The organism is Tropicimonas sp. TH_r6 (genome assembly GCF_033101155.1).
Lineage (GTDB): Bacteria > Pseudomonadota > Alphaproteobacteria > Rhodobacterales > Rhodobacteraceae > Tropicimonas.
In genome coordinates this window covers 1-41,714 of the sequence record NZ_JAWMPX010000037.1, presented here as the reverse complement: position 1 = coordinate 41,714, position 41,714 = coordinate 1, and the positions used below count along the sequence as shown (strand labels likewise).

32 protein-coding genes are annotated in these 41,714 nt (G+C 61.6%); 11 read left to right on the top strand and 21 right to left on the bottom strand.

Annotation, left to right across the window (positions count from 1 at the left end):
- Positions 1 to 121: 121 nt before the first annotated feature.
- The 3 genes from R3X27_RS22980 to R3X27_RS22970 all read left to right on the top strand — a co-directional run bounded on the left by R3X27_RS22980 (position 122) and on the right by R3X27_RS22970 (position 4,811).
- Entirely contained in the window at positions 122 to 2,557 is a 2,436-nt protein-coding gene (locus R3X27_RS22980) for a tetratricopeptide repeat protein (RefSeq protein WP_317711248.1), read from the top strand.
- Positions 2,558 to 2,782: 225 nt separating this feature from the next.
- Entirely contained in the window at positions 2,783 to 3,385 is a 603-nt protein-coding gene (locus R3X27_RS22975; RefSeq protein WP_317711247.1) for a polysaccharide biosynthesis/export family protein, read from the top strand.
- A gap of 40 nt (positions 3,386 to 3,425) precedes the next feature.
- Positions 3,426 to 4,811, top strand: a complete 1,386-nt coding sequence (locus R3X27_RS22970) for a hypothetical protein (protein WP_317711246.1) — start codon at positions 3,426 to 3,428, stop codon at positions 4,809 to 4,811.
- A gap of 27 nt (positions 4,812 to 4,838) precedes the next feature.
- On the opposite strand, the gene R3X27_RS22965 is transcribed toward R3X27_RS22970, so the two are convergent.
- Positions 4,839 to 5,522 carry a rhomboid family intramembrane serine protease gene (locus R3X27_RS22965; RefSeq protein WP_317711245.1) on the bottom strand — a complete coding sequence of 228 codons (684 nt, stop codon included), beginning with the start codon at positions 5,520 to 5,522 and terminating at the stop codon, positions 4,839 to 4,841.
- A gap of 501 nt (positions 5,523 to 6,023) precedes the next feature.
- Here R3X27_RS22965 and R3X27_RS22960 point away from each other — a divergent pair.
- Positions 6,024 to 8,180, top strand: a complete 2,157-nt coding sequence (locus R3X27_RS22960) for a right-handed parallel beta-helix repeat-containing protein (protein WP_317711244.1) — start codon at positions 6,024 to 6,026, stop codon at positions 8,178 to 8,180.
- A 153-nt stretch (positions 8,181 to 8,333) separates the two neighbouring features.
- On the opposite strand, the gene R3X27_RS22955 is transcribed toward R3X27_RS22960, so the two are convergent.
- The 6 genes from R3X27_RS22955 to R3X27_RS22930 form a co-directional block, all read right to left on the bottom strand.
- Positions 8,334 to 9,638, bottom strand: coding sequence for an HlyD family type I secretion periplasmic adaptor subunit (locus R3X27_RS22955; RefSeq protein ID WP_317711243.1), 1,305 nt, complete (start codon positions 9,636 to 9,638; stop codon positions 8,334 to 8,336).
- On the bottom strand, positions 9,635 to 11,371 hold the full coding sequence (locus tag R3X27_RS22950) for a type I secretion system permease/ATPase (protein ID WP_317711242.1): 1,737 nt from the start codon (positions 11,369 to 11,371) through the stop codon (positions 9,635 to 9,637). The genes R3X27_RS22955 and R3X27_RS22950 overlap by 4 nt, the downstream gene beginning before the upstream one ends.
- Before the next feature lie 178 nt (positions 11,372 to 11,549).
- Positions 11,550 to 12,500, bottom strand: a complete 951-nt coding sequence (locus R3X27_RS22945; RefSeq protein ID WP_317711241.1) for a glycosyltransferase family 2 protein — start codon at positions 12,498 to 12,500, stop codon at positions 11,550 to 11,552.
- 15 nt (positions 12,501 to 12,515) lie between these two features.
- Complete coding sequence (locus R3X27_RS22940) at positions 12,516 to 12,653, bottom strand: hypothetical protein (RefSeq protein ID WP_317711240.1); 138 nt, start codon at positions 12,651 to 12,653, stop codon at positions 12,516 to 12,518.
- A 141-nt stretch (positions 12,654 to 12,794) separates the two neighbouring features.
- Positions 12,795 to 14,291: a tetratricopeptide repeat protein gene (locus R3X27_RS22935; protein ID WP_317711239.1), complete on the bottom strand. Its 1,497-nt coding sequence runs from the start codon at positions 14,289 to 14,291 to the stop codon at positions 12,795 to 12,797.
- 105 nt (positions 14,292 to 14,396) lie between these two features.
- The gene (locus tag R3X27_RS22930) at positions 14,397 to 15,434 is read right to left on the bottom strand and encodes a VPLPA-CTERM sorting domain-containing protein (protein WP_317711238.1); all 1,038 of its coding nucleotides are present in this window, start codon (positions 15,432 to 15,434) and stop codon (positions 14,397 to 14,399) included.
- A gap of 415 nt (positions 15,435 to 15,849) precedes the next feature.
- Between R3X27_RS22930 and R3X27_RS22925 the strand changes: the two genes are divergently transcribed.
- Positions 15,850 to 17,421, top strand: coding sequence for a hypothetical protein (locus R3X27_RS22925; protein WP_317711237.1), 1,572 nt, complete (start codon positions 15,850 to 15,852; stop codon positions 17,419 to 17,421).
- A gap of 94 nt (positions 17,422 to 17,515) precedes the next feature.
- On the opposite strand, the gene R3X27_RS22920 is transcribed toward R3X27_RS22925, so the two are convergent.
- On the bottom strand, positions 17,516 to 18,055 hold the full coding sequence (locus R3X27_RS22920; protein WP_317711236.1) for a VPLPA-CTERM sorting domain-containing protein: 540 nt from the start codon (positions 18,053 to 18,055) through the stop codon (positions 17,516 to 17,518).
- 385 nt (positions 18,056 to 18,440) lie between these two features.
- The gene (locus R3X27_RS22915) at positions 18,441 to 19,472 is read right to left on the bottom strand and encodes a replication initiator protein A (RefSeq protein WP_317711235.1); all 1,032 of its coding nucleotides are present in this window, start codon (positions 19,470 to 19,472) and stop codon (positions 18,441 to 18,443) included.
- 484 nt (positions 19,473 to 19,956) lie between these two features.
- Here R3X27_RS22915 and R3X27_RS22910 point away from each other — a divergent pair, with 484 nt between their 5' ends.
- From R3X27_RS22910 to R3X27_RS22900, 3 genes are all read left to right on the top strand, one after another.
- Positions 19,957 to 21,378, top strand: coding sequence for an AAA family ATPase (locus R3X27_RS22910; protein WP_317711234.1), 1,422 nt, complete (start codon positions 19,957 to 19,959; stop codon positions 21,376 to 21,378).
- A 94-nt stretch (positions 21,379 to 21,472) separates the two neighbouring features.
- Positions 21,473 to 22,513: a ParB/RepB/Spo0J family partition protein gene (locus tag R3X27_RS22905; protein WP_317711233.1), complete on the top strand. Its 1,041-nt coding sequence runs from the start codon at positions 21,473 to 21,475 to the stop codon at positions 22,511 to 22,513.
- A 333-nt stretch (positions 22,514 to 22,846) separates the two neighbouring features.
- The gene (locus R3X27_RS22900; protein WP_317711232.1) at positions 22,847 to 24,103 is read left to right on the top strand and encodes a glycosyltransferase family 4 protein; all 1,257 of its coding nucleotides are present in this window, start codon (positions 22,847 to 22,849) and stop codon (positions 24,101 to 24,103) included.
- Between the two features lie 40 nt (positions 24,104 to 24,143).
- Here the strand turns inward: R3X27_RS22900 and R3X27_RS22895 are convergent, their stop codons facing one another.
- From R3X27_RS22895 to R3X27_RS22870, 6 genes are all read right to left on the bottom strand, one after another.
- Positions 24,144 to 25,055, bottom strand: coding sequence for a sialate O-acetylesterase (locus tag R3X27_RS22895; protein ID WP_317711231.1), 912 nt, complete (start codon positions 25,053 to 25,055; stop codon positions 24,144 to 24,146).
- Positions 25,056 to 25,064: 9 nt separating this feature from the next.
- Positions 25,065 to 26,675, bottom strand: a complete 1,611-nt coding sequence (gene xrtD, locus R3X27_RS22890) for a VPLPA-CTERM-specific exosortase XrtD (RefSeq protein WP_317711230.1) — start codon at positions 26,673 to 26,675, stop codon at positions 25,065 to 25,067.
- Positions 26,676 to 26,994: 319 nt separating this feature from the next.
- Positions 26,995 to 27,708, bottom strand: a complete 714-nt coding sequence (locus R3X27_RS22885; RefSeq protein ID WP_317711229.1) for an SGNH/GDSL hydrolase family protein — start codon at positions 27,706 to 27,708, stop codon at positions 26,995 to 26,997.
- 8 nt (positions 27,709 to 27,716) lie between these two features.
- Entirely contained in the window at positions 27,717 to 28,205 is a 489-nt protein-coding gene (locus tag R3X27_RS22880; RefSeq protein ID WP_317711228.1) for an acyltransferase, read from the bottom strand.
- A gap of 141 nt (positions 28,206 to 28,346) precedes the next feature.
- A complete protein-coding gene (locus R3X27_RS22875; RefSeq protein WP_317711227.1) occupies positions 28,347 to 29,249 on the bottom strand; it encodes a glycosyltransferase family 2 protein in 903 nt (300 codons plus the stop codon).
- Positions 29,246 to 30,628, bottom strand: coding sequence for an O-antigen ligase family protein (locus tag R3X27_RS22870; RefSeq protein ID WP_317711226.1), 1,383 nt, complete (start codon positions 30,626 to 30,628; stop codon positions 29,246 to 29,248). The genes R3X27_RS22875 and R3X27_RS22870 overlap by 4 nt, the downstream gene beginning before the upstream one ends.
- A gap of 259 nt (positions 30,629 to 30,887) precedes the next feature.
- On the opposite strand from R3X27_RS22870, the gene R3X27_RS22865 reads away from it, so the two are divergent.
- A complete protein-coding gene (locus R3X27_RS22865) occupies positions 30,888 to 31,991 on the top strand; it encodes an acyltransferase (RefSeq protein ID WP_317711225.1) in 1,104 nt (367 codons plus the stop codon).
- Positions 31,992 to 32,075: 84 nt separating this feature from the next.
- Here the strand turns inward: R3X27_RS22865 and R3X27_RS22860 are convergent, their stop codons facing one another.
- The 3 genes from R3X27_RS22860 to R3X27_RS22850 all read right to left on the bottom strand — a co-directional run bounded on the left by R3X27_RS22860 (position 32,076) and on the right by R3X27_RS22850 (position 35,288).
- The gene (locus tag R3X27_RS22860; RefSeq protein ID WP_317711224.1) at positions 32,076 to 32,666 is read right to left on the bottom strand and encodes an acyltransferase; all 591 of its coding nucleotides are present in this window, start codon (positions 32,664 to 32,666) and stop codon (positions 32,076 to 32,078) included.
- 67 nt (positions 32,667 to 32,733) lie between these two features.
- Positions 32,734 to 33,651: a glycosyltransferase family 2 protein gene (locus tag R3X27_RS22855; RefSeq protein ID WP_317711223.1), complete on the bottom strand. Its 918-nt coding sequence runs from the start codon at positions 33,649 to 33,651 to the stop codon at positions 32,734 to 32,736.
- A 131-nt stretch (positions 33,652 to 33,782) separates the two neighbouring features.
- Positions 33,783 to 35,288 (bottom strand): oligosaccharide flippase family protein, encoded by a 1,506-nt coding sequence (locus tag R3X27_RS22850; RefSeq protein ID WP_317711222.1) that lies wholly within the window; start codon positions 35,286 to 35,288, stop codon positions 33,783 to 33,785.
- 300 nt (positions 35,289 to 35,588) lie between these two features.
- Here R3X27_RS22850 and R3X27_RS22845 point away from each other — a divergent pair, with 300 nt between their 5' ends.
- Both R3X27_RS22845 and R3X27_RS22840 read left to right on the top strand, forming a co-directional pair.
- Positions 35,589 to 36,674 carry a glycosyltransferase gene (locus R3X27_RS22845; protein WP_317711221.1) on the top strand — a complete coding sequence of 362 codons (1,086 nt, stop codon included), beginning with the start codon at positions 35,589 to 35,591 and terminating at the stop codon, positions 36,672 to 36,674.
- 468 nt (positions 36,675 to 37,142) lie between these two features.
- The gene (locus R3X27_RS22840) at positions 37,143 to 37,793 is read left to right on the top strand and encodes a VPLPA-CTERM sorting domain-containing protein (RefSeq protein ID WP_317711220.1); all 651 of its coding nucleotides are present in this window, start codon (positions 37,143 to 37,145) and stop codon (positions 37,791 to 37,793) included.
- Between the two features lie 79 nt (positions 37,794 to 37,872).
- Here R3X27_RS22840 and R3X27_RS22835 read toward each other — a convergent pair whose 3' ends face one another.
- Genes R3X27_RS22835 through R3X27_RS22825 form a run of 3 tightly spaced genes read right to left on the bottom strand, consistent with a single transcriptional unit; the run spans position 37,873 to position 41,241 of the window.
- Positions 37,873 to 38,808: a CpsD/CapB family tyrosine-protein kinase gene (locus R3X27_RS22835; protein WP_317711219.1), complete on the bottom strand. Its 936-nt coding sequence runs from the start codon at positions 38,806 to 38,808 to the stop codon at positions 37,873 to 37,875.
- A gap of 16 nt (positions 38,809 to 38,824) precedes the next feature.
- Entirely contained in the window at positions 38,825 to 40,429 is a 1,605-nt protein-coding gene (locus R3X27_RS22830) for a lipopolysaccharide biosynthesis protein (protein WP_317711218.1), read from the bottom strand.
- 11 nt (positions 40,430 to 40,440) lie between these two features.
- A complete protein-coding gene (locus R3X27_RS22825; RefSeq protein ID WP_317711249.1) occupies positions 40,441 to 41,241 on the bottom strand; it encodes an ExeA family protein in 801 nt (266 codons plus the stop codon).
- Positions 41,242 to 41,714: the final 473 nt, after the last annotated feature.

Below are 41,714 nucleotides of genomic sequence, written 5' to 3'. Positions count from 1 at the left end.
TGGGCACCGAAAGACGTTTCAGGCCTTGATTCGGGAATTGTTTGAAGAGACACCAAACGCGGGGGCGCAGATGCGCTGCCCGCTTTGATCAATTGTTGTTACCAGCCCGAGGACAAAAGTCATGCTGCGGTTTCGTGGAACCATCCTTGCCCTTGTCGCAATCCTGGCATTGGCCGCCTGCGAGAGTTCCGAAGAACGGGCAGAACGGCATTATCAGCAGGCGCTGGCGTCTCTCGAGGCAGGCGAGGTCGAACTGGCCCTCGTGGATCTTCGCCGGGTCTTCGACTATAACGGATTTCACCACGATGCCCGGGCGCTCTACGCGCAGACCGTCCGTGAGCAGGGGAATTTCCAGGAAGCCTATGGTCAGTATCTGCGCCTTGTGGAGCAGTATCCCGATGATTTCGAAGGCCGCGTGGCTCTCGCCGAAATGGCCTTCTCGACCGGCAATTGGGAGGAACTGGAACGACATGGCGGCAAGGCGGCGGAGCTGAATGCCAAGGCCCCCGAGGTCGCCCCGCTGGTTGTGGCCATTGATTTCCGCGAAGCCGCCCTGGCAAACGATGCCGAGGCCATGACCGCCGCCGCGGACAAGGCACGTGTCGTTCTGGCCAGAGACGACTCCAATGACATCGCCCGGCGTGTTCTGATCTCCTACCTTCTGGAAGCCGCAGATCCATCCGAGGCGCTGGCGGAGATCGACCGGGCATTGGAAGCCACGCCGGATGATTTCGATCTGAATATCGCCCGGCTCAACCTGCTGGGCCAGATGCAGGATGAAGCCGGGACAGATGCGCAGCTCAAGCGCATGTTCGCACTCTTCCCGGAAAACGAGATGGTGCAGCAATCCCTGCTGCGATGGTATCTCGCGCGAGGCAATACGGAGGAAGCGGAAGCTTTCCTGCGTGAACTGGCGGCGCTGAACCCGGAGAACCCGGCGGGCTTCCTGTCCGTGGTGAAATACATTCAGCAAGTGCGCGGGGGAGAGGCCGCACAGGCAGAGCTCGAGACATTGATCGCAGAGACTCCCGAAGGCGCGGCACAGGAAATCTACCGCGCGTCGCTGGCCGCGTTGATTTTTGACGGGGGAGACCAGGAAGCTGGCATGGCTCGGATACGTGAGATTATCAGCGGCGCCGAACCCGGGGCACAGACCAATGACATCAAAATGATGTATGTCAGGATGCTGGAACATGTCGGGGACGCTCCCGCGGCCCGCGAACTGGTCGACGAGATCTTGACCGCGGATTCTGCACATGTGGAATCGCTGAAGCGCAAGGCGGCCTGGGCCATCGACGGCGACCGGGCAGGGGATGCCATCTCGGATCTGCGCCGGGCCCTTGATCAGGCCCCGCGAGATGCCGAGATCCTGACCCTGATGGCGCACGCCCATGAACGCGAGGGCAGCCTGGAGCTTGCAGGCGAACGCCTGTCGCTCGCGGTGGAAGCCTCGGGGCAGGCGGTGCCGGAATCCCTGCGCTACGCGCGGTTCCTGCTGGCACAGGGCAGTCCCGAGCCAGCCCGGCAGGTGCTTGATGATGCCCTGCGCAAGGCTCCCGTGAATCTCGATATCATCGGGCTTCTGGCCGAAATCGCCGTGGCGGAAGAGGATTGGGCCAAGGCCGATGAGCTGAGTGCGCGACTGGCCAGCAGCCGCGAGCCGGCCGCCCAGGAAATCCTCAAGACCCTGACATCGGTGCGGCTTCTGGCCGAGGGCCAGGTGGAGCAGGTGCTCGCCCAGCTGGAAGAGCAGATCGCGGATGCGGGCGGAATGACCGAGGCGCGCCGCGCCACGGCGACGCTGGTGCTTCTGAAAGCGCGGGAAGGCGATATCGATGGCGCCCGGCTCGATCTGGCCGTGGCCCGTTCCGAGGATCCCGACGACCTGTCCCTGCGCCAACTCGAGGTGCTCCTGGACCTGGGCTCCGGCGAGACCGAGGCAGCCGAGGAGAAGCTGCGCGGCATCGTGGCGGATAGCCCTGGCGCGCGGCAACCGGTGGAACAGCTCTTCGGCCTGCTGACACAGCAAGGGCGCACGGAAGAGGCCGAAGCGCTGATCGCCGAGGAGCTGGCGCGCAGCCCGGACTCTTCTTATCTGCGGTTGATGCAGGGGACTATCCTCAGCGACAGGGGCGATATCCCCGGGGCCATTGCGCTGTTCGATGAGCTTTATGCCGAGAACAGCTCGAACGTGATCGTGGCGAACAACCTGGCCACCCTGCTTGCCGACGATCCGGCCGAGCTGGAACGCGCGACCACCATCGCCCGGCGCCTGCGCGGGCGCGACATCCCGGCTTTCCAGGACACCTATGGCTGGATCGCGTTCCTGCGCGGCAATGTCGAGGACGCGATAGCCAACCTTGAACCTGCCGCTGCCGGCCTGACCGAGGATGCGCTGGTGCAGTATCATCTTGGCCGCGCTTATGAGGCCGCAGAACGGATGGAAGAGGCCCGCGCCCAGTATGCCCGCGCGCTGGAGCTGTCCGAAGGGACCGAAATTGCCGACCTTGCCCAGTTCGCGGATGCGCAGAAGCGGCTGATGGCACTGGATCAGTAGCGGCGCGACGGAACTTTCATGTGGCTGGCAGCGATGATGACGCGAGTCCTCTCCTTGCGGGGGCGCCACATACCGGCCACCACAGAGTTTGTGCAACAGAATTGCCTGGAGTGAGACGGCAAGGCGTTGAAACCGTTTTGCCCTGCCCGTTTTGGTATAAGTTGGCGGACAAAAGCGCCTGATGCCCGATGCGCATCAGGGATTTGGAAAACCGAGGGTGGCAGAATGATCTCAAGATTCCTCATTGCGCTGTTTGCGCTGGTCGTCTCTCTGGGAAGCGTACAGGCCCAGGGAAATTACCTCATCAAGTCCGGCGATACGCTCTCGATCGAGATTCTCGAAGACACGTCGTTGAACCGGCAGGTGCTCGTGCTGCCCGATGGCCGGGTCAGTTTCCCGATGGCTGGCCCGTTGACAGTCGGCGGGCGAACGACCGAACAGGTCGAGCGCGCGATCAGCAGCCGGATTGCCAATAATTTCTCTGTCGCTCCTACGGTTTACGTTTCCGTTGCCGGCATCTCTCAATCGCAATCTGAGCCGGCAAGCCCTGCCATCATCAAGATCTATCTCGTCGGCGAGGTGAACGCGCCAGGCGCGAAAGAGCTCGCCCCGGGCACGACGCTGCTGCAGGCCCTGTCCGAAAGCGGTGGTTTCACCAAATACGCGGCGACCAAACGTGTTCAGTTGCGCCGGACCATGTCCGATGGACGGCAACGGCTCATCAAGATCAACTACAAGGCCATTTCGCAAGGGGCGGTCATGTCGAACGATCCGTCGCTTCGCGATGGCGACGTGATCCTGGTACCGGAACGCCGCCTGTTCGAATGATTGACATGTGCCGATTGCCCTTTCGGACGAGGACCCTCTGATGGCAGCCTTTTCCAAACGCGCAGGCCTGATCTCGGTCTCCTGTCTGGCCGCGGTTGCCGCGACGGCGCAATCCGTCGCGCAACAGGACACTGGCTCGGAACTCTATCTCGATCTCAGCACGGGCCTGTCCATCACGGATAATTACGAAAGCCTGGAGGACCCGCAGGGCGACACCTCGCTCTGGTTCACCGACCTCACGTTCGGATACTCGAGTGAAACCAAGTCCGAATCCCTCTCGCTGGAGTTTGGCGGCCGGCTGGAATTTGGCGACTATGCCGAGGATCCGGACAATAATGGCGGCTGGATCGATCCGTTTGCGAGTGCTTCCTACAGCCGGGAATCCAGCACGTCCCTGTTCCGGGGCGCCGTGAGCTATCGCGAAAGGGACAATGGAATCGATGTCACCGAAGGCTTCGATTCCAGCACGGACCTGATCGTGGACCAGGGCACGCGCTCCGATGCAAGGGTCCAGGCCGAGCTTCAGACCGGCATCGGCACGCCCGTTCGAACCTCTTCGATCCTCTCCTATCATCAGCGACGTTTCTTCGACACATCCGATCCGGACCTGAGCGACCGTGACACCTTCAGTTTCGATGGTGAGATCGGCCTGGCCATCACCCGGAGCGCGGAACTGCTCCTCGTCGGAAAATACGACAATCGCGATGACCTCGACGATATCAACGATGACGAAGAGCATACCGTCCTCGGGATCGGGATCGGCGCCGATATCTATCCGGACATGACATTCCGGGGCGTGCTCCAATACGAGCGCGACAAGCTGACCGAAACGGTGGATGGCCAGCGCGAGACCACGACAGAACACAGCCCGACACTGGACCTGTCCGTCCTCAAGGACCTCCCCAACGGCGCGCTTCGCTTCTCGTTCGGCGGCGAGCTCGACAGCAATGGCGTCCGGACCACCGCCGAAGTCGGTCGGAGCATGGAAACGACCTATGGTGATCTCGATTTCTCATTGGGTGTCACCCGTGTGGAAGAGGGCGATATCTATCCCGTCGGGACCGTTGACTGGACGCGGGAGTACAAGACCCGTCAACTCGGGTTGAACTACAGTTCCGGCGTGGCGACCGACGACGATGGCGACCAGGTGCTGAACAACCGCCTCACATTCGAATTCTTCCAGGACCTGACAGAGATCGATGCGCTGCAATTGGAGATGAACGTTTCTGCCTCGGAGAACATCGATGGCAACGATGGTGACTACCGACAGGCGGGCCTGAGCGTCAGTTACTCGCGCGACCTCAACCGCAACTGGAGTTTCGTGACCGGGTACAGCCATTCCTTTGCCGAGGACGATGACGAGGAGGTCACGACGGTCAACGAGGTCTTTGCGCGCCTGGACCGGCGGTTCTCGCTGCGCCCGTAGGCGGCCTCGAGTCCAGGTATTCGCTGTTCACTCCGGCCGTCCCTCGAAGAAAATCCCCAACGCCCAGCCCGCAACAAACCCTCCCAGGTGCGTTTCCCAGGCAAGCTGGCCGGAAAAGGCCCAATACATGAGTACATTGAGGCCCAAAAGCACGGCAAGGATGCGCCATGTCCTTTGAAACGACTGCGTTGGTGTGGGTTGCGCCAGCCAGATCCAGGCCACCAGCGTCCCGGCCAGCCCAAAAAGGGCGCCGGACGAGCCCACCATCGGCTGACCGGATGTGACAAGTGCGCCGTAGGTGGCCGCCCCCGCAATCATCGTGGTGAAATAGATCACGAGGAAACGTCTGATCCCGACGCGGCTGGTCACGGCGGTGCCCAGTGACCACAGCGTGATCATGTTGAAGCACATGTGCAGCAAGCCACCATGAATGAAGCCGTAGGTGAGAAACATCAGCCACGGCTGCAACGGATAGTTTGGGTGTCCGTGCTGTAACAGCACCGGCCAGAAGGCCCCGTTGCCGTAGGCCCAGATCCGTAGGCCCGGGAGACCGATCACGTCGAGCTTCGACAGCTGGAACGCACCCTCGATCAGGACGCAGACAATCAGGATCGTCCATAGAACGGCGGTTTCTCCGGAGGACAACCGGGTCTGTGGAGTGGTTGCTTGTTTCATGCGCAAATCGATGACGGGAGGCTGACGATAGTGCAAGTGCTTTGCTTTCCCGCCCGTCGCGCAGATTTCGCCGTTGGTGCGACCAGATGCTGAAAAATAGGGGCTGTCTCAGGGTTCCAAATCAACCCGGCCTTCTTCTCTCGACATACCTGTCACAGCTGCCAAGCGGAAACATGCCTTCCTGCAGGCGGAGAACTTGCAAGATAGCGCCTACAATGTGACACGATTTCGAACTTCGATTGCCCCAATCTGGCCCTTTTGACATCTTACGGCTTCTGTTTGGGGGGGGCGAATATCGTCAAGTAGTCGAAAAGGCAGTCTGATACAGACCGACAATCCTAAAAATCAACGGTATCGAAACGGATTTTGCCCATAGTGGCGACCGGCTCGGAGAGGATTTTCTGCGTCCGATGGGACGCCGGGTCCACGCACGAGAGCATGGGAAGTTCGTTGCGTGTGTATGCGTGTGTCTGGGAACCGTTCAATTTTCCCGCTTCATCCACTCGGAAACCACTCATCTCAACCGAGGTCCACTGAATGACCGACTTCTACGTATCCAACGAAGCAGAGCTCCAGAACGCTCTCTCATCCGCACAAGGCGGAGACACGATAGTCCTGGCCGACGGAGACTACGGCTCGATCGACTTGTCGCTGAACTATGATGCCGAGGTCACAATCCGCAGTGAGAATACGCTCGGTGCGAATTTCGACGAAGTGAACATGGCGGAATCCTCGAACCTGACGTTCGAAGGGATCTCGGTGGGCACTTTCGCGGCCTACTCCAGCGAAAACATCGAACTCAGCAGTTCCGATGTCAACGGCCTCCTCTATCTCAAGAATGTCAATGGCGCCACGATAACGGGCAACGACATCGACGGCGACTTGCATGCTATGTTGTTGAACAACGTGCAGAACTTCACCGTCTCAAACAACAAGATCCACACCGCCCAGGAAGACCTGATGCGGGTGACGGGAGACAGTTATAATGGTGTGATCGAGGAGAATTACTTCTTCGACACGCATCCCGAGGATTACCGCAGCGAGGGTGGAGAATATAACCACTCGGACTTCATCCAGATGTTCTCTGTTGACGGTGATACGCCGCATGACATCGTCATCAGCCGCAACGTGATGTACGACGATCCCACGACCGGCGCCTCCACCGTGACGCCGCAGGGTATCTTCCTCTCGGACCCAGGGAGCGATGGCTACAAGAACATCCTGATTGAGCAGAATCTGATTTCGGTCCGGTCGGTCAACTCGATCTACATCAATGGCGGGCAGGAAAATGTCGTCGTCCAGGACAATACCCTGATGGCGAGTGAAGGCGGCGGCGCGATCGTTCGCCTTGCCGACAAGTCGGGACTGGACAACTCCGGCACCACGGTCACCGGCAACGTCATGAAAATTCTCTACGACCAAACCGAATCTTCCACGATTGGATCGAACTACATCTACGGCCGTGACGTCGACATGAGCGAATTGTTCCAGGGGGACGGGAGTTCATGGGAAAGCTACCTCGCGGTCGAGGGCTCGGCCCTCGATCTCTCGGGTATGGGCGCGACCGAGTTCCTCGCTGATCTGGTCGCCGGCAAATTCGGGGGATTTGGAAACACGCCCGAAGCTGTCGGGACCGAAAACGCCGATACAATCACCGGAACGGCTATAGACGACGAGATCAACGGAGAGGGTGGAAACGATCTTCTGACAGGATATGCCGGGGAAGACACACTCTATGGCGGCGACGGGAATGACAGGCTGCGCGGTGGCTTTGACGGTGACCTGCTGGACGGTGGCGATGGCATTGACCGGGCCCTCTACAATCAGGCGACGACCGGCCTTATTGTCGATCTGGCAGATGCTTCGTTGAACACCGGCGAAGCTGCAGGCGACATCTATGTCTCGATCGAACAGGTGGTCGGGACGGCCCATGCCGACGAACTTTGGGGCGATGATGGCGACAATGGCCTTTGGGGTGGGAACTGGGGAGACCTGCTCGACGGGCGCGATGGCGCGGATACGCTCTATGGCGGCAATGGCAATGACAAGCTGCGCGGCGGGCTCGGTGGCGACCTGCTCGACGGTGAAGACGGCATCGACCGGGCCCTCTACAACCAGGCGACAACCGGAGTCGTGGTCGATCTCTCCGACGCGAGCCGGAACACCGGGGAGGCGGCCGGCGACAGGTATCGCTCAATCGAACAGGTGGTCGGATCGAGCTATGACGACGAGATCACGGGCGATAGTGGCGACAACACGCTCTGGGGCGGAGATGGCTCGGATGTTCTCAACGGAGGCGACGGCAATGACCGGCTCTTCGGCGGTAGCGGGGCGGACAGCCTGACCGGTGGCGCAGGGAAAGATCAATTCGTGTTCAACACGGTCAACGATAGTGCGGTGATCAGCCTGACCGGCGCCGCTGCGGACGATCTATTGGTGTTCAATTCGTCCAACGGTAACAACTCCGGTTCCATCGACTGCGACCAGATTACCGACTTCACCCGCGGCGAGGACCTGATCGACCTCACCAGTATCACGGTGGAGAATGGCGGTGCGCTGCCGGATGTGGACATCTCGGTGACGGCCTCGGGCGACAACCTCGTGAATATCTCCCTCGCCGATGACGATATCTATGACTGCTCGTTTCTGGTTCTGGGTGTCACCGATCTCGACGTCAGCGACTTCCTGCTTTGATGCTGTCGATCCCAGGGAGTATCGGTCTGGGCAAGAGGAACTGAGAAGTCCGGCGCGCCACTGGCAGTGCTGGACTCAACTTATAAGAAAAGCGGCTCCGCACTCACTGCGGGGCCGCTTTCCCCTTTGGCGAGATACGGAACCGGAAAGGCCTCAACTCTCCCGGAAGGCCTTGTAGAGATAATCCGTGAAGGGCTTGAGCAGATAGGCCAACGGAGAGCGGTCGCCGGTGCGGATATAGGCTTCGACCGGCATGCCCGGCAGGATCTCCCTGTCTGGGCCGAGCGTCTGCAGCGCCTCAAGGCTCGGCGCGATCTCGGCGAGGTAATAGGACTCGGCCGTGCGGTCGTCGGAGAAGGCATCGGCCGAGACCTGTACCACCTGGCCATCCAGCTCCGGGGTTTGGCGGCTGTCGAAGGCGCTGAAGCGCAGACGCACCGGCTGGCCAACATGAACCTCGTCGATATGGATCGGCTCGATCCGGGCAGCGATGACCAGTGGACGGTCTTGCGGCACGATATAGGCCACCGGATCGGCCGGGCGGATGATCGAGCGCGGGGTGTTGATCGTCATGCCATAGACGACGCCGGATGTCGGGGCGACGACTTCCAGCCGGTCCAGCCGCTTCAGGAGCGAGCGGCGCTGCTCCTGCAATCCGAAGAGTTGGGCTTGCAGGTCGCGCAGCCGGGTGATCGCCTCCTCCCGGCGCCCGGTCTCCAGCTTGAGCACCTCGATATCGATCTCGGTGACACGGCCGAGCGCCTGCGCCCGGCTGGCGGTCAACTCGCCGATGGAGCCAAGCAGCTCGGATTGCTCCCGTTGCAGCGCCAGCACGCGCGAGGCCTGCGCCAACCCCTTGTCCAGCAGGCTCTGCTGGTCCTTCAGCTCCATTTCGATCAGCGCCAGCTGATCGGCCAGGGCCGCGCTCTGCGCGTCGATCCCCTCGATCTGGCTGTCGATCTGCTCGCGGCGTCGGGCAAGCTGCTCGGCCTCCTTCTCCAACGTCATCCGGCGCGCCTCGAAGAGCCGCGTCTGTCCCTGGATCAGCTCCGCGACATCCTGCTGGACGGCGGCTTGCTTCCGCACTTCCTCGGCAAAGACGATGTCGGCCGCGCCATCGCGCTCCGCCATGAGCCGTCCAACCCGGGCCATCAGTTCGAAAAGCTGCGACTCGACGATTGCGAGTTCGGAGCGCAGCTCGCTGTCATCCAGCACGATCAACGGCTCGCCAGCTTCCATCCGGTCGCCCTCCTCGACCAGAACCTGGTCGACGATACCCCCGTCGAGATGCTGGACGACCTGCCGGTTCTGATCGACCTCGATCCGTCCCGATGCGACGATGGCTCCGGAGATCCGTGCCGTCACCGACCAGAAACCGAACCCGCCGACCAGCACCAGAACAGTGAGCAGCCCGAATATCAGGTGAAACCGCGCACGCAGAAAGACAGGCTCGCTCATTGTGCCTCTCCCTTGCCGGCCTGTGTCTGTAACTTCTCCGCATTCTCAACCGTCTGCCGAAGCACCTCGTCGCGCGGTCCGAAGGCCCGGCTGACACCGCCATCGACCACCAGCAGAAGATCGCATTCCTTGATCGCGGCTGGCCTGTGCGCCATGATGATGACCGAGCGTCCCTCCGATTTCATCGTCCGGATGGCGCGGTTGAGTGCTTCCGAGCCTGAATGGTCGAGATTGGAATTGGGCTCGTCGAGGACGAGGATCTGCGGGTCGCCATAGAGCGCGCGGGCCAGTCCGATACGCTGGATCTGTCCGCCCGACAGCCGGCTCGATGTTCCCTTGAGCGGCGTGTCATATCCTTTCGGGAAATTGACGATCATGTCATGCGCATCCGCCTTCTTCGCCGCCTCCACGACGGCTGCCTCGTCCGGTTGCGGCGCAAGCCGGGCGATGTTCTCGGCAATCGTGCCATCGAAGAGCCGGATGCGTTGCGGCAAGTAGCCGATATGCTGCCCGAGCACGTCCGGATCATACTGATCGAGCGCCGGGCCATCGAGACGGATCCGGCCGCCCGCGCAACGCCAGACGCCGGTGATTGCCCGCGCCAGCGTCGTCTTGCCAGAGCCGGAGGGACCGATCACCCCCATGGCCTTGCCCGGCGGCAACTCGAAGCTGACCATGCGCAGCGATGCCTGCGCCTCGCCGGGCGGCAGCACGGTAATCTGTTCAACCTGCAGCCGCGCTGCCGGCTTCGGCAACGCCATGTGCCGGGGCTCGGGCGGGGTCTCGGAGAGGAGCTGCGCCAGGGTCTTCCAGCCGCGCGAGGCCCGTTGAAACATGTCCCATTGCCCGATGGCCTGCTCGACCGGCGCCAGCGCCCGCCCCAGCAGGATCGAGGCGGCAATCATCGCGCCGGCCGAAAGTTCGCCTTGCAGCACGAGATAGGCCCCGAGACCAAGCATGGCCGATTGCAGGAAGAGCCGCAGCGCCTTTGTCGCCGAGCGGAAAGCCCCCGCCCGATCAGAGGCGGAAATATCCGCCTCCAGTGCCTGCGTCCGTGCCTGTTGCCAGCGCGCGAAACCCGCGCCGCGCATGCCGAGCGCCTCGATCGTCTCCGCCTCCTCGCGCATCTGCTGGGATTGCCTCTCCGCCTCGCGGCCCAACCCCGCGGCCTCCAGCGCCGGCTGCCGGGTCCGCCATTGGTTCAGCGCTGTGATCACGATCAGGGTCCCGCCCCCGGCCACGGCCAGCATCCCGAGCCATGGGTGGAAGATGAAGATCGCCGCCAGGAAGATCGGCGTCCAGGGCAGGTCGAAAAAGGCCATCAGTGCGGGCGAGCCGAAGAAACGGCGAATGGTTTCGAGATCGCGCAGCCCGGTCGCGGCGGCCTTGGAACTCGGGTGGAGGCTCTCGCTGCGCAGCATGGCGGCAAAGATGCGCCCATCCAGAAGTTCCTGGAACCGCCCGCCGACCCGCGTCATGACGCGCCCCCGAACGAAGTCGAGGATCCCCATGGAGAGATAGAGAAAGGCGACCAGCGCCGAGAGCGCAATCAGCGTCTCCTCGGAGCGCGACCCCAGAACCCGGTCATAGACCTGCAGCATGTAGAGTGGCCCGGTGAGCATCAGAAGGTTCACGAAAACAGAGAACAGGAAGGCCGCGATGAACAGTCCCCGGCTCTTGGAACGCGCCGCGCGCAGCTCCCGCAGTCCCGTCTCGACATCTTGCGTGCGCATTCATCCCTCCGAGAGACAAAACCAACCCGACATTTGGTACAGCACACAGCATCAATAGAGAAGCGCTGCACGTTACCTATATGCAGCGAACTGCGACCCTACCGCTTCTCAGCTCTATCTTCACTTGGCCTGTGGCGCCATGTCTTCTGATCGGTATCACTGCCGAAAATGCCACCGATCAGAAACCGGCCAGCCAGTCACTGCGCGCACGCCAGATCTTCTGCCATGCGGCGGCTTTTTCGCCGAAGCGTTTTGGACTGAGAACCGCGAGCAGCCCTACCCCGCTCCGTCGGACCGCCGCCCAAAGCCACATGAGGCCCCTCCCCAGGGGAACGAGCGGCTTTGGCCAGTGGTCACTGACAAGCGTAACACGCGCTTTTGCCACGAGAATCTGCTTGTCCGACCGTGTGGCCGCCGCGGCGCCGACGAGATGCATGATCTGGGCGTCAGGCGTTATCATCGGCCGGTATCCAGCCTCACGCGCACGCAGACAGAGATCCGCCTCCTCGCCATACATGAAGTATTTCTCGTCAAATCCCTTTAGGTCGTTCCAGAGCGCACGGGGGATCATCAGGAAACACCCCACGACGATATCAACCTCGCGCACCGTATCACGCTGCCAGGACCCCATGCCTTCCGGATTGAAGACTTCCGATCCGCGGAACGCGGCCGTGAGGCCGGTGGACATGCAAAAGAGGCTCCAGGGCGTTATTCTCTGCCAGCAGGAGGCAATGTTGAGCGAACCGTCCGGAAAAACTGTCCGCCCGCCAGTGATCCCCGCCTGAGGATTTGACTTGGAAAAGGCAAGGAGTCGGTCGATGGCGCCGGGATGAACTTCGGTGTCCGGGTTGAGAAGCAGGAGCCATTCGGTCTCGGCCTGTGCCGCAACGACATTGTTGGCCTTTGCAAACCCGAGATTTTCTTCGGAGGCAACCAGTTCGACATCTGGAAATCGCTCGGCAATGGCCTCCACCGATCCGTCAACAGAGGCATTGTCCCAGACCACCGTCCGGAACGCGACCTCGTTGGTGTTCTCGTAGAGCGTTTCCAGACATTTGAGCGTGAGCTCACATGTGTTGTAGCTGACGATAATGACCGTCAGCTCCGATTGCGCATTTTGTTCGAACATGCACGCCGATCCTGCTCAGTGAAAGACCTTGCCAAGAGAAAGCTCACCATAGACGACCATCTCCGAAGGTCCAAGCAAGGGCTTCAAGTGCATGCCGTTCGCGCCGATCCAACTCTGTGTGGGCCACGCGTCGATCTCCTTTCTTTCCAGCATGATAGGGGATCTGTCGCAACCCAGCTTAGAATGTGCCGTCACCAAGAAAAAATATCCGGGAATCAATGTTATGTAAAATATTGAACGCAGCCACCGCCCGGCATCTTCAGCGACAAAGTGCATCGTCGCCTAAGGATGGTGTCAGCTCTCATCGAGAATGCGGCGCGCCTCGGACGCGTATTTGAAGCTCGGGTCCAGGTCGATCGCCTTGGCAATCGTATCACGGCCCCTGCTTTTCTCGCCCAGTTCGATCAGCACACGCCCATGGCGATACAGGACGACCGGATCCTCCGGCGCTTGTTCCAGGAGATCCTCGTAAATTGTTTTCGCCGCGTCCGGTTGTCCGGCGGCGAAATACGCCCAGCCGAGCGTATCGCGAACTGCGGGCGTTCCGGAGGACAACGCATTCGCCTTCTGTGCCAGCTCGACCGCGCGCTCCGCCTCGCTATCGGTCAGCAGCGACGCGAGATTGTTGAGCGCAACCCAGTTGTCCGGATCGAGAGCCACAATCTGTTCGTAGCTGGCGCGGGCCTCGGGAAGCTTCCCGGTCTTTTCCTGGATCACGGCCTGCCAGAGGATGTCCGATGCGCTCGATGACGACAGGGTGACAGCCCGTTCCGCCAGGGCGAGTGCGTCGTCAAAATGCTCCAACCGATATTCGGTCCGGCTCTGCGCGCGCGTCAGAGGCAGATTCTCCGGGTCCAGTGCCAGCCCGCTTTCGAAGATCTCCCTGGCCTCCGCGTAATGCGCCTGAAGCCCGGCCAGATTGCCGCGTTCGAAATAGACCGCCGGCACATCCGGGAATTTCTCCTGCGCGCGCTCCAGAGTTTGTGCAGCGGCGTCAAACGCGCCCTCTGCGACCTGGAACTGCGCAAGCCCGACAAGACCATCGAGGCTGGTGCCACGCGCTGACAGCTCCGTGTATATCTCCCGCGCCGTGTCGGGCGTGTCGGTCGCCAGCATGCTCGTGGCGAGGATCTCCAGCACGATGTCAGGAGTTTCTTCCTTGGCCCGCCAAGGGACAAGAAGCGCAATTGCGTCGTGGTGACGGTCGGCCTGTTGATACAGTATGGCGAGTTCAGGCTTGTTGCCCAGATAGGTTTCCGGGGTGCCCTTCAGGCCTGCTTCGAGATGCGTCATCGCCGCGGAAGCGTCCCCTTGAGCAAGGGCAATGAGGCCGAGCCGCTGATGCGCCCGCCGATCCTGCGATCCGAGCGCAATGGCCGCCTCGAGATCCGCCTGCCCGGTGACGCCATCTCCCATGGAAAGGCGCAGAATGCCCCTGTGAATGAGCGCCGTGGTGCGGTCGGGCGCCAGGATCAGCGACAGGTTGAACGCTTCGAGGCTCTCGTCGAGTTGTCCGAGCTGACCAAGTGCGAGCCCCTGCAATTCGTGCAGTGCGGCGTCGTCCGGCTCGGCCTCCAGCGCGGTTTCCAGCACGGCCAATGCCTGATCCGGCTTGCCGCTCTGGATGAATGAAAGCGCCTCGCCGGCCTCCTCCGATCCCACGAACATCTCATCGATGGTCGACCGGTCGGACCCTGTTTCGTCGAACAGAACAGCGGCCGCCACCGGCAGAACCGGCAAGGCCGCGATAGAGAAAACAAGGGCGGAAAGAAGAGAAAGGCATCTCGGCATGACACACTCCAAGCTAGAGGGGGCGCCCCCCCGAAAACCCCGTCGGCAAAAAGGGGCGGCCTGGCCGCCCCCCTTCTTAGCTATAGCGTTTAAATCCGGCCGCGATCAAACGGCACGCCGGCGGAAGGCCAGGCCGAAGCCAGCCAGCGCGGCGAGGAGCATCGGGAACGCCGCCGGCACCGGAATGGCAGCCACGGTGATCGAGTCACTTTCCACAGCGACGATGCCGCCATCGACCAGTGCGTTCACCTCGAAATCACAGGACCCGGGATTCGTTCCGGTGAAGCTTGCCGTGAAGGTGAAGTCCCGATCGACCGAGCGGTCAAAGCTGCCCGAATACCCCGGAGAGGTCGCGACATCGACACAGCTCGTGTCGCCCGTCACACCGAGATCGACAGTGCTGTAGGTCGCGAAGGTTGCGGTGATGGCAGCGCTGATGGCCGCAGAGACGCCAGCTCCCGAGCCCGACACGTTGAAGAGGCTGCCGCCTGTCGCATCGGTGATGCGCGTCGCCTGCCCGGTACCGTCCAGGTTGCCGGAGTTGACAGCCTGCACAATGATGTTGCCCCCGGTCAATGCAGCGGTCGCGCTCGCTTCGGTCGAGCCAGCGCGGGGATCATGACCCGGCGCATCGCCGAACCAGACGAGGATACGCGTGGAGTCTGCGCGCCACCCCGGGTCTCCTGCCGCGGATTCCAGCGCAAACATGTTGGCTTCGTAATAATCGCCTCCGCCAGAAGCGCCCCAGGCATTGATACCAGCCTGAGCCGATGCCGTGCTGCTCGTGAAGGACGTATTCTTGCGATAGGAGAACGTGTCATAAATGTCTTTGTATTCACCGACAGCGAATTGAACATCTCCCAAACCAGAAATGCTGCTCAGGATCGACGATGCGTTGGTCTTGACCGAGTTGATCACGCCGCCCATGGAGCCGGTCGTGTCGCTGAGGAAGAAGACGTCGACCTTGGCTGTGGTCGGGGCAGCCGCGGTGACGGTCACCGTCTTGGTGATCGTCGTGGTTTCACCGACCGCGAGCGTCGCCGAGTAAGCATCGGGATCAATCGAGTCCGCGACCCCTACCCCCGTAAAGCCGAACAGAGCAACAACCGCTGCCCCTATATGCTTGAATTTGAATGTTTTCATTATACTTGTTCCCTCAAGAAAGATCGAAGAATCGGGAAAGAGAGTTCCCTGAGAATCAGGTTAACACGGTCGCGACTCATCTCTAAGCGCCCCTTGGCAAATTGGGCTTTTTTTTGACCATTTCTTGAAATAATCCGCCAAAAAACAGACGCCACTCGCTCCAATCTTCGGTCAAGGTGCGAGATTCCCGTCTGAAAGTGCATGAGGACTGGCGCTTCTGTCTGAAGGGGGAGCAGTGGGAGTGGTTGCAAGCATTCTTTCCAGAATCGGCACATTGTTCACGAAATGGAAACACTCCAGCCGATCCATGTTTCGCACGCGAAACATCCCTCCCCCGGGCCTGCAAGGGACAAGACGGAAGATAGCTCGGTTGTCAGCCGGGCACGCCCCCCCTACCCTCTCCCGGAAACCGGCCATGCCCATGGCCCCCCTGCCCCGTCGGGACGTCATGCTGCGATCTGCCCTTGCCTTGTTCCTGGTCCTTGCCGCCTCCCCTGCCCCGGCAGCCGAGGTCATGCTGGAGCACACGGACCTTGTTCCCATCGGCAAGGGAGCCTGGTTCGCCAGCGGCCTGACCCTGCCCGACCCCGATCCGGCCCTGCCCGCTCTCGGCCCGAATGTGCCGCCGGAGGTGGCGCGACAGCTCACCCCGCGGATCGCCCGTGGTGAAGCCCAGGGGTTTTCCGGCGTCCTCTACGACAATCGCGATCGCGCCCACTCCGCCCTCGCCCCGGGCTGGTTTCCCCGGCTGGCCCGGCTGAGTTATGGCCCCGAGTTGAAGACGAAAGGCGCCGATTATGGGCTGGCGGGCGGCCTGGTGTTTCCGGCCGTGGTCTTCGGCAACTCCTCCACCGCCGTAACCGGCGGTCCGATCGCCCGCAGCCTGCCACGGCTGGCCATGACCTCAGGCCATGGCCCGGCGGCCAGCGCGCGGCTCTATCGAAACAACCACCTCTATGTCTATCCCGAACATAACGACCATGACGCCAGCGACCGCTTTCCGGCGAACTGGCCCTACATGGTGATCAGCCAGGGTTCTTCCTACACGGATCGCGTGTTCCTCGAGGCAATTGGCGCCACGCTCGCCGCCTTCCCCCCGGAGACCTTCGAGCTGATGCGCAAGCGCAAGCTGGTGGCGCCCACCGTGCAGATGATCCTCCGGCGCAACCTCGCGGGGGTGCGCAGAACCGAAGACTACCTCTCTGCCGCGGCCCATCCCGTGGTCATGCGCGGCAAGGATATCCGCGCAGGTCTCATGGTGGCGCAGGCCGCCGCCCTCTCGGCCGATGCCGTGCCGCCCGTGACGCGTCTCTCCATGCTTGAGGACGGGTTTCGCAGCACGGCAGGGCTGGCGGGCCAGTCGGAGGTTCTGTTCGACACTCCACAGGCGCTGGCGCGGATCTGGCGCGGCCCTGAGGCCCGGCGCGAGATGGTTGTCAGCACCGTGGGAACGGTGGACCCCAACGGGCGGGACCTGACCTTCTCCTGGCATCTCATCCAGGGAGATCCGGCGCGGGTGCAGATCGAACCACTGGATGCCGCCGGGCGCACAGCACGCCTGCGCATCGATTGGCACGATCCCTGGGAAACGACCGCCATGCAAGACACGCGGGAGCCCGGCCCGCGCCAGCTTTCCCGGGTGGATATCGCCGTCTTTGCCGATAACGGGGTCAATCTTTCGGCCCCCTCCTTCATCAGCGTGGACTTTCCCGAACACCAGACCCGACGCTACGCCCCGGGCCCTGACGGGCAGGACCGCCTGGTCTCCGTGGATTACGATGCGCTTGGCCGGAAGGCGCCCTATGATCCCCTGCTCTTCTGGTCAGCCCCCTGGACCGACACCGCCCTCTACAGCGCGGATGGCGCGTTGACGGGTTGGGAGCGCCAGCATGGAGATGGACGGGAAGAGCGGGTGGAGCTGGGGACCGGGCGCTACACGATCGAGGATAGCGGCGGTCAACCGGCGTTGTCCTTCACGCCGGACTGAGACGCCATTGTTTCGCGCGCGAAACATGAAACATGTCGCATGAAAAAGGCCGGGATCCCTCCCGGCCTTGAACATCTTGTTTGGAACGCTTGGCTCAGGCGTGACGGCGCTTGCGACGGGCCGCAAAGCCCAAGGCGCCGAGGCCTAGCCCGAGGGTCCAGATCCCAGCCGGCACCGGGATGGCGGCGAGCCCGAGCGTGACATGGCTCAGCTTCTCGATCGACACACCCGATCCGGCGAGATTATTCGTGTCACCATTGGCGAACACAAGCTTGGTCAGGTCGGCGATGTTCTTGAAGACATAGTGGGTGTCAAAGGTATGACCACCCTTGCCAAACTTGAGCAGGAAGTAGCCCGGCATGGCCGGAGCAACATCCTTGTACCATGCATCGGCAGTGGAGTCGTAAGACCAGCCCAAAGCATCGTCTATCTTGGTCGATGTCAGCACCCCCGCCCCCACACCAAGAAGCGAGGCCATGTAAGCGAGTTCACCGGGCTCACTGCTGTCAGACAGGCGAGTACTCCCCACGAATGTATCCGCAGTCACCGCAGCCTGCGCGCCCCCTGCCGTGAGGCCCCCAAGGGCCATCGTCGCGGCGACCAAAAAGATCTTTCCAAAGTTTGAGAAACTCATCAAACCACCTCTCCAAAATTAATAATGATTAAAATTAGCATCATTTGACGATTTTGTCCAAGTTTTGCCGCAATTTCGGCGAGTTTTCACTAATCGTCCAAGGGACTGTTTCCCCTAAAGAAACAGCCCTTGGCGTACCCCTCATTGTCCTCTCCTGGGATACGGCCTCCACATATCCCAAGAGCACAAGAGCCGAGCCGTGTGACTCCGAATCAGGGGTTTCAAGCCCCTGCCCCTATGTTTCGCGCGCGAAACACAGGGGCGAAAAACAGAGGACAAAACAGGTAGGAACGCCTCTCAGCCCTGGATCGACTGTCAGAAAACCCGGCTCATGCGTGAGGACGTGTTGCGAAGCTCAAGGCGCGACCACCGAGGCAGCTCCCGTCTAGTCGTCTCCACTCGAGACACGGGTCTTCACATAGCCCAGGAAGGCGGCGGCTGGAGCGTGCAGGCGCGGGTAGCCGGAGGCGGCCCAATAGGCCTGCCAGTCCGCCTGAAGCGCGTGCACGTCCCAGCCCGGGGCGAGCGCGCGCGCGGCTTCGAGGGTCTCGTGGGGCAGGGCAGGGGGCTGCTTGCCCGGCGGCGGCGTGCGGGGTCTGACGCGGATCATATCGCCTGCCTCTTCCTCCAGCCGGTAATCGGGCAGGTTGTCGGCCTGCATGATATCGCGCAGCATCGCGCGGAACACCCGGCGGGGCGAGGCGGAGCCGGATTTCTTCCACAGCACATCGACCGAGACGCGCCAGGACGGTTGCCGCCCGCAATGCTTGCGCGCCAACTCGTAGATCCGCCGCGCCAATGGTCGGCGCAGGCGAAAATAGTCCCGGCTGAGCGTCAGAACAGATTTCGACAGGACCGCCCGGTAAAGCCATTCCGAGAGCGTCACCGACACAGACACCATGCGCCCGCCTCGCGTGCGGCGAACAATCTCCCAGCTTTCAATAAGGCCAAAGCCGGTGGTCACCTCCAACGGATCCTCCTTCGGTCCTGTCGGGATATTGGTGGTGATCCGGGTGCCCGCGAGCCGCTCGAAGGCCTCGCGGAGACGGTTATAGGCATCGCCCGAGGTTTCGCGATTGGTCGAGACCAGAAGGTCATGGGCCCGCAAATGCAGTGTCCGCGCCAATGGTCGTCCCGCGTTCAGCGCCGCCATCAACTGGCTGACGCAATAGATCAGGATATCCTTGTCATGGATCGTGGCCAGACCCTTGACCGAGGGTGTGACCGTGATCTCGGCCCCGTTATGCGAATAGTTGAGGATGCGCCTGTCCGGTCGTGTCGACAGGGTGAAGACCGGATGCTCCATGGTCGCCAGGTCGTCCTTGGGCACCCAATCAAAAAGATCGCAGATAAAGAAATCCGTCTGCGGATGCCGGTCGGGCAAAAGCCCCCCCGGATCCATGATCGCCCCAGCCATGTCCTGCTCGTTTTCTTATCGTGGTTTTAGTGACACCAACGATAGAGTTATCCACCGCTTCCGTCCATCCGCCCAACGAAATCGGTCGTGGGTTCGGAGTCGGAGTTTCGGGGTTTGAGAGTCGCCTCAACGTGGGTTCGGAATCGCGTGCCTCAACTGAAGGCATGAATTCGCACGTAGAAACAGTGCCTTACCAAAAGGCGACAGTGCCTTAACAGATATACTAACCATAAATAACACGACACAGGATGAGGGGCTTCAAACAAGCGTTCGCACACATCTGACAAAAAGCCTTATAATGCATTGAAATAGAAAGAAAATTTTTATGTGCGCATTTTCATTGCATGTATCACCTTTATGGTTATGTTTGAGAAAAAGCGGCACATGATGTCGCCGACAAGAGCAGTCTCAACCCGAATCGCATCCATCTGACACACGCCCTATGCAGCAGATGCGCTTCGCAGGAACACCGGACAGACAGGCGATGACACAGTCCAGACCCTCGGTCAAAGCAGGTACCAAGACCCCCGAAAGCACCCCCCCTTATCAGCGGCTCGATCCAGATGATGCGCTGGCCAGTTTGCAAGGGCCTATCGGGACAGCCGATTTCGCCAGGCTCGCCAGGGATTGCGGCGCCGGCCGCGATGATCTGCGCAGCCGCGGGTTGGACGCGAAAGGACAAAAGACCCTGCGCCGGTTCTCCACCTGGGAGATCACGAAATACCTGATCCCCGTGGCCCAGGCCCATTTTCGTCGTGTTCTCCGTGCGAACCCGGACTGGCCCCAGGGGGAAAGCGAAACGCCGGGTGGCGCGCGCTGGTTCACCCTCGACGAGATCCAGACCTTGCGCGGACTCTTCGCCGCCGAAGGGTCCAAGGCCAAGGGCTACCTGCCGTACCGGCCCGAGGGGTTGCCCGCCAAGATTGTCGGCGTGGCGAATTTCAAGGGCGGGGTCGGCAAGACATCGACGGCAGCTCACCTGGCGATGTCGGCCGCGCTCGACGGCTACAAGGTGCTGGTGATCGATCTCGACAGCCAGGGCTCGCTGACCTCGATCTTCGGCGGCGAAATCGCCGATGAATGGGATACGGTCTTCCCCCTGCTCGCGCGCCATTACGGCCGCCATCTGCAGAGCCAGAACCAGACCCGGCTGGACCGTGGCGAGGCGCCCCTGCCGCTGGATGAAACGCTGGCCGAAGCGCTGAAGGTTTCCACCCAGGACGTGATCCGTCCGACCCACTGGCCCAATATCGACCTGATCGGGGCGCAGCTGAACCTTTACTGGGCCGAGTTCCAGATTCCGGTCTGGCGGATGAAGTCGGGCACCTGGAAGATGTGGGAGGCACTGACCGAAATCCTGGAGGCGGACGGCGCGCGCGATGCCTATGACGTGATCCTCATCGATACGCCGCCCGCGCTTGGCTACCTGACGATCAACGGGCTGTCGGCAGCGGATATCCTGCTGGTGACGCTCGGGGCCTCGTTTCTGGAATTCGACTCGACGGGGCGTTTCTTCGACATGCTCCATGCGACCTTCTCTTCGATCGAGGAGAGCGAGAACCTTGCCGCCCGCGCCCTCGGTCGCCCCGAGATGGCTTTTGAATGGGATGCGGTCCAGGCCGTGGTCACCCGCTATGACGGCGCCCAGCAAGCCGAGATGGCGGCCCTGATGCAGGCCTACCTGGGCAGCAGCCTCGCGCCGCATCGGCAGGATTATACCGCGCTGGTGGGGCAGGCCGGCGAACAGGTGGCCGGCATCTACGAGGCCGATTACCGTGATTTCAACCGCGAGACCTATGTGCGCGGGCGCGAGACCTTTGACGCCACCTATGCGGATTTCAAGCGCCTGCTGATCGGGTCCTGGCGCCGGGACCTCGCTGCCGCCGAAGAGGAGGCGGGGGCATGACCCGCCTTGTCAACGAGCGCCCCAGACGATTATGTTTCGCTGCGAAACGCCTATCCGTCAGAGACCACCCGGCCACATTGCAGGAGGATCCGTCATGGCCCGTCGTCGACGTCTGACTCCCGTCGTTGCCCATCTTCCCGAGGAAGCGGGAACGGATGCCGGGGCTGCACGGACGCGCGCGCCCATTGCCGCGGCTGCCGGGGATGCTGCCGCCGGCGCTGCTCTTGCCGAGGTGGCCGGTGCGCTGGAGGCGGCCCGTGCCGAGGGGCGGTTGGCCCAGCCCCTGCCCCTGGAGGCGGTGATCGACGATCATCTGGAGCGGGATCGCTATGCGGCGCGTGCCGGGAACACGGCAAAGGGACGACTGGCGGCGGGCGGTTCCGAAGCGGATGAGGATATGGCCGCCCTGATGGAAAGTCTCTCGACCCGCGGGCAGCAGGTCCCGATCGAGGTGGTGGCCCTGGGTGATGGGCGCTTCGGCCTGATTTCCGGTTGGCGCCGGCTGACAGCCCTGCGGACACTCAACGCGCAAACTGGAGAAGAGAGGTTTGCCACGGTGCTGGCGGTGCTGCGCCAGCCCGAGACCGCGGCGGAAGCCTATGTCTCCATGGTCGAGGAAAACGAGATCCGCCAGGGGCTGAGCCATTACGAACGTGCGCGCATCGCGGTCCAGGCGGTTGCGCGCGGGGCTTTCCCGGATCTCCGCTCCGCCTTACGTGGGCTTTACGCTACTGCCAGTCGGGCGAAACGCTCCAAGATCGGAAGCTTCGCGGCCATCGTCACGGCGCTCGACGACAGCTTGCGCTTTCCCACCGCCCTGCCGGAGCGGTTGGGGCTGGAACTGTCGAAGTCACTGGAGGAAGAGGAGGCGCTTGCATCGCGTCTCTCCTCGGCACTGGCCAGCGCGCAATCGGATACGGCGGAGGCGGAGCAGTCTCTGATCCGGTCTGTTCTGGCGAAAAGGGCAGGGGAGGCCTCGCCGGAGCAACGCTCGCCACCCGCCCCGAAGTCCGGGGAAGACGAGGAGATCCACCTGATCGGAAAGCCCGGGCGCATCACGCTCACGGGGCCGGGTGTGACGCGGGAGTTTCGCGCGGCCCTGACCGCCTGGGTGAAAGCCCGTCAGGACAGCTAGGGCAGGGCGAATGTTTCGCGTGCGAAACGCTTCGCGATGAAGGGCGATTGGAGCAAAAGCGGCCTTCCGGCCGTGCTTTCCCGACACCAGGCGGAACGGCAGGGGAGACATAGAAAAGCCCGTTTTTTTGTCTAAAGATCGCTGGAAATCCTGTCGTCACGCTGTATGTGGGGTGTCTTATTGACGAGCCGAACCAGTTTTGTTCTTGTTTGTTGCAGACGCGAAACGTCTTGCCCCCTGGCTGCCACAGACTCTGGAATAGAGGCCAAAGAGATTTTGTTCGTCCCGTGCCTTCTGGGCATGGGACCGTTGAGATTTGAGAAGGGTTGATAAGTGAATAGAACTGCACAGCGGCGTATCCTGATCCTTGTCGAAAACCTTCCTGTCCCTCTGGATCGCCGGGTCTGGCTGGAAGCGACCAGCCTGCAGGCGGCGGGCTATACCGTCTCGGTGATCTGTCCGATGGGCCGGGGTTGGGATGCCGCCTATGAAGAGATCGAGGGCGTTCACATCTATCGCTATCCGCCGCCGCCGGAAGCCCATTCCGGTGCGTTTGCCTTTGCCCGGGAGTGGGCGACGGCGCTCTGGAACATGAGCCGTCTTTCGCGAAAGGTGCGCCGGGAACAGGGGTTCGATGTGATCCAGGGCTGCAATCCCCCGGATCTGCTCTTCCTGGTGGCCCTGCTCTGGCGCTTCTCCGGGGTGCGTTATCTCTTCGATCACCATGATGTCTGCCCCGAACTCTACGAGGCCAAGTTCGGCAAGAAAGGTCTCCTGTGGCGGGTGATGCATCTTCTTGAGCGGCTGAACTTCGCCAGCGCCTCCGTCTCCATGGCGACGAATGAGAGCTTCCGCGAGATTGCGCTGACCCGGGGAGGCATGAAGCCCGAGGATGTCTTCGTCGTACGCTCTGCTCCGCGCGTGGAGAATTTCCGCCCCAGTGACCACACCGGATCGTCGGACGGGATCACGCGCATGGGCTATGTTGGCGTGATCGGTCAGCAGGAGGGCATGGACCTTCTTGTGGCCTCGGCCGACCACCTGATCCACCAGCTGGGTCATGAAAAGGTACATTTCGAGATCGTCGGCTTCGGTCCTTCGCTGGAGGATGTGAAGGCCGATGTCGCCAGCCGTGGGCTGAACGAATGGTTCACCTTCCACGGGGCGCTCTATAACGAGGATCTCCTGGCGGTGCTGAACAGCTGCGATATCGGTGTGTCGCCGGATCCGAAGAACGACATGAACAACATCTGCACCATGAACAAGATCATGGAATACATGACGCTGGAGATGCCGGCGGTGCAGTTCGATCTGCGCGAAGGGCGCGCTTCGGCCGGCGATGCCGCGCTCTATGCCGAAGCCAATTCACCGGAAGATTTCGCCGCCAGGCTGGCGGTGCTGATCGAGGATCCCGCCCTGCGCGAGGAGATGGGCAAGCGTGGTCGCAAGAGGGTTCTGGAGGCGCTCTCGTGGGAGCACTCCACGGCCAACCTGCTGGCGGCCTATGACCGGATTTTCGAGAAGAACGGTTGGAAGGCTGCGCCGGTCGGCAATCCGGAGGTTTCGGCGGTGCAACATGGCGCGGAGTGAGGTGCGCCTTCGCCGATTTGGGAGGTGAAGGCGCACCTTCTCATTCGAGATAGGGTCGAATGTCAGCAAGAACCTGTGAGACGATTTCAGGTCTTGCGAGAGCATTGAAATGGCACTCGTCCCACCGGAAATTTCTGCCCAGAATATCCGTGTTCATTCCCAGAATAATGCGTGGGTCTGCTTCAGCTGCGGTCGCCTGTGCCTCCAGCACACTGGGAACCCCGTTTATGCGGCGATCCCCTATGCATCTGGATGCCTGAAACAAATAGGCCCTGCTGGTGTCCGAGAGGTCCAGAAGGTTGCTCAGAAGTGCGTGGAACTCGTCTGCCAGAATAGCTTTGTCGCTGATGACGGCGGCATCGGTCTCGCCCTGGTGCCAGAGAAAGAAATCGGGATGAAACCCTGCTTCGATAGCGCCCTTGATCTGCTGCTCAAAGGCTTCAAGGTAGCCGGACCTCTCGTCCAGCCAGTCGGATACCTGCGTCCCGCCAATCGCGCCATTTATCAGGAGAACCGGCTTGCCGCTTTCCGACGCAAGTTCGGATGCAAGAACAGGCCAAAGGCTTCCGCCAGAGCCGCCAGCTCCCAGGACCGGGTCTGTCGCGATGTAGCACTGCCCCATGAACCACATGTAGGCTTCTTGCCCGGCGACCGTTTGAGAACGTGATGAATTGGTGTTGGCAGCGTTTGACTGGCCGCCTGTCGCCAGGACGATGCTGTCTGCCGGATCAGGACAACCGACCATTGTATAGTCTGTGCCGGAATGCGGTTGAGGGATCGAATACCAGCTCTTGGGCAGGTTCAGCGAGGTGCGGAGCTTGTACTTGAAGTCCTGGTAGTGTTCCGCCGGTGATGGAGAGGTCACGCTCCAAACCACCCCAGCGAGAAATGCGATCAGAAGGGCAAGGCTCAGGCCGATAGTGACGACCACCTGTCGTGTGCGTCGGGACATCCTGAAAACCTACTCCGGTACAAACCTTGGCAGGCGAGGCATCACTTCACCCATGATGCGCTGCAGGCGCGCATCGGCATCTGCCGGGGTCTCTTCCTTGTGGATCGGGGTGACGAAACGCACCAGCGCGCCGTCGGCGCGGCCCCTGGTCAGGCTGTCCTGCAGAACCGTCATCTTGGCGGCGAAGTCGTTGGTCATCCGTCGACCGCGCTGTTCGAACCAGTAGTAGACCAGTTGCTGGGCCAGCCCTTTCTGGATCACCGCGCGGTTCACCTCGAACGTGCCATAGACCGTCTCGGGCATCGAAAGGGTGTAGGGCTCGAGCGTGAATATCTCCCAGCCATCCGAGGGAAGGCAGACCTCCGGCGAGTGCAGGCCCTGGCCTTCGGTCTGCTTGGCGTACCAGGCGGTGAAGAAGTTGACCGGAGTGGTCTCGCCGGCGGCGACGTAGGTGATGTCGATATAGTCATCGGCGGCCAGCACGGCTTCGATTTCGGGATCGAGCTGGCGGGGGTTGCCAGACCAGCTGCCGAGATTGCGCGGGAACAGGATGAAGCTGTCGCGATCGACTGTGACCTGGGTTCTTTCCGGGGCCAGGACAAAGCCCAGGCAGATGGCGCAGCTGAGCAGCGCCCCCGTCATCAGGCCACGGCTGGGCAGGGTGCGTTTGATCCGGGAAAACTGAACAGAGAATCCGGCGGTGTCGAGATCGATGGTCTCGAAGAAGGGCAGGGGGGTGGGGCGCAGGCGCTGGAGCGCCCAGGCCATGATGAAGAGGATCGCGATACAGGCGCCAAAGATCACCCAGCCTTCGAAGAGATGCAGGAAGCCCTCGGCATGTTCGATGCCGCGGTAATGCACGAGAATTCCGATGATCCCGATGCGGACGGAATTCATCAGGACGGTCAGGGGGGCGGCGGCCAGAAGCAGCACCGCCTTGTGCCACATCGGCCCGCGATAGAGGATCGCGAAGAGATAGGAGAAGGACAGGATCGGGAAGAGATAGCGCAGCCCCGAGCAGGCCTCGGCCACCTGCAGCTTGTAGAGTCCGAGGTCGATGACATTGCCTTCCAGCCGGACCGGAATGTTCATCATGTCGATGAACCAGGTCCCGAGCTGGGACGAGATCGATTGCAGGAAGATGGTCAATTGCCAGTAAAGGAACTGGGGCAGGGGCAGCATGAAGACCAGGTGCAGCACGGGGGCCCAGTGGTGCCGGCCGCGATGCCAGCCCATGAGCGTCAACATCACCCCGCCAACCCAGAGGATGAAGGCATAGGCGACGATATCGGGAATGCGCACGACATTGCCGAAGATCGCGATGGCAAGCCCGGCAAGGATCACCAGCACGCCGGGCCAGCGGATCACCGGGTCTGCCGGAGGCGTTTGCGGTCCGCGGCGCAATTCGCGCAGGAAAAGATAGAGCGAAATCGCCGGGATCAGCGGTCCGTGGCTGTATTCCGGTGTGATCCAGGCTTGCCCGAGAGAGATGAAGGCGATCCAGAATATCGGAACCGAGGCCGCCACGAGGATTGCCAGCCAGATCAGCCCGGCGACGGAGCTGGTTTCTCCGGGTATAGAAATGTGGCCCTGGCGGCCGGGGGAGAGGGTATTACTCATTTTGACAATCCGAACGTCCTTAAAACTCTGGTCACAGTAATCGTAAACTCAGGCAAAATCGATGGAGTCTTTGGGCAGAAACAGTCCGTTTTCCTGACGTTTTTGAGAGGTGGACAGGCATTCCCCCGGAAGTGGTGGCAATCTGAAGGGGGCACACACTCCGGGAAATTTGAAAACGGACCTGTATTTCCTGTGTCTGCGCATTGTCCAGGAGCATGGCTGGCAGTCTGACGGGGGAGGGGCGCTCGCCGTTGGCAGCAGCTCGTCTCATCCACGAATTTTCGGGTCTGGCTGTTGACGGGTCCAATGTGCCCGGAGGTTAAACATCGTCACTCTGAACAAGGATGCAGAGTTCCGTGGCAAGCTTCGGTGTCACAATGGCCTGAACCGCCGCGTCGGTTGGGTGGAGACCGTCAGGAAGGGCATTCGGCACCATGTCGGTCTTCAGGGCTGTCGCCCAGGCGGAGCGAAGATCGACAAGCCCCGTGCCGGTTGTCTCTGCCAGGGGCACGAGCGCGTTTTCATAGGCGGAGAGCCGTGGCCGGGACAGGGCGCGCAGCCCATGTGCCCGGTTCAACCGCAGAAGCACCACGGCAGCCCCTGGCAGCGCTGACTGCAAGCGTTCCACGATCTCGCGATGATTTCGGGCACTTTCCGAGAGGCCGATCTGGCGACGGATATCGGCGTCGTTGATGGTGAACTCGACAAGCACGATATTCGGGGCGGCGTCGATGACAGCCGCGACCTGGTCGAGCCCCCAGGCGGAGGTCTGACCGCCGGCGGCGAACCGGCGGAGCCGGACGGGGCGGTCGGCGCAGGCCTCAAGCCCGGCGGTAACCTCTTCCGGCCAGGCGGTATTGGCGGTGAGGCTTGTTCCGAGAACCGCGAGGGTGATCGGTCCCTCCCCTGCGGGCAACACGGGCGTTGGCCGGGGCATCTCGGGAAACGGGATGTCGGCGCCCTTGGGATGCGCCCACCAAAGCCCCCCGGCGACAAGCAAGACCGGGATGGCAACAAGGGAATAGTGGATCATCCCCATGCCTACGCGACAGGCTCCGCCATGTGGACGGGATCGGAGGCCGCCGGTTCGGGTTTGCGGTCTTCGGGGGGGATGCGGCCATAGGTCAGGAGCTGCAGGCCGCTGCGCAGCACACGGGCCGGGTTGCCAGCCACGATCGAGCCGCTTGGAACCGACTTGGTGACGACCGATCCCGCGCCGACAATGCAGCTGTCACCGATCTCTACGCCGGGAAGGATCAGGGACCGTCCCCCGATGAAACAGTTCTCGCCGATCCGCGTGTGGCGGCGCGTGTTGCGGGTCATGTCATGTGTCAGGATTCGTGCATCGAAGGCGATGTAGCTATGGGCGCCGACATGCACCCCGGCCGGGTGCGTCTTGTCGAAGGTGGCCGACAGGGACATTTCCACGGTTGGGTGAATGTCCATTCCCCAGATACGGGTCAGATAGGCTCGTTTTGCTGCGATCACGCGACGGCGCAGCCATTTCAGTTTGTTCAGGCTTCGTGCCATTATACGCATGCCTCCCGAGAAGCTTGCCAGCCGATCTAGACGCCCGGAACAGGGCAGGCAAGCGTTGGTTCCTGTTCCTGTGCACACCTGTCCCCGCCCGTTGGTCTCGGAACGGAAATGCGGGAGCGCGGTGTCATCCCATCAACGGCCCCGCTGAAACGGCGCCCGGGCCGTGGAGTACAAGGCCGCTGGCCAATATTTCCAGTTCATGGGCGCTGCGGCGCATGCACGCCAGGCATGACCAAGTGCACGCCCATAGTCGGAGACCTGACGGTGCGCCCCGGCGATACGGTGATGATGGTGCGCGAGCGCCTTGGGGTGGCTTGCCAGAAGGGCATGATGCTTGGCCAGTATCGCTTCCTGCGCAATCAGCCGGTTCCGGCTCGAGCGTGTGATGGAATTGTCCGACATCCGCTGCTCGACAAGTTCTTCATCCAGAAAATCGATGGGGCCGGCCTGTGCGGCCCGGAGCACGAGGTCCCAATCCACGAGCGCCGGGAGCGAGCAGTCGAAGCCGCCAATCTCCCGAAAGACATCACCACGTATGATCAGCGTCTGTGTCGAGATCAGGTTCTCGAACAGCAGCGTGTGCAGCAGCGGTGTTCCTGGCTGATACAACCCGTCCCGCGGGATGCGGCCGGTCGTCTGGCCAGTTGCCTCGTCCAGGATCTCCATGGAACAGAAACCCGCCACGAAGGACGATCCGGCAAGTCGCGCCATTTGCCGGGACAGTTTGCCGGGCCTCCAGAGGTCGTCACTGTCCTGATAGGCAATCCACGACCCCTTGGCGGCCTTTGAGCCGGCATTGCGGGCGCCGCTGACCCCTTTGGGTTCGGTGTTTTCCATCACCGCGAACCGGGGATCGTCGATTCTGCGCAATACGGACAGCGTGTCATCGGTCGACTGGTCGTCGACGGCGATCACGTCGAACGCGGGATAGTCCTGCGCCAGAACGCTGTCGATGGCCTGGCGCGCCGTGGAGGCCCGGTTGTAGCAGGGGACGACCACGGTAACATGCGGGAAGGTGGCGGAGGGATCGCTCATCGACCTGTGTCCCTTTGGCTGGCTTGGAGAGAAGACCGATCGTCCGGTGCGAACCGGGAGTGCGGCGCGGAATGATCGTCTGATTCAAATCGGGAGTAGCGTCCGGCGGCGGACGGTCCCGTGTTGGGCGTTTCCTGGTCGGGGGTGTCGGCGGTGTCGCCGGAGCCGGGTGTCGTATAGAGCCAGGCACCAGCCCCCAGATAGAACATCACGAACACGCCGACGGCGCCCCAGACATGCACGGTGGCCATGGTGAGACAGGTCGCGGCGAGGGTCAGCGTGTAGCCGGTCCTAATCCGTCGTGTCGTGTCGTCGTTGATCTTGGCCCGCAAAAGGCAGGTGAAGTGCCACAAGAAGGCGGCGACGAGGAACCCGGCGCCGACGAACCCGTAGCGCATCGTTGTCAGGAGCCAGAAATTGTCGACCGAGGCTGTCAGCCAGAACGGTCGTTCCCAATCGTTGAAACCGAGGCCGAAGATTGGATGGGCATAGGCGTTCTGGATCCCGAACTCGAAAATCGCGATCCGGGTCCAGCCTGTCCCTGAATTGAAGGTGAGGGTTTCGATCAGGATCGTGAGCGGTGTGCGGTTGGAGAGCAGGTCCACGACCACATAGCTGATTGTGCCCAGGATGATGAAAAACTTCCAGGCGCCCTTGGTGATCTTGTCCCAGAGGATCATCAGTATTTGAAGACCACAGGCCAGGAGCGGTGCGGAACTGAGCGACATGAAGGTCATGCCGATGGCAAAGATCATTCCGCTGTAGCGCCAGAAGCTGGCTCCGCGCGCCATGTAGAACAGGTTCGCGATGGCGAGAGAGCAGAACATGCCATACAGGATGGGATGTTCGAAGACGGCATAGACCCGCTCAAGCCCCATCCGGCCGTAAGCGCTTGATCCACGATGAATGGTTTCGAAGGCGACACCGACAATGGACGGGATGACCAGGCGTCCGGTGAAAAGCTCGATGAGGGCGAATGGGAACAGAAAGATCATCGAATACAGCAACAGCCGAATCATCCGGCGATAGTCGTTGCTGTTGCGAACGAGAGCCCGGCCCATGAAATAGCCGCCGACGAGCTCGACCATGGTTATGCCGGCAAATGGCAGTTTCTCCGGGCCATGCACCACGAACAGCGCGACAACGATCCAGAGCGCGTGAAGCATCATGAGGACGTCCACCGCAGTCGTCCGGCCGATCGCGCCACGGAATATCTGGAAAAGATAAGGCACGAACAGAACGAGGAGCATGACCCGCAGCGGCGATAGCCGCAGCCCCGCCACGGTGAGCGCGATGGGCATCAGCGTCACGCAGAAATACAGCGGCATGATCCACGGCGCAGGCCGGGATTCCTCGGCATGGTGTGTTCCAGGGGCCATGGTTGGGGAGTCGCTCAAAGTCATGGTAGACGGCCGGCTTATGCCTGTTTGCAATCAAAATGCCCCGGCGGCCTTCGCCGTGCTCCAATTCTGATCTCCTTAAAGCTTACCTGTCTCATCAATGTCTATCTGTTTGTCGGAATTCGTGGCGCAGGATTGCGTCCCTTCCGATATCCAGGATCAGTTGCTATGCAGCGGAGACGCCATTTCAGCGCACAGCTTCCTGGCGCCACAGATCGCGGGGGCGGTTGGAGACAGAATGGTACTGCTTTGTGACACGGCGCGGGGACGTGACAATAACCTGAACCTGATCCGTATGCTGGCAGCGGCGGCGGTTCTGGTCTCGCATTCCGTCCCGATCGCTGTCGATCCTGCTCTTCCGGAGCCCTTGAAGAACCTGACCGGCATGTCGCTTGGAACGCTGGCGGTGATGATGTTCTTCGTGATCTCGGGCTTTCTGATCCCGGTCAGCTTCGAACGTTCGAGCAGCCGCAAGCGTTTCCTGTGGGCCCGTGCCTTGCGGATCTTCCCGGGATTGTTCGTGAACCTTCTCTTCGTCGCCTTCCTCCTCGGCCCCCTCGTCACCACCCTGCCCCTGACAAGCTATTTCACCAATCCAGAGGTCTACCTGTTCGTTCTGCGGGACATGCTGCTTGTGCCTCTTGTCTATTCGCTTCCCGGCGTTTTCGAGGGGCAGCCGCTTGAGGATATCGTTGGCTCTATCTGGACGCTTCGGCACGAGGTCGGCTGCTATATCGGTGTTTTCATTGTCGGGGTTCTGGGGCTTCTGCGCTGGCGTTGGGCCTATCGGATCACCAGCCTGGCCTATTTCGTCTTTCTCTGGCCCGCCATCTCCTGGTTCGAGCCGCAGATGCACCCGCTGATCGATGATTTCTTCAGGCTCAGCGTGCCATTCGCGCTCGGCATGGTGTTCCATGCATGGCAGGATCGCTTGCCCCTGTCGCTCTGGGGCGTGGCGGTGACGGCGCTTCTGGCCTGGGCGATGCGGGACACGCTGTTCTATTTCCCGGCATTCTGTCTTGCCATCGGCTATGCGACCTTCTGGCTGGGATATATTCCCGGTGGCTTTATCCGGGCCTACAACCGGTTCGGAGATTATTCCTACGGTATCTACGTCTATGCCTTCCCGCTCCAGGGATGGGCGGTCTGGGCTTTCGGGCCTCAGACTGCCTTCGAGAACGTTCTTTACTCGGCGCCACCGACATTGCTCCTGTCGGTCCTGTCGTGGCATTTTGTCGAGAAGCCGGCGCTCGATACCCTGAAGAAGGGCCGGATCCCGCGCGGCGGGGATGTGCCGGAGCCCCGTGTTTCCGTTCCCGAACCCGCCAAAGGGGGGCGGTGACCCCGCTATTTCAGGCGCCCCGACGCCTCTCGGGGTCCGGTTGCAGTGGCAGGAATGGATCAGCGGGATGCGACGCTGTTCCCGTCAATCTGGCTCGCCGAGGCTGTCGGGCCGCCGCCGGCTGCTGACGACCCGTGCCGGTATGCCCACGGCCACGCTGTAGGGCGGGATCTCTCCTCGCACCACCGAGCCCGCGCCGATAATGGCACCGTCGCCGATCCGGGCGCCCGGCAGGACGACGACCCGTGCACCGAGCCAGACGTCGTTCCCGATCGTCACATCGGCCTCGTCCATAGCCTGTGCGGTGACCGGACCGCCGTCGTCGAAGCGATAGCTGGCGGCGGTAATCAGGATATCGGGACCGAGGAGCACATCGTCGCCGATCACGATCCGCCCCCGGGCCGGACCGGCCCAGAGCGTGGTTCTTGCCCCAAGCCCGAGCCGGGCACCGGCGACGATGCGTTCAGGATAGGAGAAGGCGGAAGTCGGGCTGATCCGCGCTTTCTCTCCCAGCGTCAGTTTCCGCCGTGGGATGACATGGGTGTAGTTGTAATAGTTGATCAGCCGGAAGGCGTGCAGATAGGCTCTGGGGTCCAGGACGGACAGGAGAAGCCGCAGCGCGCGGGCGGGTTTCGAGAGGCGCTGCTTGTGGGCGGGCAGGGGAAGGTCGTTCACGTCGCGTTTCCCTTTTTCGGGCGAGACCCGATCTGACGGAAAATGGGGTCCATATCCGTTTCCTGTGTCAAAGTTGGCCCCGAAGCGCCTGCTGGAACATCCAGGCTGCGCGTTGGAGGCGAAGGTGCGTAAGCGTGAGGAGAGCAGCGCGACGGTCCCTGCCTGTCGCGAGGGCTTCGGAGCGCAGCACCTTCGGGGAGTGCACCACAATGCTTGGCACCATGGCGAGCCCCTTGGCTGCCCAGGCCAGACGGGGCCGTGCACCGGGGGCATTCAATGCAAACCCCTCCTCGGTCAGACGCCGCCACTTCTTCTTGAGCGTGACCCAATCCGTCCGTGCCGGGTGCGCGACGGCCAGATCGTCGGCATAGACGATGTCGGCGCCTGTCGCGAGGGCCCGGTGACACCAGTCGAAATCTTCGGACAGGCCAACGATGAAGTCCCCGGTTCGGTCAAACAGAGCGCGGCTGGCAACGAGGTTGGCGGTGACGGAAAACCGCTTCCGCTCGACATATTCCTTCTGATTGAACGCAAAGACCGTTTCGAAGGCCTCGGCGCCGGACATCGGGTCCGCGCTTTCGGTAAAGACATCGACCCGTCCACCGATGATCGTATCGGGCTGGGCGAGCCGCTTTCCGGTGACAACCCAGTCGGGGGCCGGCACGCAATCGGCATCGAGGAACATCAGGATGGGCGCCGTCGTCCCGGCCACTCCGCGGTTGCGAGCCGCCGCTGCACCGCGACAATCCTCGCGCAGGAGGCGGGCAAAGGGAAAGCGGTCAACGAGCTCTGCCGGGTCGGGGTCCGAGCCGTTATCGACCACGACAACTTCGGTGCCAGACAGGTCGTTCCGGCTCAGGGACGAGAGGCAGCGCTCCAGCCGTACGTGGTCGTTGTAATGAGGGATGATGATGGCAGCTTCCGGTGCCCCGCCGGTGTCTTCCTGAAGGGAGTTATCTGGAAATGTTCCGGATGTCTCGATCATGGTGTCTTATCTCATGAGGGGGCATGTCAGCGGGCTGACCCCATTGGGTGGTCCGGGGGGATGCTACTGCATGCTCGGTCGCTGATCCATCGGTATGAATACGCTCCAGAGCGGCGGACATGAGCACCGGTTCAGCGCAGGCGGAACACCTTGGCCACATCCATGCGGTAGGTTGGAGACCGGAGAATCCGTAGAGACAGCGCCGCCAATATGAGCAGGCCAGTCAGCACGCCTTCGATCAGGGAATTGAACGACAGCGCCATACGCATCGCGACACCGGCCCCTGCCGTGGCGAGGATGAAGGCCAGGTCCGGAGCGATGACGCGCAGGATTGTCGCGCCATCAAGCGGGGTAACCCGGGTGGCGACCAGCGCAAAGAGCGGCCTGCACAGCAGGACCTGCGCGGTCGTATACGCCGCCACGAAGGTAACGAGGCTGTAATTTGAAGCGATCACCAGAACGATCAGCAGCAGGACCACACTGGCGAGCCGGGTCAGGAACAGAACCCGGGGTTGGCCACTGGCCACGAGCGCCCAAGTGCTGCAATTGGTGAAGAGAGCGGTGATTGGAAGCAGCCCGAGCCATCCCAGGATCGGCGCCGCGGCACTCCAGTCCGGCCCAAGCAGCACATACACCAGGGCATCGGGAGCCAGGATCATCAGCAATCCCACCGGCATCATGACAAGGTTGCCGCGGCTCAATTGGCGGGCATACATCGCGCGGAAACCTGCGGGATCGTTCTGCAGGCGGCTGAGCGACGGGATGAACGCCCCGGATAATGGCGACACGATCCGCTTTTGCGGCATCTGCGCAAAGGCCTGACTTCGGTAGAACAGGCCGGCCTCCATGCTGCCGAAGCTGCGCCCGATGACCACCATCTGCAAGTTGTTGACAAGCTCGTTGAGCAACCTGTCCGCCGACAGGAACCCGCCGAAGGCGATCGCACCGCGGGCTTCGCGCAGCGCCGAGTTCCAGGGGGCGGAGGGCAGCCACCGCACGGAGAGGAACAACAGAACCAGGCTTACCCCCTGTCCAACCAGGAGCTGGACCACCAGCGCCCAGTAACCGGCCCCCAGAAGGGCCGCTGCAATCGAGGCGACCGAGGAGACGATCATGCCCGAAACATTGCAGAGCTCGGCCGTTCGCACCTGCATCCGTCGCCGCAGGATAGCCACGTAGTGAACGCACAGAACCGACAGGAGAATATAGGGAGCCAGGGTAAACAGGATGATCGTCACCCGAGGCTCGCCATAGAAATTCGCCGCCGCCGGTCCCAGAAGAGCGGCCGCTCCCGACAAGGCAAGCCCGAGGCCAAGATTGACCCAGAACAGCGCCGAGACCACCCGGTGGCTGATTGTCTGCTGCTGTACCACGGCTTGGGCCAAGCCGAATTCCGAAAGCCCCGTGGCCATCAGGATGATCGGCATTGCCAACGCGACCATGCCTTGTTCCGCCGGCGATACCAGCCGTGCCAGGAGCGCTGTGGTCGCCAGGGTCAAGATCAACCGCAATGCTGAGAAGGCCAGGACGATCGAGGCCGATCGTCCGGTCAGACGCCCAAGATCACGCAACCCGGAAACATCGAAAAAGGCGTCACGGGGATCGGACGTTCCGTGCGGCCGCTGGGAAGAAGACATGAGGCGGATGGTGTCCTTGTCGGCGTCGATCGTGACGTTGTCCGGGAGGCGCTCGGTGTAAGCAGCGATGTTTCCGGCTTTCGGAACGCTTGTAAAGCTCGTTTGCCTGAACTCAAGGCTCCAGGTTCCATGGTTCTTAAAAACCAGAAAACGGCGTCCTTCACGGGAGGTCCGATTGTGTTGCCGCCCCGACGGATCTTTTCTCACGCGCCTTTCCAGGTGGCCTGTTCTCGAACCCGAGGAGATATTATGATCGAGGCCTATTGAGGCGAGACTTCTTTTTCAGGGACGTGATCATTGATGAATGGTGCCACCATCACAAGACCGAGCAGCGAACAGGCCGGTTCCGAAGACGCGCGCGCGGTCAGCGCTGCGGAGACCACGGTTCTGACTCTTACCTATGGTGAGCGTGTCGATCTCCTGTCGCGGATGATCGAAGCCGTAACCGACCAGGGGGTCCGACATATCTTCGTCTTCGCGAACGGATTGCGTAAAGACGTCTATGATCAGATCGAAACCCTGTCTCGGGACCTCTCGAAACAGGGCGTGGATCTTCGCCTTTTTCCCCATGATATCAACACGGGTTCGGCGCTCGGTTATGCCAGGCTACTGACCGCGGCTCGCGAGGATACCGCAACCGGTGCCGTCTGGTTGCTGGATGACGACAACCAGCCCCTGCCCGGCGCGCTCTCCGCGCTGCTTGATGCGAACGCGCGTCGGCCCGGCGCCGCTTTGGCCTCTGTCCGGCTCGATCGCGGATATCTGATCGAGGCTGCCCGCACCGGACATGCCCCCGGGCCATCTCGCGGGCAGGCATTCCACGTCGATATCTTTCGGAAATTTTCGCGGCTTTTGTCGAAGTTGGGCCTGATGCGCGTGGCTCGACCGGGGGGCGTGGGGCCCGAGGTTCCCATAACCCGGGTCCCGTATGGAGGGCTGTTCGTGCCTGATAGCTTGCTCGCCCAAGTCGCGCCCCCGCGCGAAGATTTTGTCCTCTATGCGGATGATTACGAGTATTCCGAACGCTTGGCGCGTGCCACGGGGCTCTATCTCGTCGCAGGCGCCAAGGTCGACGACCTCGAAACTTCGTGGAACGCGACAGGCAAATCGGAGCAGGCCAGCAAGTCACAATTCGAACGTCTGGCGACCATGCCGCCGGATTTCCGGCTGTACTACTCGGTGCGCAACGCCATTTATCTTGATCGGGCCCGCGTGAGTGGCGTCACGCTCCTGGCCTTCTGGATCAACGCTGTGGTGTTGCTCTCGGTTGGCATGCTGCGCGCATTCGCCGTGGGCCGCCCGGACAATGCACACGCATTGCGCGTTGCGGTATGCGACGGAGTTTCCGGTCGGCTCGGCCGCAATCCTGCTTTCCCCCTTCCTTGAGCTGCACCTGACCCGAAAGATCGCCGCATACACATGTGGACAGTTCTTATCCTCTCGTGACGTGACCGAATGCGCTCCTGTGCCGGGCCTCTGCTCCGCGTTCTATCCGGAGCTGCGGCCGGGTAATCTGCGGAGCGAATTCTGGTCAGCCGCAGAGAGCCGTCCACTCCCTTTCCTGACTGTCTTGAGTCGAACCGGGCGAGGGGTTTGTGTCGAAGGCAAGGCGCGGGTGATGAAGAATTGTTCGCGCTTCCGTCACAATGTGTGGAAAATATGCGGTTTTGTGCCGTGGAAGGGTGGGAGAGCGCCTTATTTCATCGTGAAATGGGGCAAAAATGAAGAAATTTTGTGGAACCCGAAGATGGTCTCGTGTTAACTATTCGGTAACCAAAGGAATGATCGATTCCTTGGTGGTAGGGTTATTTGAGAGGGTATCTTATGGAACTTAGAAAATTCACAATTGGATCTTTGGCGGTCGCCGGCCTGTTTGCGGGCGCACTTTCTGCGAACGCAGCCGTGAGCTATGGCATTCTCGATTCGTCCGTTCAGGGCGCTGGTAACACGGCAGATGTGTTCGCCTCCGAAGCGGTGTACGGCACCGATTGGGGCGTGCCGACCACAGGGTCGATCACGTCGATCACGCCTCCGCCGGGTGCCGTTCCCGGCGAGTTCAAGTCGCCTTGGGTGAACACTGCAGAGTCGGAGCTGGTCTCAGCGTCGTATTTCTCCGTTGGCGGTAGCTCTGAGCCGTCGCCGCAGACGGTCATGTTTGACACCGCGCTGACCGGAATCAAGCTCCTCTGGGGTTCGATCGATATCTACAACTGGATCGTGTTCAACGAAGGCGCCGCGGATGAGGCGACCGTGACCGGCACGGACATTCTCACAGCGCTTGGAGATCCGCTCGATGCCGGTCCCGAGCAGGTGGCACTTGTCAATTTCTGGGGCTCGATCGACTCGATGACCTTCTACTCGGCAAGCCCGACTGGCACGGATTATCCTGCGTTTGAATTCGCGGTTTCCACGGTTCCGCTGCCTGCGGGTGTCCTTCTGATGGGCCTTGGCCTTGCCGGCATGGGCGGAGCGCGTGTGGCGCAGAAGCGTCGCAAGTCTGCCTGATCGGCATACTGACAGATTGCATGAAGGGCCGCTCTGAGAGCGGCCCTTTTTCTTTTCCAGCGTTCCTGATCCTCGCCGGTCAGCTGCTGTAATATCCCCGGTACTGATCCGCCTTTTCCATGTAGCGGCACCGGTTCAGGACCACGCCGAGGACCGAGGTCTGGCTGGCCACATCCCGCTCGCAGCGATCGATCTCCTTGATCGTGGTCTTCTCCGCCGCGGCGATGATCAAAGCGCAGTCCACTTGGCCGAGAAAGGCCATGGAATCGTCATTCACCAGCAGCGGCGGCAGGTCGAACAGCATGACCGTGGGGTCATAGGCTGCCTGGATCTCGTCCAGCGCCAGCGCAGCGCGGCGGCTTTGCAGAAGCTCGGCGGGGTTGCGCGACGGCCCATGGGTCATGGCCAGCGCCAGGTTCGGACCATGGCGCAGCGCGCTGTCGGCGAAGGGGGTCACCCCCGACAGGACATCGGCGAAATTGTGGGTGGTCCGGACCCCGAGGGCTTTCGCCATATGCGGGCGGCGCAGGTCGACATCGGCGAGGATGCTGCGCTGGTCGGGTTGCCGACCGAGGCTCAGCGCAAGATTCAACGCCACGGTTGTCTTGCCGCAATCCGGGCCGGGCGAGACGATGGCCACCCGTTTGGCGTTTTTCGCTTTCAGATGTTGCAGAAGGCGGGTGCGGATTCCGTCGAAGCCAAGCGCCTCGGGGCCATTGTCGAGCGCCACGATCAGGTTGCGCCGGGCCTTCTTGGAGTCGATGCGCAGGGTTGGCAGGTCGCGCCAGGCCTGTTCCGCCGATGTGCGCTGAAGACCGGTGTCCTGAGGGGCAACCGCTGTGCTGTCGCGCTCGATCGAGGGCGTGCTGAGGGATGTCTCGGGGGCCGGCGTCTGTGGTTCGACAGGCCTATAGTCAGGGGAGGGCTCCGGTGGCATGGCCGCGGAGGCCTCGGAACTTTCCTGCGCCGCCCGTTCTGCCCGGGCCTTGGCGATGGCGATTTGAATACGCTCCATGTGCTTGTCTACCGGTCTATGTTGTCAGGTTGGAGGACAGGCTACCGGTCAGGCCGGCAATTCCGACCTTGTCCAGAATCCGTTGAAAAATGAGATCGAGGGGCATCACTTCGGTCTGAACGTACCACAGGCCTGCGGGAACCGCGACGGCCACGGTCAGCAAGGTCAGGAGGATGATCGCGCGGCGTCGGCGGATCTGACCAGGTGTTCGTATCAGGGGCAGGGTGCCAAAGGGGGTGATGCCGAGCTTGTTCTGCAGATCGACCGGTCGCCGGATCGAGGAGTTCATCAGCTCCAGCAAGACCACGAATGCCAGGCCGAGCGCTGCGCCACCCGCCACGCCGGCAATGGCGATCAGGGGCCGGTTCGGGCTGGTTGGTTCCGACGGTGCCACGGCCGCTTCGATCACGGTGATGCGTTGGCCCTTGGACAGGTTCTCGATGACGTCCCCGGTCTCGGCGGTTGCCCGATTCCGAACCGCCTCGTCATATTGGGTGCGCAGGGCGGCGTAATCGCGCTCCATGGCTTCGAGTCTCACGGTATTGCCGGGCGTGGCAGAAATCGTGGCCTGCAGATTGGAAAGCTGCGTGTTGATCTGCTCCCTTTCATTGCCCATGAATTCCAGCTGCCCGTCGATATCGGCCAACTGGATCTCCAGTGCCGTCAGCTGCGGGTCTTCGCCGTCTTCCGTGCCCAATGTGGCACCCTGCTCTTCGGCAACGATGTCGGCCATGGCTTCGGCGCGTGCCTCCAGCATGCGCAACCGTGGGTGCTCTTGAGACAAGACCGAACGTGCAAGAGACAATTGCTTTCGAAGCGCCAGGAGTTCCGCTTCGTTCGGGGTCATGGGTTGATCCTGACCCCCGACAAATTCACCAGAGGTCTCGTAAAGCGTCACCAGACGATCGCGGCGATCCCGCAGCACACTTTCTTCACGGGTCAGCTGTTGCAACCTTGTCTGCAGGGCGAGTTGCTGGCCGCGACGGAATTCAAGGCTGTCCGGCAGGGCCTCGAGATGTTCTTCCTTGAAGGCGAGAAGGATGCCCTCCTGGCGGGACAATTCGCGGTCCAGGCGCTCCACCTCGGCCGAGAAAAACTCCAGTGTCTGACCGGCAACGCCCCGGCGCAGTTCGACATTTCGTTGGAGAATCTGGGTGACGATCTCGTTCACCACGTCAGCAGACAGCTGAGGATCCGGCGCGTTGAAGGCGACAGTCACAAGGGTTGCTTCCCTTGCCCCGCGACGGCTGGTCCCGCCCGTCGTCCGGATGTTGATGCGCCGGCGCAGGTCGGTCACCACCTGGTCGGGGGTCATGCTGCGCCGTTCCGCACTGCCGGGAGGGCCATAGATCTGGAAGTCGTTGGCAAGCTCCAGGAGACCGGCCCGGGTCAGGATGCGCTGCCGGATGATCTGCAGCGCCTCGGTTGCCTCGGTCCGTACCGTGGAGGCAGCGAGTTCGCCGGGAATCTGTTCGCTTTCCACAACGAGGACCGATTGCGACGAGTAGACCGCTGGCAGCATCTTTGCCGCCGTCAGCCCGCCCGCTGTGCCGAGGACCAGAAATACCAGAAAATAATGTAGCCGTCTCAGGAACAGCTTGAAATAGAACCCCAGATCCATTGCTCTTCTCGTCAGTTCTTTGTGGGGTGCTGAAGGGGTAGCACCGTACTGCTCAACTCGGTTTCGCCGAGTGTCCGGACGCCATGGAACATGCCTTCATCCAGAACCTTCTGGACAAGGGCCCGGTCCACCTGCCGGATCTCACTGGTAAAGGCATAGACCATCGCCTGGTCTGCCAGTTGATTGATCAATCGGGGAATCCCCCCGGTCGCTGTATAGACAAGCTCTGCCGCGTCGCTCGTGAATATCTTCGAATCCGCGCCCGCGACTTTCAGGCGGTGATCGATATAGCTTTCCACCATCTCTGCATCCATGGTCGGCAGGTGCGCGCTGGCGGAAATACGCTGCGCGAACTGCTTCAGGGAAGGATGGCGGATCGTGGTGCGCATTTCCGGCTGCCCCAGCAGAACCAGCTGCAAAAGCTCATCGGTGCCCGAGTTGATGTTGGTCAGCATGCGGAGTTCTTCCAGTGAATCCCGGCTGAGATTTTGCGCCTCGTCAAAGATCAGGACCACACGGCGTCCGGCGGCATATTCCTGGATCAGAAATTCCTGCAGGCGTCCGAAGAGCTGAACATAGCCCTCCTCCGCGGTTGGAGCGAGGTCGAGTGCCAGGAGCACCCAGTGCAAGAGTTCGCCCCGGTCGCTCTGGGCATTGGCGACCAGCCCCACCCGCAGATCCGGCGGGACGTTGCTCAGGAAATGAGCCACGAGGGTCGATTTGCCAGCGCCCACTTCGCCGGTGACCAATGTGATCGGAGCGCGTGTGACGATTCCGTATTCGAGTATCGACCAGGCCCGCCCGTGATGCACCGACCAATAGACAAAGCGCGCATTGGGGACCAACGAGAAAGGGCGCTCCGACAAGCCGAAGAAGCGGGTGTAGATATCAAGAGTGCTCGGGTTTCGGGTCACGTGATTCGAAGCCTTGATGAAGGGAAGCGGAAGCTTGCCGAGCTTTGATTACAGGAAGTTTAGGGGATTGCGCGAATTTTCTGTGGCGACCGTTAGGCGGAGCCACTCGCCGAATCGGGGCCATGTTTCGTCGAACAATCGCCGCCCATACAGGCATTGTCCACGGATCGGGGGCAGTTTTGCATGCGTTCGCGGTCTGTGCTGTCAGGACCTAAAAGATTGAACAGTTTAACATACTGATAAATATACATATTATACCCAAGCAGGCGTTTTAGACAGTTGTATGAACCACGAAAAGTTAATACAACATAACTATAAAGGCTTTTGTTTTGAAGTTCTGTCGGAGCGCCGCGCGCGTGCAAGTTGTTTCA

Excerpts from the sequence above, each read along its gene's own strand:
- R3X27_RS22870 (WP_317711226.1), bottom strand. The coding sequence starts at position 30,628 with ATGGCCCCTGGAACACACCATGCCGAGGAATCCCGGCCTGCGCCGTGG.
- R3X27_RS22845 (WP_317711221.1), top strand. The coding sequence starts at position 35,589 with ATGAATGGTGCCACCATCACAAGACCGAGCAGCGAACAGGCCGGTTCC.
- R3X27_RS22975 (WP_317711247.1), top strand. The coding sequence starts at position 2,783 with ATGATCTCAAGATTCCTCATTGCGCTGTTTGCGCTGGTCGTCTCTCTG.
- R3X27_RS22940 (WP_317711240.1), bottom strand. The coding sequence starts at position 12,653 with ATGCTGGAAAGAAAGGAGATCGACGCGTGGCCCACACAGAGTTGGATC.
- R3X27_RS22885 (WP_317711229.1), bottom strand. The coding sequence starts at position 27,708 with ATGATCCACTATTCCCTTGTTGCCATCCCGGTCTTGCTTGTCGCCGGG.
- R3X27_RS22960 (WP_317711244.1), top strand. The coding sequence starts at position 6,024 with ATGACCGACTTCTACGTATCCAACGAAGCAGAGCTCCAGAACGCTCTC.
- R3X27_RS22895 (WP_317711231.1), bottom strand. The coding sequence starts at position 25,055 with ATGTCCCGACGCACACGACAGGTGGTCGTCACTATCGGCCTGAGCCTT.
- R3X27_RS22950 (WP_317711242.1), bottom strand. The coding sequence starts at position 11,371 with ATGCGCACGCAAGATGTCGAGACGGGACTGCGGGAGCTGCGCGCGGCG.
- xrtD (WP_317711230.1), bottom strand. The coding sequence starts at position 26,675 with ATGAGTAATACCCTCTCCCCCGGCCGCCAGGGCCACATTTCTATACCC.
- R3X27_RS22875 (WP_317711227.1), bottom strand. The coding sequence starts at position 29,249 with ATGAGCGATCCCTCCGCCACCTTCCCGCATGTTACCGTGGTCGTCCCC.
- R3X27_RS22830 (WP_317711218.1), bottom strand. The coding sequence starts at position 40,429 with ATGGATCTGGGGTTCTATTTCAAGCTGTTCCTGAGACGGCTACATTAT.
- R3X27_RS22980 (WP_317711248.1), top strand. The coding sequence starts at position 122 with ATGCTGCGGTTTCGTGGAACCATCCTTGCCCTTGTCGCAATCCTGGCA.
- R3X27_RS22925 (WP_317711237.1), top strand. The coding sequence starts at position 15,850 with ATGCCCATGGCCCCCCTGCCCCGTCGGGACGTCATGCTGCGATCTGCC.
- R3X27_RS22945 (WP_317711241.1), bottom strand. The coding sequence starts at position 12,500 with ATGTTCGAACAAAATGCGCAATCGGAGCTGACGGTCATTATCGTCAGC.
- R3X27_RS22905 (WP_317711233.1), top strand. The coding sequence starts at position 21,473 with ATGGCCCGTCGTCGACGTCTGACTCCCGTCGTTGCCCATCTTCCCGAG.
- R3X27_RS22855 (WP_317711223.1), bottom strand. The coding sequence starts at position 33,651 with ATGATCGAGACATCCGGAACATTTCCAGATAACTCCCTTCAGGAAGAC.
- R3X27_RS22850 (WP_317711222.1), bottom strand. The coding sequence starts at position 35,288 with ATGTCTTCTTCCCAGCGGCCGCACGGAACGTCCGATCCCCGTGACGCC.
- R3X27_RS22920 (WP_317711236.1), bottom strand. The coding sequence starts at position 18,055 with ATGAGTTTCTCAAACTTTGGAAAGATCTTTTTGGTCGCCGCGACGATG.
- R3X27_RS22835 (WP_317711219.1), bottom strand. The coding sequence starts at position 38,808 with ATGGAGCGTATTCAAATCGCCATCGCCAAGGCCCGGGCAGAACGGGCG.
- R3X27_RS22955 (WP_317711243.1), bottom strand. The coding sequence starts at position 9,638 with ATGAGCGAGCCTGTCTTTCTGCGTGCGCGGTTTCACCTGATATTCGGG.
- R3X27_RS22970 (WP_317711246.1), top strand. The coding sequence starts at position 3,426 with ATGGCAGCCTTTTCCAAACGCGCAGGCCTGATCTCGGTCTCCTGTCTG.
- R3X27_RS22880 (WP_317711228.1), bottom strand. The coding sequence starts at position 28,205 with ATGGCACGAAGCCTGAACAAACTGAAATGGCTGCGCCGTCGCGTGATC.
- R3X27_RS22935 (WP_317711239.1), bottom strand. The coding sequence starts at position 14,291 with ATGCCGAGATGCCTTTCTCTTCTTTCCGCCCTTGTTTTCTCTATCGCG.
- R3X27_RS22910 (WP_317711234.1), top strand. The coding sequence starts at position 19,957 with ATGACACAGTCCAGACCCTCGGTCAAAGCAGGTACCAAGACCCCCGAA.
- R3X27_RS22865 (WP_317711225.1), top strand. The coding sequence starts at position 30,888 with ATGGTACTGCTTTGTGACACGGCGCGGGGACGTGACAATAACCTGAAC.
- R3X27_RS22915 (WP_317711235.1), bottom strand. The coding sequence starts at position 19,472 with ATGGCTGGGGCGATCATGGATCCGGGGGGGCTTTTGCCCGACCGGCAT.
- R3X27_RS22930 (WP_317711238.1), bottom strand. The coding sequence starts at position 15,434 with ATGAAAACATTCAAATTCAAGCATATAGGGGCAGCGGTTGTTGCTCTG.